The 55,709-nt window shown below is 72.1% G+C and carries 55 protein-coding genes (2 of these 55 cut by a window edge); all 55 read right to left on the bottom strand.

Annotation, left to right across the window (positions count from 1 at the left end; genetic code table 11):
• A protein-coding gene (locus PSEJ31_RS0107245) for a chemotaxis protein CheW (RefSeq protein ID WP_019399695.1) crosses the window boundary here: on the bottom strand, positions 1–86 show its 5' end (the start). It extends 394 nt beyond the left edge of the window; the window shows 86 of its 480 coding nt (coding positions 1–86); the start codon lies at positions 84–86; the stop codon falls past the left edge of the window.
• An 86-nt stretch (positions 87–172) separates the two neighbouring features.
• A complete protein-coding gene (locus PSEJ31_RS0107240; protein ID WP_232210994.1) occupies positions 173–916 on the bottom strand; it encodes a flagellar brake protein in 744 nt (247 codons plus the stop codon).
• Between the two features lie 99 nt (positions 917–1,015).
• Positions 1,016–2,977 (bottom strand): chemotaxis protein CheA, encoded by a 1,962-nt coding sequence (locus tag PSEJ31_RS0107235; RefSeq protein ID WP_028915067.1) that lies wholly within the window; start codon positions 2,975–2,977, stop codon positions 1,016–1,018.
• Between the two features lie 43 nt (positions 2,978–3,020).
• Positions 3,021–3,386: a response regulator gene (locus tag PSEJ31_RS0107230; RefSeq protein ID WP_026010741.1), complete on the bottom strand. Its 366-nt coding sequence runs from the start codon at positions 3,384–3,386 to the stop codon at positions 3,021–3,023.
• Positions 3,383–3,691 (bottom strand): STAS domain-containing protein, encoded by a 309-nt coding sequence (locus PSEJ31_RS0107225; protein WP_019399691.1) that lies wholly within the window; start codon positions 3,689–3,691, stop codon positions 3,383–3,385. The genes PSEJ31_RS0107230 and PSEJ31_RS0107225 overlap by 4 nt, the downstream gene beginning before the upstream one ends.
• A 53-nt stretch (positions 3,692–3,744) precedes the next feature.
• On the bottom strand, positions 3,745–4,281 hold the full coding sequence (locus tag PSEJ31_RS17380; RefSeq protein ID WP_051403684.1) for a chemotaxis protein CheW: 537 nt from the start codon (positions 4,279–4,281) through the stop codon (positions 3,745–3,747).
• 440 nt (positions 4,282–4,721) lie between these two features.
• On the bottom strand, positions 4,722–5,507 hold the full coding sequence (locus PSEJ31_RS0107215) for a ParA family protein (RefSeq protein ID WP_028915065.1): 786 nt from the start codon (positions 5,505–5,507) through the stop codon (positions 4,722–4,724).
• Positions 5,507–6,523 (bottom strand): flagellar motor protein MotD, encoded by a 1,017-nt coding sequence (gene motD, locus PSEJ31_RS0107210; protein WP_028915064.1) that lies wholly within the window; start codon positions 6,521–6,523, stop codon positions 5,507–5,509. Before motD ends, PSEJ31_RS0107215 begins: the two co-directional genes overlap by 1 nt.
• A gap of 13 nt (positions 6,524–6,536) precedes the next feature.
• Entirely contained in the window at positions 6,537–7,277 is a 741-nt protein-coding gene (locus PSEJ31_RS0107205; RefSeq protein ID WP_019397891.1) for a flagellar motor protein, read from the bottom strand.
• Between the two features lie 112 nt (positions 7,278–7,389).
• Positions 7,390–9,297 (bottom strand): chemotaxis protein CheA, encoded by a 1,908-nt coding sequence (locus tag PSEJ31_RS0107200; protein ID WP_028915063.1) that lies wholly within the window; start codon positions 9,295–9,297, stop codon positions 7,390–7,392.
• A gap of 3 nt (positions 9,298–9,300) precedes the next feature.
• The gene (locus tag PSEJ31_RS0107195; protein ID WP_019397897.1) at positions 9,301–9,930 is read right to left on the bottom strand and encodes a protein phosphatase CheZ; all 630 of its coding nucleotides are present in this window, start codon (positions 9,928–9,930) and stop codon (positions 9,301–9,303) included.
• Positions 9,927–10,319 (bottom strand): chemotaxis response regulator CheY, encoded by a 393-nt coding sequence (cheY, locus tag PSEJ31_RS0107190; RefSeq protein ID WP_019397898.1) that lies wholly within the window; start codon positions 10,317–10,319, stop codon positions 9,927–9,929. The genes PSEJ31_RS0107195 and cheY overlap by 4 nt, the downstream gene beginning before the upstream one ends.
• 26 nt (positions 10,320–10,345) lie before the next feature.
• A complete protein-coding gene (locus PSEJ31_RS0107185) occupies positions 10,346–11,086 on the bottom strand; it encodes an RNA polymerase sigma factor FliA (protein ID WP_019397899.1) in 741 nt (246 codons plus the stop codon).
• A complete protein-coding gene (locus PSEJ31_RS0107180; RefSeq protein ID WP_019397900.1) occupies positions 11,083–11,916 on the bottom strand; it encodes a P-loop NTPase in 834 nt (277 codons plus the stop codon). The genes PSEJ31_RS0107185 and PSEJ31_RS0107180 overlap by 4 nt, the downstream gene beginning before the upstream one ends.
• 37 nt (positions 11,917–11,953) lie before the next feature.
• Positions 11,954–13,312, bottom strand: a complete 1,359-nt coding sequence (gene flhF, locus PSEJ31_RS0107175; protein ID WP_028915062.1) for a flagellar biosynthesis protein FlhF — start codon at positions 13,310–13,312, stop codon at positions 11,954–11,956.
• A 171-nt stretch (positions 13,313–13,483) separates the two neighbouring features.
• The gene (gene flhA, locus PSEJ31_RS0107170) at positions 13,484–15,529 is read right to left on the bottom strand and encodes a flagellar biosynthesis protein FlhA (protein WP_147209350.1); all 2,046 of its coding nucleotides are present in this window, start codon (positions 15,527–15,529) and stop codon (positions 13,484–13,486) included.
• 41 nt (positions 15,530–15,570) lie between these two features.
• Positions 15,571–16,707, bottom strand: coding sequence for a flagellar biosynthesis protein FlhB (gene flhB, locus PSEJ31_RS0107165; RefSeq protein WP_019397615.1), 1,137 nt, complete (start codon positions 16,705–16,707; stop codon positions 15,571–15,573).
• Between the two features lie 68 nt (positions 16,708–16,775).
• Positions 16,776–17,570, bottom strand: coding sequence for a flagellar biosynthetic protein FliR (gene fliR / locus PSEJ31_RS0107160; protein ID WP_019397614.1), 795 nt, complete (start codon positions 17,568–17,570; stop codon positions 16,776–16,778).
• A 15-nt stretch (positions 17,571–17,585) separates the two neighbouring features.
• Positions 17,586–17,855 carry a flagellar biosynthetic protein FliQ gene (locus tag PSEJ31_RS0107155; RefSeq protein ID WP_019397613.1) on the bottom strand — a complete coding sequence of 90 codons (270 nt, stop codon included), beginning with the start codon at positions 17,853–17,855 and terminating at the stop codon, positions 17,586–17,588.
• Position 17,856: 1 nt separating this feature from the next.
• Positions 17,857–18,624, bottom strand: a complete 768-nt coding sequence (fliP, locus tag PSEJ31_RS0107150; protein ID WP_019397612.1) for a flagellar type III secretion system pore protein FliP — start codon at positions 18,622–18,624, stop codon at positions 17,857–17,859.
• Between the two features lies 1 nt (position 18,625).
• On the bottom strand, positions 18,626–19,027 hold the full coding sequence (gene fliO, locus PSEJ31_RS0107145; protein ID WP_028915060.1) for a flagellar biosynthetic protein FliO: 402 nt from the start codon (positions 19,025–19,027) through the stop codon (positions 18,626–18,628).
• Between the two features lie 2 nt (positions 19,028–19,029).
• Positions 19,030–19,362, bottom strand: coding sequence for a flagellar motor switch protein FliN (gene fliN, locus PSEJ31_RS0107140; RefSeq protein WP_019397610.1), 333 nt, complete (start codon positions 19,360–19,362; stop codon positions 19,030–19,032).
• On the bottom strand, positions 19,359–20,372 hold the full coding sequence (gene fliM / locus PSEJ31_RS0107135) for a flagellar motor switch protein FliM (RefSeq protein WP_019397609.1): 1,014 nt from the start codon (positions 20,370–20,372) through the stop codon (positions 19,359–19,361). The genes fliN and fliM overlap by 4 nt, the downstream gene beginning before the upstream one ends.
• Before the next feature lie 13 nt (positions 20,373–20,385).
• Positions 20,386–20,904, bottom strand: coding sequence for a flagellar basal body-associated FliL family protein (locus PSEJ31_RS0107130; protein WP_028915059.1), 519 nt, complete (start codon positions 20,902–20,904; stop codon positions 20,386–20,388).
• Between the two features lie 271 nt (positions 20,905–21,175).
• Complete coding sequence (locus tag PSEJ31_RS0107125) at positions 21,176–22,327, bottom strand: flagellar hook-length control protein FliK (RefSeq protein WP_028915058.1); 1,152 nt, start codon at positions 22,325–22,327, stop codon at positions 21,176–21,178.
• Entirely contained in the window at positions 22,324–22,779 is a 456-nt protein-coding gene (gene fliJ / locus PSEJ31_RS0107120; RefSeq protein ID WP_028915057.1) for a flagellar export protein FliJ, read from the bottom strand. The genes PSEJ31_RS0107125 and fliJ overlap by 4 nt, the downstream gene beginning before the upstream one ends.
• Positions 22,776–24,182, bottom strand: a complete 1,407-nt coding sequence (gene fliI, locus PSEJ31_RS0107115) for a flagellar protein export ATPase FliI (RefSeq protein WP_019398885.1) — start codon at positions 24,180–24,182, stop codon at positions 22,776–22,778. Before fliI ends, fliJ begins: the two co-directional genes overlap by 4 nt.
• The gene (locus PSEJ31_RS0107110; RefSeq protein WP_028915056.1) at positions 24,179–24,802 is read right to left on the bottom strand and encodes a FliH/SctL family protein; all 624 of its coding nucleotides are present in this window, start codon (positions 24,800–24,802) and stop codon (positions 24,179–24,181) included. The genes fliI and PSEJ31_RS0107110 overlap by 4 nt, the downstream gene beginning before the upstream one ends.
• Positions 24,799–25,788, bottom strand: a complete 990-nt coding sequence (fliG, locus tag PSEJ31_RS0107105) for a flagellar motor switch protein FliG (RefSeq protein WP_028915055.1) — start codon at positions 25,786–25,788, stop codon at positions 24,799–24,801. Before fliG ends, PSEJ31_RS0107110 begins: the two co-directional genes overlap by 4 nt.
• A gap of 13 nt (positions 25,789–25,801) precedes the next feature.
• Positions 25,802–27,505 (bottom strand): flagellar basal-body MS-ring/collar protein FliF, encoded by a 1,704-nt coding sequence (fliF, locus tag PSEJ31_RS0107100; protein WP_028915054.1) that lies wholly within the window; start codon positions 27,503–27,505, stop codon positions 25,802–25,804.
• A 17-nt stretch (positions 27,506–27,522) separates the two neighbouring features.
• Positions 27,523–27,900: a flagellar hook-basal body complex protein FliE gene (gene fliE / locus PSEJ31_RS0107095; protein ID WP_019398889.1), complete on the bottom strand. Its 378-nt coding sequence runs from the start codon at positions 27,898–27,900 to the stop codon at positions 27,523–27,525.
• 207 nt (positions 27,901–28,107) lie between these two features.
• The gene (locus tag PSEJ31_RS0107090; RefSeq protein ID WP_198015042.1) at positions 28,108–29,397 is read right to left on the bottom strand and encodes a CDP-glycerol glycerophosphotransferase family protein; all 1,290 of its coding nucleotides are present in this window, start codon (positions 29,395–29,397) and stop codon (positions 28,108–28,110) included.
• Positions 29,394–30,524: a DegT/DnrJ/EryC1/StrS family aminotransferase gene (locus tag PSEJ31_RS0107085; protein WP_028915052.1), complete on the bottom strand. Its 1,131-nt coding sequence runs from the start codon at positions 30,522–30,524 to the stop codon at positions 29,394–29,396. Before PSEJ31_RS0107085 ends, PSEJ31_RS0107090 begins: the two co-directional genes overlap by 4 nt.
• Before the next feature lie 76 nt (positions 30,525–30,600).
• The gene (locus tag PSEJ31_RS16315; protein WP_028915051.1) at positions 30,601–32,109 is read right to left on the bottom strand and encodes a glycosyltransferase; all 1,509 of its coding nucleotides are present in this window, start codon (positions 32,107–32,109) and stop codon (positions 30,601–30,603) included.
• Positions 32,106–33,383, bottom strand: a complete 1,278-nt coding sequence (locus PSEJ31_RS17230) for an ATP-grasp domain-containing protein (protein ID WP_028915050.1) — start codon at positions 33,381–33,383, stop codon at positions 32,106–32,108. The genes PSEJ31_RS16315 and PSEJ31_RS17230 overlap by 4 nt, the downstream gene beginning before the upstream one ends.
• Positions 33,374–34,927, bottom strand: coding sequence for a CDP-glycerol glycerophosphotransferase family protein (locus tag PSEJ31_RS15810; protein WP_051403683.1), 1,554 nt, complete (start codon positions 34,925–34,927; stop codon positions 33,374–33,376). The genes PSEJ31_RS17230 and PSEJ31_RS15810 overlap by 10 nt, the downstream gene beginning before the upstream one ends.
• Complete coding sequence (locus PSEJ31_RS15805) at positions 34,924–35,391, bottom strand: adenylyltransferase/cytidyltransferase family protein (protein ID WP_084220825.1); 468 nt, start codon at positions 35,389–35,391, stop codon at positions 34,924–34,926. The genes PSEJ31_RS15810 and PSEJ31_RS15805 overlap by 4 nt, the downstream gene beginning before the upstream one ends.
• Before the next feature lie 52 nt (positions 35,392–35,443).
• Entirely contained in the window at positions 35,444–36,157 is a 714-nt protein-coding gene (locus PSEJ31_RS0107060) for an acyltransferase (protein ID WP_198015039.1), read from the bottom strand.
• A gap of 10 nt (positions 36,158–36,167) precedes the next feature.
• Entirely contained in the window at positions 36,168–37,625 is a 1,458-nt protein-coding gene (locus PSEJ31_RS0107055) for a sigma-54 dependent transcriptional regulator (RefSeq protein ID WP_028915048.1), read from the bottom strand.
• Positions 37,622–38,002 (bottom strand): response regulator transcription factor, encoded by a 381-nt coding sequence (locus tag PSEJ31_RS0107050; protein WP_019398891.1) that lies wholly within the window; start codon positions 38,000–38,002, stop codon positions 37,622–37,624. Before PSEJ31_RS0107050 ends, PSEJ31_RS0107055 begins: the two co-directional genes overlap by 4 nt.
• Positions 38,003–38,025: 23 nt before the next feature.
• Positions 38,026–39,456 (bottom strand): RNA polymerase factor sigma-54, encoded by a 1,431-nt coding sequence (gene rpoN, locus PSEJ31_RS0107045; protein ID WP_028915047.1) that lies wholly within the window; start codon positions 39,454–39,456, stop codon positions 38,026–38,028.
• A gap of 208 nt (positions 39,457–39,664) precedes the next feature.
• Positions 39,665–40,306: a response regulator transcription factor gene (locus tag PSEJ31_RS0107040; RefSeq protein WP_019398893.1), complete on the bottom strand. Its 642-nt coding sequence runs from the start codon at positions 40,304–40,306 to the stop codon at positions 39,665–39,667.
• A 92-nt stretch (positions 40,307–40,398) separates the two neighbouring features.
• Positions 40,399–40,980 (bottom strand): PilZ domain-containing protein, encoded by a 582-nt coding sequence (locus tag PSEJ31_RS0107035; RefSeq protein ID WP_028915046.1) that lies wholly within the window; start codon positions 40,978–40,980, stop codon positions 40,399–40,401.
• A 197-nt stretch (positions 40,981–41,177) separates the two neighbouring features.
• Positions 41,178–41,474: a hypothetical protein gene (locus PSEJ31_RS0107025; RefSeq protein WP_028915045.1), complete on the bottom strand. Its 297-nt coding sequence runs from the start codon at positions 41,472–41,474 to the stop codon at positions 41,178–41,180.
• Positions 41,471–41,881, bottom strand: a complete 411-nt coding sequence (gene fliS / locus PSEJ31_RS0107020) for a flagellar export chaperone FliS (RefSeq protein ID WP_028915044.1) — start codon at positions 41,879–41,881, stop codon at positions 41,471–41,473. Before fliS ends, PSEJ31_RS0107025 begins: the two co-directional genes overlap by 4 nt.
• Before the next feature lie 101 nt (positions 41,882–41,982).
• Positions 41,983–43,326: a flagellar filament capping protein FliD gene (gene fliD / locus PSEJ31_RS0107015; RefSeq protein ID WP_028915043.1), complete on the bottom strand. Its 1,344-nt coding sequence runs from the start codon at positions 43,324–43,326 to the stop codon at positions 41,983–41,985.
• Positions 43,327–43,422: 96 nt separating this feature from the next.
• Positions 43,423–46,995 carry a glycosyltransferase gene (locus PSEJ31_RS15800; RefSeq protein ID WP_156924933.1) on the bottom strand — a complete coding sequence of 1,191 codons (3,573 nt, stop codon included), beginning with the start codon at positions 46,993–46,995 and terminating at the stop codon, positions 43,423–43,425.
• A gap of 236 nt (positions 46,996–47,231) precedes the next feature.
• The gene (locus PSEJ31_RS0107005; protein WP_028915042.1) at positions 47,232–48,068 is read right to left on the bottom strand and encodes a flagellin; all 837 of its coding nucleotides are present in this window, start codon (positions 48,066–48,068) and stop codon (positions 47,232–47,234) included.
• A gap of 323 nt (positions 48,069–48,391) precedes the next feature.
• Positions 48,392–49,594 carry a flagellar hook-associated protein FlgL gene (gene flgL, locus PSEJ31_RS0107000; protein ID WP_028915041.1) on the bottom strand — a complete coding sequence of 401 codons (1,203 nt, stop codon included), beginning with the start codon at positions 49,592–49,594 and terminating at the stop codon, positions 48,392–48,394.
• On the bottom strand, positions 49,591–51,468 hold the full coding sequence (flgK, locus tag PSEJ31_RS0106995; protein ID WP_028915040.1) for a flagellar hook-associated protein FlgK: 1,878 nt from the start codon (positions 51,466–51,468) through the stop codon (positions 49,591–49,593). Before flgK ends, flgL begins: the two co-directional genes overlap by 4 nt.
• A gap of 3 nt (positions 51,469–51,471) precedes the next feature.
• Complete coding sequence (flgJ, locus tag PSEJ31_RS0106990; RefSeq protein ID WP_028915039.1) at positions 51,472–52,581, bottom strand: flagellar assembly peptidoglycan hydrolase FlgJ; 1,110 nt, start codon at positions 52,579–52,581, stop codon at positions 51,472–51,474.
• Positions 52,581–53,711, bottom strand: coding sequence for a flagellar basal body P-ring protein FlgI (locus PSEJ31_RS0106985; RefSeq protein ID WP_019398903.1), 1,131 nt, complete (start codon positions 53,709–53,711; stop codon positions 52,581–52,583). The genes flgJ and PSEJ31_RS0106985 overlap by 1 nt, the downstream gene beginning before the upstream one ends.
• 9 nt (positions 53,712–53,720) lie before the next feature.
• Positions 53,721–54,410, bottom strand: coding sequence for a flagellar basal body L-ring protein FlgH (gene flgH / locus PSEJ31_RS0106980; protein WP_019398904.1), 690 nt, complete (start codon positions 54,408–54,410; stop codon positions 53,721–53,723).
• 27 nt (positions 54,411–54,437) lie between these two features.
• Positions 54,438–55,223 (bottom strand): flagellar basal-body rod protein FlgG, encoded by a 786-nt coding sequence (flgG, locus tag PSEJ31_RS0106975; protein WP_019398905.1) that lies wholly within the window; start codon positions 55,221–55,223, stop codon positions 54,438–54,440.
• A 255-nt stretch (positions 55,224–55,478) separates the two neighbouring features.
• Positions 55,479–55,709, bottom strand: partial view of a flagellar basal body rod protein FlgF gene (locus PSEJ31_RS0106970; RefSeq protein WP_028915038.1) — the final stretch only. The gene runs 519 nt beyond the window's last position; 231 of the gene's 750 nt are visible here — the last part of the coding sequence; its start codon lies off the right edge, out of view; the stop codon is at positions 55,479–55,481.

The following is a 55,709-nucleotide window of genomic DNA, read 5'->3' as shown; positions in this document are numbered from 1 at the left end:
ACCTTGAGGATGTCGACGCCGTAGTTCTCTTCGCCCAGGGTGAAGGTGAGGAATTCGCCCGTAGAGGGGACCGGGGTGCTGCTCATTGTTTGCTCCTGCAGGGGCATGTCGGCGCAATGCGCGCTGGCTTCCCGGGTTGAATCGGCCGTTGGCGGCGCAACTTTAGGGCCCGCTACACCACACCCCGCTCGCGCGCCATGCGCTGGCGCTCGACCCGGAAGATGAACTGCAGGATCCGCTGCTCGGCGCTGGCCGGCAGGTCGACGAAGCGGCAGCCGACCCGCACCGGGTGCCGCGCCAGCTGCTGCCGCCGCGAGGTGTGAGCGACCTGCAGACGCACCGGGATCGGGCGGCCGCCATCAGGCAGTTCCAGGGTGCAGGCGTCCAGCTGCCCGCCCGGTGGGAAGTGCGCCTGGTCCTCCTCGCCGATGGCCAGGGCCACCCCGCCGCCGCTGATGTCCACCACCCGGGCCTGCAGCGGCGCCTGGCCCTCGTGCCGCGGCGGCACCAGCACCGTGGTCACCGGGCCCGGGATCAGTTCCAGCCGGTACAGCTCGCGCCGCTGCAGCTGCAGTACCGAGGACGGCAGCGGCGCGGCGAAGGTGGCCGGGCCATCTCCGGGGACCCGCTGCAGGCGATGCAGGCGGAACTGGATCCGCACCCGGTCCAGCTGCGATACGCACAGGACCTGGTTGGCCGCGGCCATGCGCTGATTGATGGCATCCTGGCGGTTGCCGTCCAGCAGCACGCCATCCGGCCCGGCCTCCAGCAGCGCCGTGGGGCAGGACAGGCCACCGGGCAGCAGGTGGGCGCTGATCAGGGCGCGGCCGTCGACCAGGGCATGCAGCACGCGCAGCACCTCCCGCGGGGCGCGCAGCTGGTAGCGCTCCGCATCGGGCAGGTCAATGGGGGCCAAGCCTGGCTCGGTGGCAGCCGTCATCCCTTCTTGGTCGGGGCCTCGTTGCTGGCCTTATCGGCCGCCGGCGGGGCGACTTGAGCGGGCGCCGCCACCGCCTCAGGCGGCCAGCGGCAGCTGCCGCTGGCGGGCAAGGCCGCCGACGTCGACGATCAGGGCCACACGGCCGTCGCCGAGGATGGTCGCGCCGGAGATGCCCGGCACGCGGCGGTAGTTCTTCTCCAGGTTCTTGACCACCACCTGCTGCTGGCCGACCAGTTCCTCGACCTGCAGGGCCAATTTCTGGCCGTCGCCCTCGACCACCACCACCAGCGATTCGCCGGAGCCGTCGCCATAGCCGAAGGTGCCGGCCAGCGACAGCAGCGGCAGGTACTCGCCGCGCACGCGCAGCACCCGGCCTTCGCCGGCGACGGTGCGGATGTCGTCCGGCTCCGGCTGCAGCGCTTCCAGTACGTGGCTCAGCGGCAGGATCAGGATCTCGCCGCCGCTGGACACGACCATGCCGTCGAGGATGGCCAGGGTCAGCGGCAGGCGGATGACCACGCGGGTGCCGCGGCCCTCGGCGCTCTCCAGCTGCACCTCGCCGCCCAGGGCCTGGATGTTCTTGCGCACCACGTCCATGCCCACGCCGCGCCCGGACAGGTCGGTGACCTGGTCGGCGGTGGAGAAGCCGGGCTGGAAGATCAGGTCCCAGACCTGCGAATCGGTGGGGTTGTCCGGGATCGCCAGGCCGCGCTCGGCGGCCTTGGCCAGGATCTTGGCGCGGTTCAGGCCGCGGCCGTCGTCGGCGACCTCGATCACGATGTGCCCGCCCTGGTGCGAGGCGGCCAGGGTGATGGTGCCGGTCTCGTCCTTGCCGGCCGCCTTGCGCGCGTCCGGCAGTTCCAGGCCGTGGTCGATGGCGTTGCGCACCAGGTGCACCAGCGGGTCGGCGATCTTCTCGATCAGGCCCTTGTCCAGCTCGGTGCCTTCGCCGATGGTGCGCAGGCGCACGTGCTTGCCAAGGCGGCCGGACAGGTCGCGCACCAGGCGCGGGAAGCGGCGGAACACCGCATCCACCGGCAGCATGCGCACGCCGATCACCGCTTCCTGCAGGTCGCGGGTATTGCGCTCCAGCAGTTCCAGGCCGGCGAACAGGCGCTCGGCCTGGGCCGGGTCCATGCCGCCGCTGACCTGCTTGAGCATGGCCTGGGTGATCACCAGCTCGCCGACCAGGTTGATCAGGGCGTCGACCTTGTCGACGCTGACGCGGATGGAGGTCTCGGCCTCGTGCACGCCCGCGGCCGCCGGGGCGCCGGCGCCCGGGTGCGCGGCGGCCGGCGCGGCCTGGGCCGCGGGTGCAGCCGCGGCGGGCGCGGCGGGCAGCTGCGGGCGGATGTCCAGCTCGCAGTCGTCCACCACCCAGGCGAACACGTCGTCGATCGCGCTGCGCGGGACCTTGCCGCGCAGGCCCAGGTCCCAGGCGATGCACGCTTCCAGTGGATCGAGCTGGGCGAATTCGGGCAGCTTCTCCAGGCGCGCGTTGACTTCCAGCGGGCCCAGGTGCTCCAGCTCGCGGATGATGCGCAGCGGGTCGTTGCCGCTCATGAACAGCGACGGCGCCGGGCTGAAGGCGATATCCCAGCCTTCCGGCTCCGGCTCGGCGGCGGCCCTGGCCGCGGCCGCGGCGCCGGGCTGGCCCAGCTCCTGCTGCAGGCGCTGGTGTACGGCCTCGATTGCGGCGGTGTCGGCGGGGTGCCCGTGCTCGGCCTCGGCCAGCAGGGCGCGCAGCACGTCCACCGAGCCGAGCATGGCGTCGACCGCGCTGGAGGCGAGGGCGCGCTTGCCGCCGCGGATCTCGTCCAGCAGCGTCTCCAGCACGTGGGTCAGCGCGGCCATCTTCTCGAACCCGAACGTGGCCGCGCCGCCCTTGATGGAGTGGGCGGCGCGGAACACCGAGTTGATGACTTCGGGGTCGGTACTGCCGCTTTCCAGCGCCAGCAGGCCGGCCTCCATCGCGTCCAGGCCCTCGCGGCTTTCCTCGAAGTAGGTGGCGTGGAAGCGTTGCAGGTCCATGCTCATGGTGGCGCGCTCGAAACTTGGGGGTATGGCGGGTGGCCCGGGATCAGCCCAGGACCTTCTGCACGGTGGCGACCAGCTGCTCGGGGTTGAACGGCTTGACCAGCCAGCCGGTGGCGCCGGCGGCCTTGCCCTCGGCCTTCTTGTCCGCGGCCGACTCGGTGGTCAGCATCAGCAGCGGGGTGAACTTGTAGTCCGGCAGGGCGCGCAGGGCGCGGATCAGCGAGATGCCGTCCATGTTCGGCATGTTCACGTCGGTCACCACCGCGTTGAAACGCTGTCCCTGGGCGCGGTTGAGCGCGACCTGGCCGTCCTCGGCTTCCTCCACGGCGAACCCGGCCGAGGTCAGGGCGAACGAGACCATCTGGCGCATCGAGGCCGAATCGTCCACTACCAGAATGCGTGCGCTCATGCGGCGTTCTCCACTTCTTTCTTATTCAAGTCTTGTTGGTCGGTGAGCCCCAGCTGGCCGGACAGGCCCAGCAGGCGGGCGGCGTCGCGCAGGGCGTCGCTGCACCCGGACAGCTCGGTGCGGCGCCCCAGTTCGCGGCGGCTGCGGAAGAACGCGCACAGCACCTGCATGGCCGCGGTGTGCACGCGGCGCACGGCGGTGCCATCCAGGGCCAGTTCGCTGGCATCCAGGTGTGCCGAGAGGCGTTCCTTGAGCTCGGCGCTGGCCTCGATGCCGAGGTCCTCGCCCAGGGAAACGGTGTTCATCGTTTCTCCACGCAGTGGGGTCGGTCTGGATAGCGGCCGCCGCGGCGCAGGCTTTAGCGCCACGCGTCCGCGCCGGCCGGGGCCAGCAGGCAGGAGGCGTCCAGAAGCACCATCGGCTCGCCGCCGAGGCGGGCGATGCCGCGGAACAGGCCGTTGCCGGCCAGCCGCACCTGGGTGGTGCCGGGCGGCTCGACCTGGGACTGGCCGAGGGTGACCACGTCCTCGACCGCGGACACGCGCAGGCCCAGCACCTCGCCCTTTTCCTCGAGCACGACGAAGCGGGTGGCGGCGGTATCCGGTTGCGCGGGCTGGCCCAGGTGCATGCCCAGGTCCAGTACCGGCACGACCTGGCCGCGCAGGTTCATCACCCCGAGCATGGCCGGGACCGTGCCGCGCAGGGCCAGCAGCGGCACCGGCAGCACCACTTCCTGGACCTTGAGCAGTTCCAGGCCGTAGCGCTGGCTGCCGCAGCGCAGGCGCAGCCAGCGCGAGCTGTGCCCGGTGGGGTCGGCCGCGGTCGACTCATCCGCGGCGGCATGGGCCGCACGCGGCGCGTGCGGGACCGGGGCCGGCGCGGGTGGCGGCGGCACGGGCGCGGCGGCGGGAACCGGCGCAGGGGCCACGATGCGCGGCGCGGGAGCGGGCGCTGGGGCCGGAGCAGGGGCCGCCATCGGAGCGGGCGCGGGAGCCGGGACCGCCGCCGGGCCGGGGGCGGGTTCTGCCGGGGCGGGCTCGACGGCGGCCGCCGCCGGGGCGGCTTCGGTGGCGCCAGCGGGCGCCGGGGTACCGGTCGCTCCATCCGGCCCGACCGCGGCCTCCGACGGAGCCTCGGCCGGGTCTGCCGCCGCATCAGCCACGGCAGCCGGAACGTCAGCCGGGCGCTCGTCCATGACCGTAGCCTCCGCTCCAGGCGGCGGCGAGGGAGCCTGCGCATCGCCCGCAGGGGCCTGGGCGGCAGGCGCGGCCTCGCCGGCCGCAGGCTCGGGGGCCAGCAGTCCGTCCAGGTAGTCGTCCAGTGCCGCGACCCCGTTCATGCCGCCTGTTCCAGGGCCTGGGCATCGCTGGCCAGGATCCAGTCCAGCGCACGCCGGTAGGCGGACAGGGCACGCCCGGGATAGGCACCCTCGTCGGCAAACGGCTGCACCAGCAGTTCGGTATTGCACAGCCGGGTATCGACCGGGATCGCGTCATCCCACACGCGCTCGCCGTGTTCGTCCTGCATGCGCTTGAGTGCTTCCTGGCCGGCGCGGGTGCGGCGGTCGTACAGGGTCGGCAGCACCGACACCGGCAGCGGGCGCCGGCGCGAGCGCTCGACCATCTCCGCGGTGCGGCGCATGCCGGCCAGGCCGTGCAGCGCCAGCGGCTCGGCCTGGGTCGGGATGATCGCGCGGTCGGCCGCGGCCAGGGCGTTGATCATCAGCAGGCCCAGGGTCGGCGGGCAGTCCAGCAGCACGTAGTCGTGCTGGCCGGCATGGCGGGCCAGGGCCTGCGCCAGGGCCAGGCCGAGGCCGGGCTGGTTGGCGCTGCGCCGCTCCAGGGTGGCCAGGGCGGTCTGCGCGCACACGTAGTCCAGGCGCTCGACCGCGCTGGTCCGGGCGAGGCTCGCCAGCGGCCGCGGCGGCGTGGCGAACAGCTCCATCACGCCTTCCGGGGCCGGGTCGGCGGGCACGCCGAAGGTGCGGGTCAGGGACGAATGCGGGTCCAGGTCCACCAGCAGCACGCGGCTGCCGCGCGTGGCCAGGCCGCGGCCCAGGGCCAGGGTGGTGGTGGTCTTGCCCACGCCGCCTTTCTGGTTGGCGATCGCCCACACGCGCATCAGTCGGATCCTCCTGTGGTTCTTTCGGCTGCCGCGCCGGACGCGGCAGCGGTGGCCGCCTGGCCGGGTGCCGCGCGCCCGGGCACCGGCTGGCTGGCTGCCACCTCTGCTATCGGCACCTGCGCGCCGCTCTTGACCGCCACGCCTTCCTCCGCGCCGGGGTCCGCATCGCCGGCGGCGCCGGGCGCGGCCAGCACGATCAGGACCACGCGGCGGTTGCGGTTGCGGCCTTCCTCGGTGAGGTTGTCCGCGCGCGGGCGGTGCTCGCCGTAGCCGACCATGGCCAGCCGCTCCGGGGCCACGCCCTGCGCCGAGAACAGGTGCACCACGCTGGCTGCGCGCGCCGCCGACAGCTCCCAGTTGGACGGGAACTGCACGGTGTTGATCGGGCGGTTGTCGGTATAGCCCTCCACCCGCACCGGGTTGGGGGTCTCGCGCAGCACGTCGGCCAGGCGGGTGAGCACCTCGCGCGCGGATGCGTCCAGCGCGGCCGAGCCGGTGTCGAAGAGGATGTCGCTGTTGATCTCCACCTCCAGCCACAGCTCGGCGCGGCGGACGGTGATCAGGCGCGCGTCGACCAGCGGCGCCAGCGCCTCCTCCAGGCGCGTGGCGATGTTGCCGAGCTGGCGCTGGGCGCGCTGCACGGCGGCGCGGTCGGACACGTCCAGCGGCACGCCGGTGCGCATGTGCGAGGCCAGCGCCGGAAGCAGGGTGGGGTTGGGCGCGGGCGAGGGCGCAGACGGGCCGTGGCGGGCGCCGGACTTGATCGGCGAGGGCCGGTCGTAGTCCGAGCCCTGCAGCTGGAAGTTGCCGACCTGCACCGGGTTGATGGTGCGCGGCGCGCCGCCGAAGGCGGCGGTCAGGGCGTCGGCCAGCACCCGGTACTTGCCCTCGTTGAGGGTGGAGATCGCGTACATCACCACGAAGAACGCCAGCAGCAGCGTCATCAGGTCGGCGTAGGGGATCGCCCAGGCCTCGTGGTTGCCGTGCTCCTCGTGCTTCTTCCTGCGCGCCATCGACGGCTCCGGGTCAGTGCAGGAAGCCGGCGAGCCTGGATTCGATGTTGCGCGGGTTCTCGCCCTGCGCGATCGCGATCAGGCCCTCGATGATCATCTCCCGCTCGCCGGTGCGGCGGCCGATGACCGCCTTGAGCTTGGAGGCGATCGGCAGGAAGAACAGGTTGGCCGAGGCGATGCCGTAGATGGTCGCGGTGAACGCGGCGGCGATGCCGTGGCCGAGCTTGGACGGATCGGCCAGGTTCTTCATCACCGCGATCAGCCCGAACACGGCGCCGACGATGCCCAGGGTCGGGGCGTAGATGCCCATGCCCTCGAACACCTTGGCAGCGGCCAGCTCCTGGTTCTCCTGGCTCTCCAGGTCGATCTCCAGCATGTGCCGGATCTGCTCCGGCTCCACGCCGTCGACCAGCATCTGCAGGCCCTTCTTCAGGAACGGGTCCTCCTGCTCGCCGACCTGCTGCTCCAGGCCCAGCAGGCCCTGGCGGCGGGCGATGTTGCTCCATTCCAGGATCTGCGCCATCAGCGCGGCGCGGTCGGCGGCCGGCGGGCGCAGCACCCAGCCGACGATGCCCAGGGCGCGCTTGAACACCGGCGGCGGGGTGTGCACGAAGATCGCGGCGAAGGTGCCGAGGATCACGATCACGAACGCGGCGGCCGACCACAGCGAACCGAGGCCGGCGCCCTTGAGGATGGCGCCGCCGATCAGCGCGACCAGGGCAAGGAGCAGACCGATGAGGCTGAGGATGTCCATATGTCGGGTTATCGGCGCACGTGGACTGGGACTTGAGCGGGAACGCCCGCCGGCATCGCCGCCGGCGCGCGGCTGCGCGGAACGGCGCACGCGCACGGCGTGCGCCGCGCGCTCACGGACTGCTGGCGCGCAGGCCGTCGACGTCCAGGATCAGCGCCAGGCGGCCGTCGCCGATCAGGGTCGCGCCGGCATAGCCGGGCAGGCCGCGCAGGGCCTTGGGCAGCGGCTTGATCACCACTTCCTCGCGGCCGCGCACCTGGTCGACGATCAGGCCGAAGCGGGCGTCGCCCATCTGCAGCACGACCACGGTCAGGGCGCCGTTGCCGGACAGCGGCTCCAGCCCCAGCCAGCGGCGGAGGTCCACCAGCGGCAGGGTATGGCTCTGGCGGTCCATCACCGGACGGCCGTCGAACCAGCCCAGCGCGGAGGGCTTGGCGTGCAGCACCTCCTGCACCCGCGCCAGCGGCAGGGCGTACACCGCCTCGCCGGCCTGTACCAGCAGGGTGGGCAGGATCGCCAGGGTCAGCGGGACGCGGATCAGGAAGCGGGTGCCGCGGCCGAGCTCGGACTGGATCTGGATCTGCCCGCCCAGCTCGCGGATGCGCGACTGCACCACGTCCATGCCCACGCCGCGGCCGGAGATGTCGGTGACCTGGGTCTTGGTGGAGAAGCCGGGCAGGAACACCAGCTGCAGGCATTCGTCCGCGCCCAGGCGTGCCGCGGCCTCCGGGTCGATCAGCCCCTTCTCGCGCGCCTTGGCGCGCAGGCGCTCCGGATCGATGCCGGCGCCGTCGTCCTGGACCTCGATGGTGACGTAGTCGCCTTCCTGCTGCGCGGCCAGGCGCAGCCGGCCCACGCGCGGCTTGCCGGAGGCCTCGCGCACTTCCGGCGCCTCCACGCCGTGGTCGATGCCGTTGCGCACCAGGTGCACCAGCGGATCGGCCAGGGCCTCGACCAGGTTGCGGTCCAGCTCGGTGTCGGCGCCGACCATCTCCAGTTCGACTTCCTTGGCCAGCGAGCGGGCGACGTCGCGCGCCACCTTCGGGAAGCGCGAGAACACCTTGCCCACCGGCTGCATGCGCGTGCGCATGACCGCCGACTGCAGGCGCGCGGTGGCCACGTCGAGGCTGGCCACGGCGCGGTCGAGTTCGTCGTCGCGCAGGCGCGCGCGCAGGGTCTTGAGCCGGTTGCGCGCCAGCACCAGCTCTCCGATCAGGTTGACGATCGCGTCCAGGCGGCGGGTGTCCACGCGCACGGTGTGCTCGGCCTCGCCCGCGGCGGCGGCGCGCGGGGGCGGGCTGGCCGGGCGCGGGGCGGCCGGCTTCGGTAAGGGTTTGGGAGCGGGCGGCGGCGCAGCGGCCGCCGGTGCCGGGGCCGGCGCGGCGGCCGGCAGCGGCTTGGCCCCGGGCGGCGCCTTGCCGTGCAACTGGTCCAGCAGCGCCTCGAATTCGTCGTCGGTGATGGTGTCCGCAGCCGCGGTGGCCGGCGCGGGCGCGGCTGCGGGCTTGGCGCCGGGCGCGGCCTTGCCGTGCAGCTGGTCGAGCAGGGCCTCGAACTCGTCGTCGCTGATCAGGTCGTCGCCGCCGGCCGGCGCGGGCGCCGCCACGGGCTGCGGCGCGGCCTGCGGCTGCGGCGCGGGCGGCGCGACCAGGGCGAACTGCGCGATCAGCTCCGGCGGCGCGTGCTCCGGCTCGGTGCCGGCGGCGACCGCGTCGAGCATGGCCTGCAACCAGTCCAGCGAGCGCTGGGCGGCGTCGAAGTGCAGCGGGTCCAGTTCGGCGGTGCCGGAGCGGGCGGCGCCCAGGGTTTCCTCGGCGGCGTGGCACAGCTCGACCATCGGCTGGATGCCGAGGAAGCCGGCACCGCCCTTGAGGGTGTGGAAGCCGCGGAACACCGCATTGAGCTGCTCGCTGTCCTGGGGCGCGCGCTCCAGCTCCACCAGCTGCTCGCCGAGCCGGTCCAGGATCTCCTGGGCCTCGACGATGAAGTCCGCGGCGATTTCGGGCGTCACACCGCTCATGGCTTACAGCCCCAGTTCCGACAGCAGGGCGTCGGCGTCGTTCTGGCTGACCGCATGGGTGTCCAGCCCGGCCACCGCGGGGCCCGCCAGCGCGGGCTCGCGCGGCTCGGCGCGCGGCGGCAGGCCCAGTTCGCCGAAGCCTTCGTGGACGCGGCGCACGATCCCGGCGACGCGGCGGATGATCTGCCCGGTCAGGTCCTGGTAGCTCTGGGTCAGGGCGATCTCGGTGAGGTTGCGGCGGATGCGGTCCAGCACCTGGTCCTGGCCGTCGGTCACGCCTTCGGCGCGCAGGCCCTCGACCAGGGCGCGGCATTCGTCGGCCAGGTCCAGGGTGCGGTGGGTGGCCTGCTCGGTCATGCCGATGACGTGGTCCAGGCGCGCGCAGGCGTCGTCCAGTTCGACCCCCTCCACGCCATGGTCGTCGGCGCCGGGGACCTCCGGCAGTTCGCCCAGGGCCTGGCTCAGTTCGCGCGCCAGCCGGCCGAGGCCCTGCACGAGCGGACGGGTGCGGGCGGCGGCCAGGGCGTCGATCTCGGCGCGCAGTGCGCTTTCGTCGCCGCGGTCCAGGGCTTCCAGGGCGTCGTGCAGGCGCTGGACCAGCGCCGCACGCTCGGGGGATGCGGTGGTGCTCATGCCGTCGCCGCCAGCCGTTCGAAGATCTTGTTGAGCTTCTCCTCGAGGGTCTGCGCGGTGAACGGCTTGATGATGTAGCCGTTCACGCCGTTCTGCGCGGCCTCCAGGATCTGCTCGCGCTTGGCCTCGGCGGTGACCATCAGCACCGGCAGGGTCTTGAGCTTGGGGTCGGCGCGGATGCTGCGCAGCAGCTCGATGCCGGTCATGCCCGGCATGTTCCAGTCGGTGATGACGAAGTCGAACGGCTGCGCGCGCAGGGCCGCCAGCGCGGTGTGGCCGTCGTCGGCCTCGGCGGTGTTGCTGTAGCCCAGATCGTTGAGCAGGTTCTTGACGATGCGTCGCATCGTCGAGAAGTCGTCCACGATCAGGATCCGCATGTTCTTGTTCACTTCGTGCTCCGTTTGGCGTTGCGTGCTCAGTCGTCGTCCAGACCGGCATCACGTGATTCGTACTGGGACAGGCGGCCGCGCAGGCGCAGCACGGCCTGGCCGTGGATCTGGCACACCCGGGACTCGCTGACCCCGAGCACCGCGCCGATCTCCTTCAGGTTCAGCTCCTGCTCGTAGTACAGCGACAGCACCAGCTGTTCGCGCTCGGGCAGGTTGGAGATGGCCGCCGCCAGCTCGCGGCCGAAATCGCTGCGCTCCAGCAGCTGCTGCGGGGTGGGGCTGTTGCTGTTGACCTGCACGTCGCCGTGGTCTTCCACGTGGGAGTCCAGGCTCAGCACCTGGCCGCGAGAGGCGTCCTCCAGCAGGCGCAGGTACTCCGGCAGTGGCATGTCCAGCTTGGCCGCCACTTCCTGCGGCGCGGCGGCGCGGCCGGTGGCCTGCTCGATCTCGCGCACCGCGGCGGCGGCGTCGCGGGCGCGGCGGTGCACCGAGCGCGGCACCCAGTCGCCGCGCCGGATCTCGTCGATCATCGCGCCGCGGATGCGGATCGAGGCGTAGGTCTCGAACGAGGCGCCCTGGTCGGGGTCGTAGCTGCGGCTGGCCTCGATCAGGCCGATCATGCCGGCCTGGATCAGGTCGTCGACCTCGACGCTGGCCGGCAGGCGCGCCGCCAGGTGGTGGGCGATGCGCCGCACCAGGTCGGCATGCCGGGTGATGGCGTCGTCGTTGCTGCCGCGCACGGCGCGGTATTCGGCCACGGCATTCATGCGACCGCGCCTTGCCGAATCATCCGGTCGACGAAGAACTCGATGTTGCCGCGCGGGGCGGTCGGCGCCTGCCAGCGCGCCGCGCGGCGGGCGATCTCGGCGATGGCGCGGGCCGAGGGGCTGGCCGGGTAGGCGGTGGCGACGGCCTGCTGGCGCTGCACCGCCATGCGCAGCCAGTCGCACTGCGGCACCGCGCCGAGGAAGTTCAGAGAGACGTCACCGAGGAAGCGCTCGCATACCCGCGACAGCTTGTCGTACAGGCCGCGGCCCTCGGCCGGGCTGCGCACCATGTTGGCCACCACCTGGACCCGGTCCACGCCGCGCTCGCGGGACAGGACCTTGATCAGGGCGTAGGCGTCGGTGATCGAGGCCGGCTCGTCGCAGACCACCACCACCGCGTCCTGGGCGGCCTGGCAGAAGGTCAGCACGCTGTCGGTGATGCCGGCGGCAGTGTCTACAACCAGAATGTCAAGATCACGCTGCAGGTCATTGAAAACATTGACAAGTCCCACGTGCTGGGCTGGCTGCAGTTCGGCCATGTGCCGGCGCCCGGAGGCGGCCGGCACCACCAGCATGCCGTTGGGGCCTTCCAGGATCACGTCCTCCAGCTCGCAGCGGCCGGCGACCAGGTCGGCCAGGGTGTGCTGCGGGGACAGGCCCAGCAGCACGTCGACGTTGGCCAGGCCCAGGTCGGCGTCCAGCAGCAGGGTGCGCTTGCCCAGCGCCGCCAGCGAGGCGGCCAGGTTGACCGACAGGTTGGTCTTGCCCACGCCACCCTTGCCGCCGGTGATGGCGATGCTGCGGACGGGGGCGAGCGGTGCGTGGTTCATCGTCGGGCGGAAGGGGCTCGGGGTTGCGGGGCGGGACTCAGGCGACGGCATGGTCGGCCTCCGGGATGTTCGGCTTATCGGCAGCCCGGCGCAGATCTTCAAGGCGAAGCACCAGGCTGGCGGCATTGGCCCGGTGCAGGTCCTCCGGGACCCGCTGGCCGTCGGTCACCCAGGTCAGCGGCAGCTGGTGGTCCACGACCACCGACAACGCGCTGCCCAGGCGCCCGGTCTCGTCGACCTTGGTCAGGACCACGCCCTGCGGGCGGGCCGGGCCGAAGCGGCGCACGACCTCGTCCAGGTCGGCGAAGTGGGAGTTGGCCGGCAGCACCAGCAGGGTGCTGACGTTGCGTGCGGCGCGCAGCCAGTTGAGCTGGTTGGCCAGGGCGCGGTCGCGCTGGCCGAGGCCGGCGGTGTCCACCAGCACCAGGCGGTAGTCCTGCAGGCGCTGCAGCAGCTGGATCAGGGCCGCGTCGCTGTCGGCCTCGTGCACCGCGATGCCCAGCTGGCGGCCGTAGCCGTACAGCTGCTCGCGACCGCCGATGCGGGAGGTGTCGGTGGTGACCAGGGCGATGTCGCGCGGGCCGTGCTCGGCCACGAAGCGGGCGGCCAGCTTGGCGATGGTGGTGGTCTTGCCGGCGCCGGTGGGGCCGACCAGGGCGATCACGCCGCCGGCCTCCAGCGGGTCCACCGGGCACACCGGCAGGCGCCGCGAGATCAGGCCCAGCATCAGGCCGCGGCCGCGGTGCATCGGGGTGTCGGCCGGCAGTTCCAGGACGATGTCGCGGGTGATCCCGGCGTCGAAGCCGTAGTCCTCCATCAGTTCCATCGCCGCCAGCCGCACCGGCGAGCCGCGCAGGCGCTCGTCGGTCAGGCGGTGCATCTCGCGCTCGATCATGGCGCGCATCTGCGCCAGTTCCTCGCGCATGGCGCGCAGCTGCTCGTCGTCGGCCGGCGCCACCGGGGCCGGCACCGCGGCCAGGGTCGGGGCCGGACTGGCGGCCGGGGGCGCCGGTTCCGGGGCGGGCGCAGACGCCGCGGGGGCGGGACCGGCCGGGGCGGCAGGATGCGCCATGACCACCTCCGGCGGCAGCACCGAGACCGCGCGCGCGGTCGGGGTGGCCAGGGCCGCGGCCATGGCGGCGGCGAAGTCGTGCGGGGCAGGGGCAGGGGCGGCGGCCGGCGTCGGGGCCGCGGGCGCGGGCGCCGGTTCACTGGCGCGCTGGGCCTCGATCAGGGCCCGCTGCACCGCGTCCTCGTCGTAGTTGCTGGCCGCGACGATCTCCACCCCTTCCTCGGTGCGGCGGTTGGAGAGGATCACGGCATCCGGTCCGTGCTCGGCGCGGACCATCCGCAGCGCGGTACGCATGTCGGCGGCAACGAAACGCTTGATTTTCATGGTTAGGGGCCGTGATCCGTGATCCGTGATTGGTGATTGGAAGAAGCAGATGCCGGGCCTCCGCGGCCTGTCCGTATCCGTGTTCTTGTTGCCTTGTTCATCCCACTTCCTTCCCAGTCCGCCGCGATCCGCTTTTTCGAATCACGAACCACGAATCCCCAATCACGGCTTTCAGTTGATTGTTCCGACCAGCTTCAGCCGCTTGTCCTCCGGTACCTCGGTGTAGGCCAGCACCGACAGCGACGGCACGCTGTGGCGTACCAGCCGCGCCAGCGAGGCGCGCACGGTGGCCGGTACCAGGACCACCGCCGGTTCGCCCTTCGCCTCCTGCCGCCCGGCGCACTCGGCCAGGCTTTGCTGCAGGCGTTCGGCCAACCCGGGCTCCAGCGCCGCGGCGCCGTTGCCCTGCGCGGACTCCTGCAAGACCCGTTCCAGAGGCGCGGCCAGGGTGAACACCGGCAGCTCCGGCGAGGCGCCGGCGATCTCCTGGACGATGAAGCGGCCCAGGCTGTTGCGGACCGCGGCGGTGAGCACGGCCGGGTCCTGGCTGTAGGCGCCGTGCTCGAGCAGGGCCTCGGCGATCTTGCGCAGCTGGCGCACCGGGATCCGCTCCACCAGCAGGTTCTGCAGCACCCGCGCCACCACCGACAGCGGCAGGGTCTTGGGCACCAGGTCCTCGGCCAGCTTCGGCGCGCTGCGGGCGAGGGTGGCCAGCAGCTGCTGCACCTCCTCGTGCCCCAGCAGCTCCGGGGCGTGCTCGCGCACCAGGTGGGACAGGTGGGTGGCGACCACGGTGGCCGGGTCGACCACGGTGTAGCCCAGGGCCTCGGCCTGGGCGCGCTGGTGCGGGTGGATCCACACCGCGTCCAGGCCGAACGCCGGGTCCTTGCCCTTGATGCCGTCGATCGGGCCAAGCGCGCCGCCCGGGTCCAGGGCCAGTTCGCGGTCCGGCTGGATCTCGGCGGTGGCTACCGGCACGCCGTGTACCAGCAGGCGGTACTGGTTGGCCTGCAGCTCCAGGTTGTCGCGGATGTGCACCGGCGGGATCAGGAAGCCGATCTCGTGGGTGAGCTTGCGGCGCACGCCCTTGATCCGCGCCATCAGCTCGCCGCCCTGGGTCTTGTCCACCAGCGGGATCAGGCGGTAGCCGACCTCCAGGCCGAGCGGATCGACCGGGCGCAGCTCGTCCCAGTCCAGCTCGCCGGCCGCCTGGCCCGGGGCGGCCGCCGGCCCGGCGGCCTCGGCCCGCGCCGCTGCGGATTCCTCCTGCTGCTTGCGCTGCCACAGCTTCCAGGCAGCAAAGCCGAGCAACGCGCCCAGCGTCAGAAAAGCGACGTTGGGCATGCCCGGCACCAGGCCCACCGTCACCAGGATGGCCGAGGCCACGCCCAGGGCGCGGTACTGGCCGAAGGCCTGGCCGACCACCGCCTGGCCCATGTCCTGGGCGCGCGAGGCGCGGGTCACCAGCATGGCCACGGCCGAGGACACCAGCAGCGCCGGCAGCTGCGCCACCAGGCCGTCGCCGATCGACAGCAGGGTGTAGGTCGAGGCGGCGTCGGCGGCGGCCATGCCGTGCTGGAACATGCCCACGGCGAAGCCGCCCAGCAGGTTGATGAACAGGATCAGGATGCCGGCGACGGCGTCGCCGCGGATGAACTTGCTGGCGCCGTCCATCGCGCCGTAGAAGTCGGCCTCCTCGCGGACCTCGTCGCGGCGGGCCTTGGCCTCCTCGCGGGTGATCAGGCCGGCATTGAGGTCGGCGTCGATCGCCATCTGCTTGCCGGGCATGGCGTCGAGGATGAAGCGCGCGGTCACCTCGGAGATGCGCCCGGAGCCCTTGGTGATGACCACGAAGTTGATGATGGTCAGGATCGCGAACACCACGATGCCGACCGCGTAGTTGCCGCCGACCACGAACTCGCCGAAGGCGGCGATCACCTTGCCGGCGGCGTCGCCGCCGGCCTGGCCGTGCAGCAGGATCGCGCGGGTGGACGCCACGTTCAGCGCCAGCCGCAGCATGGTGGTGGTCAGCAGGATGACCGGGAAGATGGTGAAGTCCAGCGGCCGCTGCACGTAGACCACGGCCAGCAGCACCACCAGCGAGATGGCGATGTTGAAGCTGAAGAGGGCATCCAGCAGCAGCGGCGGCAGCGGCACCACCACCATGGCGAGCAGGGCCAGCACCAACAGTGGCGCGCCGATGCCATTGCGGGCCATTTCCAGCAGGCGGCGGGACAGCGGCTGGGAAGCGGTCGCGCTCACTTGCCGTCATCCTCCGGGAATTCCCTGACCTCGACCGTGCCCAGCTGCGGCGCGCGCCCGGTACCGGGGCGCCAGGCGCGCAGCTGGTACACGTAGGACAGGACCTGGGCCACGGCGGCGTACAGTCTCACGGGGATCTCCTTGTCGAGCTCACCCTCGCGATACAAGGCGCGTGCCAGAGGCGGCGCGGACACGATCGCCACGCGGTGGGCGTCGGCCACCTCGCGGATCCGCATCGCCAGCTCGTCCACGCCCTTGGCCACCACCTTCGGCGCGCGCATGCTGCCGCCGTCGTACTTCAGGGCCACCGCGTAGTGGGTCGGGTTGACCACCACCACGTCGGCGGTCGGCACCGCCTCCATCATCCGGCGCTGCGACATCTGGAACTGCATCTGCCGGATCTTGCCCTTGACCTGCGGGTTGCCGTCGGCCTCCTTCATTTCTTCGCGCACTTCCTGGCGCGTCATCTTCAGCTTGCGGAGCCGGTTCCACTTCTGGTACGGCGCATCGGCCAGGGCCAGCAACAGCAGCGCCACCGCGGCGGCGCCCAGCAGGCGGCCGGCGAAGTACAGGCCGGTGCGCGCGGCGTCCTCCAGCGACTGCCCGGGCATGGCGCGCAGCACGTCGAAGCCGTGCACCAGCACCAGGCCGCAGGCGGTGCCCAGCAACGCCACGCGCAGCAGCGACTTGGCCAGTTCCACCAGGCCGTCGCTGCTGACCATGCGCTGCAGCCCGGCCAGGGGGTTGAGGCGCTCGGGCTTGGGCGCCAGTGCCTTGAGGTTGAACTGCAGGCTGCCCATCAGCACCGGCGCGACCAGGCAGGCCAGCAGCGCCACGCCCAGCAGCGGCAGCACCACCGCGAACAGCTTCAGCAGCAGCATGCCCATGTGCCCGAACAGCAGGGACGGGTCCTCCAGCATCCCCAGGTCGGGCGCCAGCGCGTTGCGCATCCAGCCGGCCGCGCCGCGCGCGAACATTGGACCGCCGGCGATCACCGCCACCACGCCGGCGCCGAACAGCGCCGCGTTGCCCAGTTCGCGCGAACGCGGGACGTTGCCTTCCTCGGCCGCCTTCTGCAGGCGTCTGCCGGTTGGCTGTTCGGTTTTTTCCTGGCCGTCCTCGTTCTCGGCCATGCCGGTCTCCGGCGCCGGAAGGGGGCCGGCGCGGGGCGGTCAGTGCAAGTTCCGTTCCAGGCGCCGGCTCAGGGCGCGGGGACGGCCATGCCGGCGTCGAATGCGGTGTCGAACAGCGCCTGCACCGGGCGCGCGATCTCGCCGGCCAGCAGCGACAGCAACAGCATGCCGGTCAGCACCGCCACCGGCAGGCCCAGCTGCACCGGATGCAGCGAGGGCGCGGCCTTGGCCAGCACGCCGAAGGTGAGGTTGGTGGCCAGCATCGCCATCATCAGCGGCAGGGCCAGGCCCAGGCCGCCGCGCAGCACCGCCGGGAACAGCTGCACCGGCACCGACAGCCCGGCCGCGGCATCGGTCCAGCCGGCGCCGATCGGCAGGGCCTGGTAGCTGCGCACCAGCATCGCGACCATGGCCAGGTGTCCGTCGCTGGCGAAGAACAGCAGGCCGAAGGCGAGGTAGAACCACTGCGCGACCACGCCGGAACTGGTGCCGCGCAGCGGGTCGTTCATCTGCGCGAACGCCAGGCCCATGCCCTGGGACACGATCTCGCCGGCGAACGCCCCGGCCTCGAACATCAGGCGCAGGCAGAAGCCCATGGCCACGCCCACCGCCAGTTCCCGGGCCACGCCCAGCACGCTGGCCGCGTCCAGGCCGGCGAACTCCGGCACCGGCGGCAGCATCGGCGCCAGCGCCATGGCCAGGGCGCCGGCCACCAGCACCCGCACCCGCACCGGTACCGCGCGGGTGCCGATCAGCGGCATCGCCATCAGCATCGCCCCGGTGCGCAGCATGGTCCACATGACCGTGCCGATCATGCCGAAGGCCTGCTGGCCGTCGACCACCATCTGGGTTGCCGGATCCACCGCGCGCTCCCGTCCTCAGCCGATCAGGTGGGGGATGCGCTGGAACAGCGTGGTGGTGTAGTCGACCAGGTAGGCCAGCAGGAAGCTGCCCAGCGCGAACAGCGCCGCGGTCATGGCCACGGCCTTGGAGATGAAGGCGATGGTCGGCTCGTTGATCTGTGTGGCGGCCTGGACGATGCCGACCACCACGCCCACCACCAGCATGGTGACCAGCAGCGGGCCGCCCACCCACAGGGCCACCTCGAGGGCGCGGCGCAGTTCGGTCAGGGCCAGTTCCGGGCTCATCTCAGACCCCGTTGAAGCTGGCCGCCAGGGTGCCGACGGTCAGCACCCAGCCGTCCACCAGCACGAACAGCAGGATCTTGAACGGCGCGGAGATCAGCATCGGCGAGAGCATCATCATGCCCATCGACATCAGCACGCTGGCCACCACCAGGTCGATCACCACGAACGGGATGAAGATCAGGAAGCCGATCTCGAACGCGGTCTTCAGCTCGGAGGTGACGAACGAGGCCGCCAGCACCGGGAACGGCACCGCGTCCGGGCCGCTGTAGGTGTCATGCCCGGCCAGGCCGGCGAAGGTCATCAGGTCGGTCTCGCGCACCTGGGCCAGCATGAACGCGCGCAGCGGCGCGGTGCCCAGGTCCCAGGCGCTGCGGAAGTCGATGTCGCCGTTGAGGTAGGGGCCGAAGCCGGCGTCCCAGGCCTTCTGCCACACCGGCATCATGACCATCGCGGTCAGGAACAGCGACAGCCCCACCAGGATCTGGTTGGAAGGGGTCTGGCCGGTGCCCAGGGCCTGCCGCAGCAGCGCCAGCACGATGATGATCCGGGTGAAGCAGGTCATCACCAGCAGCAGCGACGGCAGCAGGGTGATGCCGGTCATCAGCAGCAGGGTCTGCAGCGGCACGCTCACCGGGGCGTCGCCGATGCGGCCCACGGTCACGTTCGGCAGGGATGGCACCTGCGGCGCCGCCGGCGCGGCGGCGGCCAGCAGCGGCAGGCAGGCCAGCACCAGCACCACGACGGTCAGGAGCAGGCGGCGGGAGTTCATGTCAGCGGGTCCGGCGCAGCCGCTGCGACAGCAGCTGGGCGAAGTTGGGGAGTTCCTTGAGGTTGGGCAGGCGCGGCGCCTCGGGCGCGGGCAGCGGCTCGGGCAGCTCGTGCAGCAGGGTCACGCCGCCCGGGGAGACGCCCAGCAGCAGCTGGCGGCCGCCGACCTCCACCACCACCGCGCGCTCCTTGGTGCCCAGGTGCAGCGAGGCGACCACGCGCAGGCCGTCGGCGGGACGGAAGCCGGAGCCGGGCATGCGCTTGAGCAGCCAGGCCAGGCCGACGATCAGGCCCAGCACCAGCAGCAGGGCGAAGAACGCGCCGAACAGGCCCGGGCCCTGGGCCTGCGCCGCCGGCCGCGCGGCCTGCGCGGCGGGGGCGGCGGCCAGCAGCAGCGGCAGGATGCTCAACGCAGCCTCCGGATCCGCTCGCTGGGGCTGACCACGTCGGTCAGGCGCACGCCGAAGCGGTCGTTGATCACCACCACCTCGCCGTGGGCGATCAGGGTGCCGTTGACGTACACGTCCAGCGGTTCGCCGGCGCCGCGTTCCAGCTCGATCACCGAGCCCTGGTTGAGCTGCAGCAGGTTGCGGATCGGCATGCGGGTGCGGCCGACCTCCAGCGACAGGGTCACCGGCACGTCGAGGATGACGTCCAGGTTCAGGTCGCTGGCGCCCTGGACGGGCTCGGACTGCAGCGCGTCGAATTGCGCGGTCGCGGCAGGGGCTTCGGTGCTCATGCGGGCATTTCCTCGGGGGCGGCCTGGCGCGGCTTTTCGGCGCCGGGCGGGTGGGTCTGGACGATCTTCACCGCGTTCCTGCCGTTGGACAGGCCGAACTGGCCGGTGAACACCGGGATGTTCTCCACGCACACCGGGACGGTGGTGGACAGCTCGATCGGCAGCACGTCGCCGACCTTCAGCTGGGTGAGCTGGCGCAGGTCGATGCGCTTCTCCGCCAGCACGCTGGAGATGGTCACCTCGGCCAGCTGCAGCTGCTCGCGCAGGGTGGCGTTCCAGCTCTCGTCGCGGTCGATGCGGTCGCTCTGGATGCCGGCGTCGAGCAGCTCGCGGATCGGCTCGAGCATGGAATAGGGCAGGGTGACGTGGATCTCGCCGCCGCCGCCGTCCAGCTCGACGTGGAAGCGGCTGACCACCACGTACTCGCGCGGGGTGACGATGTTGGCGAAGTGCGGGTTGATCTCGGAGTTGATGTACTCGAACTCCACGTCCATCACCGGTGCCCAGGCCTCGACCAGGTCGGTGAAGGTCTGGCGCAGCATCAGCTGGATCACCCGCATCTCGGTGACGGTGAACTCGCGGCCCTCGATCCGGGTCGGGTAGCGCCCGTCGCCGCCGAAGAAATTGTCCACCACGGTGAACACCAGCTTGGGCTCGAACACGATCAGGCCCATGCCGCGCAGCGGCTTGAAGCGCACCAGGTTGAGGTTGGTCGGCACGTACAGCGAGTGCATGTACTCGCCGAACTTGATCAGGTCGATGCCGCGCACGGAGATGTCGGCCGAGCGCCGGATCAGGTTGAACAGGCCGATGCGCCACAGGCGCACGAAGCGCTCGTTGACCATCTCCAGGGTGGGCATGCGCCCGCGGATGATGCGGTCCTGGCTGGCGAAGTCGTACGGCCGCGCGGTGCCCGGGTCCGGCTCCGGCTCGGTGTTGACCGCGCCGGAATCCACGCCGTGCAGCAGGGCGTCGATCTCGTCCTGTGAGAGCAGGTCGTTGATGGTCATGGGCGCGCGCGGCTCACTGGGTCACGAAGCTGGTGAACAGCAGGGCTTCGGCGCAGGGCTTGCCGGTCTCGGCGCGCATCAGCTTGCGCACCTCGGCCAGGGCCTCGGCCTGCAGCGCTTCCTTGCCGGCGCGGTCGGCGATGCCCTCGGCGGTCTGCTGCGCCAGCAGCATCAGCAGGCGGGCGCGGATCGCCGGGGCGTGGCGCTCCAGCTCCGCCAGCTCGTTGTTGTCGCGGGTCATCAGCTGGATCTCCACCTGCAGGTACTTCGGGCCCTCGATGCCGCCGTTGAGGTTGACCACGAACGGCGGCTCCAGCGCCAGGTACTGGGCCGGGGCCGGCAGGCGCGGCTTGGCCGCCTCGGCGGCGGCCTGCTCGGCGGCCTTGGCGCGCTGGGAGCTCCAGTACCAACCGCCGCCGGCGCCGCAGGCCACCAGCACCGCGACCAGGGTGATGACCAGGGGCAGCTTGCCGCCGTCGCGGGGAGTACTGTTCGGCGAGTTGCGGGGGGTCCTGTCGGCTGCGGTGGCCACGCGTCGATCTCCTGTGGTTTGCGGCAAGGCCTATGCAAGCGGCGTGCCGCAAGCGCGGCGACGGTTTGACGACGAGCGGCGGCGGAGCCGGCGAAGGTCCGGCGCGTGGCCGCACGGCCGGCATGGCCGGGGCCTGGCGATCGGGATTGCGACAGGCACCTGCGCCCCGGCCGCGGACGCGGCCAGGGCGGGGCAGCAAACACGCACCATCGAAGCAGCGCGGCGGACCAGGTCCGGGGACAGCGGTGCCGCGCGACCGGCACCGCGACGGTCAGGCGTAGGCGTCGAGCAGGCCGCGTCGGGCCATCCGTACCGGCTGGGCCGTGGCCGCCGGTTCGTCGCCGTTTGCTTCGCCGCCACTCCCCTGGCGGCCTTGCGACGCCGCTTCGCGGTCGCCAGCCTGGCCGTGGCCAACCCCGGCATGGGCCAGCTCGAAGCCATGCTGGCCCAGCATCTCGCGCAGGCGCGGCAGGCTCTGCTCCAGCGCCTGGCGGACCTCGGCCTGGGCGCTGCTGAAGTCGGCGCTCAGGCGGTCGCCATCCAGCTGCAGGCGCACCTCGACCGGGCCCAGGTCCTGCGGCGAGACCCGGATGACGGCATGGCTGATCTTCTGCCCGGCCAGCCACTCCACGTGGCTGCCGACATCCTCGGCGAAGCCGGCGTCGCCCAGCTGCGGGGTAGGCAGGTGCGCCGGGGTGGCCGGTAGCGCGGCGGCGGGTGTGGCCACTGGCGCCGGGTTGGCCAGCGGCAGCACGAAGGCCGGTGCCTGCGATTCCGGGCCGGTCTCCGGGACCAGCGCCTGCAGGTGGCGCGCGGCGCCGGCCAGGGTGTCCAGGGCCTCGCCGGCGGCATCCTCCTGCGGCAGGGGTTCGGCAGCGGGGGACGGGGCGGCGGCCAGCGGGCGCGAGGCGGGGGCGGCCAGGTCCGGCAGCAGCGGGGCCGTGGCCTTGCCGGCCGCGGCGGGCTCGCCTTCGCCGGCATTGCCCGCAACAGGAGCGGGAACGGCGGCGCCGGCGGCCGGGGCCGGCGGCGCCGGTTCCGGCGGTTGCAGCAGCCAGGCCAGGCCCGGCGGGGGCCAGTCGCTGGCTGCGGCTTCGCCATCGCTGTCCGTGCCCGGGGTCTCGTCCGTGGCCGCCGGCGCGGCGGTGGCCGCTTCCGCGGATTCCTCCGTAGCCGGGCGGGCCTCGCCGGGGGCGCCCGGCAGCTCGTCCCGGGCCGGGGCCTCGTCCTTGCCCGGCTGGCGCGCCGGGGCGTCGGCGCGGGCAGGGCCCTTGCGCGCGGCGCCGGCGTCCTGCGGGCCTTCCAGCAGGCGCGCGAAATCCTGGCCCTCGCCGCCGGCGGAGGCGCCGCGCGGGGAGGGCGGGGCGCCTGCCGGGGCGGTCTTCGGCGCCGGGGCGACGGCGGCAAACAGGCTCGGGGTCACTGCGACTCTCCTTCCTGCCGGGCCTGCTGCGCGGCGCGCACGCGGCGCGCGCCCAGGTCGTCCATCTCGCGCTGGCTGCGGCGCTCGTCGGCCTTGCGTTCCTGGGCGCGGTAGCTCGCCGCCAGCTGCTCCAGCACCGCCTTGTCGCGGCTGGCCAGCAGCAGGCGGGCACGTTCGGCCTCCAGCCGCTCGCGGCTGCGGTCCACGTTCCGGCTCTGCTGTTCGACCGCGCTCTCCAGGCGGTCGAGGAAGGCGCGCCGGTTGGCTAGCTGCGCCGGGCTGATCGCGGACATCTGGCTGGCGGCGTACTCGGCGGCGTAGCGCCGCAGCTCCTCCAGCCGCGATTCCTGCAGTTCGTGCGCACGCTGGCGCTCGGCCAGCTCGCGCGCCACGGCATCCTCGTGCTCCTGCGCGCGGCGCAGCAGCGGATCGATGCGGCGGGACTGCATCATGCGGCGTTCTCCTTGTGCAGCAGGTCGGCCAGGGCCTGGCGGCTATGTTCCAGGTCGGCCGAGCGGGCCACGTCCTGGCCGAGGAATTCGACGATCTGCGGCCAGCGCGCCAGGGCCTCGTCCACCAGCGGGTCGTTGCCGCGCTGGTAGGCGCCGATGGCGATCAGGTCGCGGTTGGCGTTGTAGGCGGCGACCAGGCGCTTGAGCGCGCGGATGCGCTCGCGCCAGGTCTCGTCGGCGATGTCCTGGACCACGCGGCTGACCGAGGACTCGACGTCGATGGCCGGGTACAGGCCGGCGTCGGCGATCCGTCGCGACAGCAGGATGTGGCCGTCGAGGATGGCGCGCGCGGCGTCGGCGATCGGGTCCTGCGGGTCGTCGCCTTCGGTCAGCACGGTGTAGAAGGCGGTGATCGAGCCACGGCCCTTGGCGCCGTTGCCGGCGCGCTCGACCAGCGCCGGCAGCTTGGCGAACACGCTCGGCGGGTAACCGCGGGTGGTCGGCGGCTCGCCCACCGACAGGCCGATCTCGCGCTGGGCCTGGGCGAAGCGGGTCAGCGAGTCCATCAGCAGCAGGACGTTCAGGCCCTGGTCGCGGAACCACTCGGCGATGGCGGTGGCGCGGTAGGCGCCATGCAGGCGCGCCAGCGGCGGGCGGTCGGCCGGGGCGGCCACGACCACGGCGCGGCGCAGGCCTTCCTCGCCCAGCGTGCTCTCGACGAAGTCGCGCACTTCGCGGCCGCGTTCGCCGATCAGGCCGACCACGATCACGTCGGCCGCGGTGAAGCGGGTCATCATGCCCAGCAGCGTCGACTTGCCGACGCCGGAACCGGCGAACAGGCCCACGCGCTGGCCGCGGCCGATCGGCAGCAGGGCGTTGATCGCGCGCACGCCCACGTCCAGCGGCTGGGTGATGGGCTCGCGCGCCAGCGGGTTGATCGCGGCGCCGGCCATGCTCACGCTGCCCTCGGCGCGGACCGGGCCCTTGCCGTCCAGCGGCACGCCGTCGGAGTCGATCACCCGGCCAAGCAGGCCTTCGCCCACTTCCACGCCGCCGCGCCGGCGCACCGGCACCACGCGGGCGTTGGGCAGCAGGCCGTGCAGTTCGGCGCTGGGCATCAGCGAGGTGCGGTCGCCGGCAAAGCCGACGACCTCGGCCTCGACCCAGCCGCCGTCGGCCACTTCCACCCGGCAGGTGGCGCCCATCGGCGCCGCGCAGCCGGTGGCTTCCAGGGTCAGGCCCACGGCGCGGCGCAGGATGCCCTCGCGGATCAGGCCGCGGCCGGCGGCCGGGTCCGGGGACAGGGCGCCCAGGCGCATGGCCAGGCGCAGGTTGCGCGCGGACAGCCAGTCGGCCGGCACGGCGCCGCCGAGGGCGGGATTGCGGTCGGGGGCGGGGTTCATGCGCTGGCTCCGGCCTTGTGGATCACGCTTTCCAGCGCGCCGCGCAGGCGCGCCTCCAGGGTGCCGTCGATGCGCACCGCCTCGGCGTGCACGCGCAGGTCGCCGCGGCCCAGGGTCGGGTCGGGCACCAGGCGCGCCTCGGACACCAGCGCCAGCATCGGGGCCAGGGTCTCGATGTCGTCCGGGTGCAGGCGCACCTCGACCTCGCGGCTGGCGCCGCCGACCGCGTCCAGCGCCTCGGACACCAGTTCCGACAGCAGTGCCGGGTCGGCCTCGTAGGCGCGGCCCACCAGGCTGCCGGCGATGCGCACGGCCAGCTCGCCCAGCGCGGCGGTGACTTCGTCCTCGAGGCGGGCGAGGGGGCGGGTGAAGTTGTCGAGGATGCCCTCGATCTGCGCGGTCAGCCGGCGCACCTCGGCCTGGCCCTGGGCGAAGCCGTCCTGGTGCCCCTGGGCGAAGCCGGCCTGGTAGCCCTCTTCGCGCGCTGCGTCCTGGATGGCCTGGATCTCCTCCAGGGTCGGCGGAACCGGCAGCGGCACTTCCTCCACGACCTCCGGCTCCGGTGCCGGGGGCGGTGCGACCTCCAGCTCCGGCGCCATCCAGCGCACGACGGTGCTCATACCAGCTCCTCGCCGCCGCCGCCGCTGAGGTTGATCACGCCCTCATCGGCCAGGCGGCGGACGATGGTCATGATCTCCTTCTGCGCCGCCTCCACGTCGGACAGGCGCACTGGTCCACGCGCCTCCATGTCCTCCAGCAGGATCTCGGCGGCGCGCTGGGACATGTTGCGGGTGATCTTCTCGCGCACCTTGATGTCGGCGCCGCGCAGGGCGATGCCCAGGCGCTCGCCGGAGACCTCGCGCAGCAGGGTCTGCAGCTCGCGGTCGTCCAGCTCGACCAGGTCGTCGAACACGAACATCAGGTCCTGGATGCGCTGGCACAGCTCGTTGTCGACCTTGCCGATCTCGCCGAGGATCGACTGGTCCTGGCCGCCGTCGAGGAAGTTGAGGATGTTGGCCGCGACCTTGACGCCGCCGATGTTGGACGACTTCAGGTTCTGGTTGCCGGCGAACTGTCGCTCCATGATCTCGTTGAGCTCGTTGAGCGCGTTCGGCGGGATGCCGTCGAGGGTGGCGATGCGCAGCAGCACGTCGGCGCGCACGCGCTCGGGCAGGAACTTCAGCGCCTCGGCGGCCTGGTCCGGGTCCAGGTGGGAAAGCACGATGGCGCAGATCTGCGGGTGCTCGTTGCGCACCAGGTCGGCCACCGCGCGCGGGTCCATCCACTTGAGCGTGTCCAGGCCGGTGGTGTTGCGGCCCAGCAGGATGCGGTCTATCAGGCTGCCGGCCTTGTCCGCGCCCAGCGCCTGGATCAGCACGTTGCGGATGTAGTCGTCCGCGCCCACGCCGAGCGAGGTCTGCCGCTCCAGCGCCTGCTCGAACTGCTCCATCACGTCCATGACCTGCTCGCGGCTGATGCCGCTCATGGTCGCCATCGCCAGGCCGAGCTTCTGCACTTCCTTGGCGCTCATGTGCTTGAGCACCTCGGCCGCGTCGCTCTCGCCCAGCGACAGCAGCAGCACGGCGGCGCGCTGCACGCCGGTCAGTTCGGACTGGAGACTAGGCTGCTTCATTTCCCAACCACTCCTTCACCACCTGGGCGACCCGCTTGGAGTCGGCGCGCACGGCCTCGCGGGCGTTGCGCAGGCGGTCCTCGTAGGCATCGGAGGGCAGCGCCGCCGGCGGCTGCGGGGCCTGCAGGCCGAGCTGGGCCGTGTCCTCGGCCAGCGCGGGCAGGTCCTCGCCGTCCTCGACCAGGGAGACCTCGGCGGTGGCCGGCTCGGCTTTCTCCTCCTTCTTTGGCGCGGGCGGGGCGACGATCTGGCGGATGCTCGGGCGCAGCACGCCGAACAGCAGGGCCAGCACCACCACCGCTCCCACCAGCAGGCGCAGGGCGTCGCGCACGCGCGGGTCCTCCCACCACTTCGGCCCCTCGACCGCCGGCGCGTCGTCGCGCACGAACGGGGCGTTGACCACCGAGACCTGGTCGCCGCGGGCGGCGTCGAAGCCCACCGCCTGGCGCACCAGCTCCTGCAGGCGCGCCAGCTCCTGCTCCGACAGCGGCTGCAGGGCGACCTTGCCGTCCGGGCCGGGGCGCGGCACGTGGTCGACCACCACCGCGGCGGTCACCCGGCGGATGCGGCCGGCCGGCTGGCGGGTGTGCTGCAGGGTGCGGTCCAGCTCGAAGTTGCGGGTGGCGCTGCGCGAGCTGGTGCCGGCGGGCGCGGCCGCGGTGGTGCCGGGCAGCGGGGTGCCGTCGGCCTGCTGCTGGGCGACCGCGCCCGGCGGGGTGTTGCTGGTGGCGCCGGGGATGCCCTGCGGGCCCTCGCCGGCGGTGGTGTTCTCGCTGACCTGCTCGCTGCGCAGCTTCTGCGGCTCGGCGTTGAACAGCTCGCGGGCCTCCTCGGTGACCGAGAAGTCCATGTCCACCGTGACCTCGGCGTTGACCCGGCCGGTGCCGGTCAGCGGCTCCAGCAGCTCGCGGATGCGCTGGTTGAACGAGGTCTCCTGGCGCCGCACCTGCTCGAACTGGGCGGCGCTGAGGGCCGAGGCGCTGTCCTGGCCGTTGCTGCTGAGCAGGCGGCCGTTCTGGTCGACCACGGTCACCCGCTCCGGGGCCAGGTCCGGGATCGAGGAGGCGACCAGGTGGACGATGGCGTCCACCTGGTTGCGCTCGAGCAGGGCGCCGGAGCGCAGTTCCAGCACGACCGAGGCGCTGGCCACCTCGCGCTGGCGGGTGAAGGCCGAGGGCTTGGGGATGGCCAGGTGCACGCGCGCGTCGCGCACCGGGCGCAGGGTGGCGATGGTGCGCACCAGCTCGGTTTCCAGCGCGTGCTGGTAGCGCGCGTTCTCCACGAACTGGCTGACGCCGAAGCCCGGGTCGCGCTCCATCAGTTCGAAGCCCAGGCGGCCGCTCTCGGTCAGGCCGGAGCCGGCCAGCTTCAGGCGCGCGTCGTGCAGGTTGGCCTCCGGCACGGAGATGGCGCCGGTGGCCTGGTCGAGCTTGAACGGGATCTGCGCGGCGCGCAGCAGGTCGGCGGCCTCGGCCGTGGCCTTGGCGTCCAGCCCGGTGTACAGCGGGGTGTACTGCGGCTTCTGCGACCAGAAGAAGACGTACAGGCCGGCCGCCACCGCCAGCGAGATCGCCAGCAGGGTGCCGAGCTTCCGGCCCAGCTGCATCTCCTGCAGCTTGACCACCGCCTGGGCCGCCTTCTCGGTGGCCTGCTCGCGGTTGAAGCTGTCCTTGGAAAGAGTGATCGCCATCGTGTGTCAGTCCCTGGTCACAGCGGCATGTTCATGACGTCCTGGTAGGCCTGCACCAGCCGGTTGCGGACCTCCACCGTGGCGCGGAACGCCACCTGCGACTGCTGCGAGGCCACCATCACCCGGGCCAGGTCGGCGCCCGGCTCGCCGCGCTCGAACGCGGCCTGCAGTTCGCCGGCGCGGGCCTGGGCGGCATTGACCCCCTGCATGGCATTGGCCAGGGTCTGGGTGAAGCTGGGCACGCCGGAAACGCCGGCGGTCCCCGGCGCCTGCATCCCGGCCAGCCCCTGGATCGCGTCGCCGCGGGCCACGTCGCCGGTGCGCGCGGCGGCCTGGCCGAGCTGGCCCTGGTAGGCGCGGATCTGCGACAGGATGGAACTGATCGAGTCGGTCATGGACTTCCCTTCGGCATGGGCCGTGTCGCCGCAGGCAATGCAAGCGGTGTGCCACGAGCGGAACGACGGGAAGCCGGCGGCAGGCGGAATGGGGGGAGGGAGGTTGCACCGCGGCCGGGCGGGTTCCGTGCGGCGGGCGGCAGGCGCCGGGCGCGCGTGCCGTCATTGGCATGGCGGCCCCCCGCGCTCCCGCCCCGGGGGCGGCGGTTACACCCCGGCCAGCTGGCGCACGCGGGCGATGACGCGGCCGGTGTTGCCGGCGTCGAGGTGGCGGAAGAACAGGCGCTGGACCTGGCGGTAGTGCGCGTCCGGCGCGAACGCCGGCAGCGACAGCAGCCGGTCCAGCTCGCGCAGCATGCCGTCGAAGTCGCGCGCCACCGGGCCGGGGAAGGCCAGCTCCATGTCGTAGAGCAGGCCGTTCTGGTGGTCGCGGTAGTGGTCCAGGTCGTAGGCGAAGGACAGGACCGGCAGGTCCAGGTAGAGCGCGTCGATGTAGACCGAGGAATAGTCGGTCACCACCAGCGAGCTGTGGCGCAACAGCGGGGCGATCTCGTGGAACCGGGCGTGGCCCAGGTCCAGCACCGGGGCCGCCGCCTGCGCCCCCGCCTCCGGCAACAGGCCACCGGCGTTGGCCAGGTAGTGCCCACGCACTCCCAGCACCGCACCATGGCGTTCCAGCACCCGGCCCAGGGCCGCGATCTCCGCCGCGGAGAAGTGGTAGCCCAGCTCGCGGGCGACGCTGGCGTCGCGGTAGGTGGGGGCGTAAAGCACCAGGCGGCGGCCGGCGCAAAGGGCCCGCACCCGCTCCAGTTCCGCGCGCAGGGGGGCCGGCAGGTCGGCCTCGGGCTGGACCAGGAAATCGTTGCGCGGCAGGCCCGTGGCCCAGACCCGCTCCGGTGGCAGCGGATGGAAGATCGCTGCCATGGCATGGGCGTCCACGTCGGAGGAGGCGACCAGGCCGTCGTAGTGGCGGCGCTCCAGGCGGCGGAAGCGGTTGCGGTCGCCGTGCCGGCGCTGCTCCGGATTGGCCAGGGCGAACAGGCGCTTCAGCGGGATGCCATGCCACAGGTTGACCACGACCCGTCGCCGCAGCCAGGGCCTGGGTGCCGAGAAACCGCCATTGCTCCAGGCCAGGGACATGTCCATGGACGTGGAATTGGTCAGCAGCAACACGCCGCAGCGGGCCAGGCGCCACAGGCCGGCCAGGGTGCCGAGCTCGACCACGGTGTCCGGATCCACGCCCGGAGGCGGCGTCGAAGTGCCGCGCACGAACACCCAGGTCCTTACCCCAGGCTCGCCGCGCAGGGCTTCGTGCACGGCGCGGGCGTTCTCCACCAGCTGGCCCGGCTTGAGCGGATGGGCGAACAGCGCCCAGTGGTCGCGGCGCTTGGGCACCAGCAGGTCGAGCAGCCGCCACAGCGCCAGCAGCGGGATCCCGGTCCAGGCGTGCGCGATCCGCCGCCGCCAGGCGGCGCGCAGGATCCCGCCAGCTCTCACGCGGCCTTCTCCCGGGTGAGCGACCTGACCAGGTCGCAGATGCCGGCCACGTCGTCCCCGGAGAGGTCCGGGTGGATCGGCAGGCACAGCACGCGGCGGGCGGCCGCGTGCGCGTTCGGCAGGTTGCCCGGGGCCGCGGAAGGCAGCCCGCGGTACATGGGGAACTCGCTGATCAGCGGGTAGAAATAGCGCCGCACCAGGATGTCGTGCTCGCGCATGACCTGGTAGAGCTCGTCGCGCGACAGCGGGAAGGCCTCGTTGACCATCACCGGGAAGTAGGCGTAGTTGCCCTCCACCCCCGCCACCGGCTGCAGGCAATCCAGCCCGGGCACGCCTGCCAGGTGCTCGCGGTACAGGCCGTCGAGCCGGGCACGGTGGGCCAGGGCACGGTCGATGTGCTTGAGCTGGAGCAGGCCGAACGCGGCGCAGACCTCGTTCATCTTGCCGTTGATGCCCGGCGCCACGACCGTGGTTTCGTTGACGAAGCCGAAGTTCTTCAGGTGGTCGATGCGCTGCTTGGTGCGCGCGTCCGGGCAGATGATGGCGCCGCCCTCGAAGGTGTTGAACACCTTGGTGGCGTGGAAGCTGAGCACCGACAGGTCGCCGTGGCGCAGCACGCTGCCACCTGCATCGCGCACGCCGAAGGCGTGGGCGGCGTCGTAGATGACCTTGAGGTTGTAGATGTCGGCGATGCGCTCGATGGCCTCCACGTCGCACGGCCTGCCGTAGCAGTGCACCGGCATGATCGCGGTGGTCTGCGGGGTGATGGCCGCCTCGATCCGCGCCGGATCCAGGTTGCAGGTGACCGGGTCCACGTCCACGAACACCGGCTTGATCCCGTTCCACAGCAGGGAGTGGGCCGTGGCCACGAACGAGTAGGGCGTGGTGATCACCTCGCCGGTGACGCGCAGCGCCTGCAGCGCGGTGACCAGGGCCAGGGTGCCGTTGGCGAACAGGGCGATGTGCTCCACCCCCAGGTAGGCGCACAGGGCCTTCTCCAGGGCCTGGTGCATGCTGCCGCCGTTGGTCAGGATGCGGCTGTCCCAGATCCGCTGCAGGTAGGGGATGAACTCCTCCAGCGGCGGCAGCAGCGGGCTGGTGACCGGGATCGGGCGGGACGGTTTCATGGCGTGTGTCCTGGAGGGCCGGCGGCGTCCGGCGCGGGCATCGATGCAAGTCCCGTACCGGTGCCGCCGGCGGCGGTCATTTGACGAGCAGGGCCAGGCCCCCGGCTTCGGACGACAGCTCCAGCCGGCCGCCGCGGCCCTGCATCGGCAGGCAGGCCCGCCATTCCGGCATCAGCACGTGCCAGCCCACCCGGTACCGGCCGCAGGTCCCGTCGGGCGCGCGGTAGTGCATGACCAGCCCGTACAGCCCTGGCGCGGCCGGCAGCCGGTCCGGCGGCAGCGAGTAGCGCCAGCGGTGCGCGCCCGCCCGCCCCTCCGCCACCAGCTCGTGGACGCCCTCGCCATAGAGCGACTGCAGTTCGAAGGCGATCCCGCAGCGGGCCATGATCCCCTCGTGCAGGTGCAGGTCCAGCCCCAGGCCGTTGTCGTCCAGCGCCAGTTCCCCGACATGGAAGAAGCCGATGACCGGGAAGTCCACGCGCATGACCTCGCGCGGGACCGGAACCTCCGGGTTGTCCAGGAAGGGCTGCTGCCAGTAGCACGCCCCCTCGATCTCCACGATCCAGCTCCGCTCCTGGGTGACGCCGAGCAGGAAGCACAGCGCCTCCACCTCGTTGCGTCGGATCAGCTCCAGGTACAGGCACCGGCGCACGCCGAGCGAGCTCCAGTCCAGGTCGCCGTAAAGGGCCAGCAGTTCGTGCATGCCCTGCATGAAGGCGCGGCGGAAGGAGGGCGAGGAGACGATCCCGGGCGCCGCGTACAGGGCGCGGTGCAGGTTGGCCACCGCGATCTTGCGGCGGTAGGCCGCGGCCGCGGAAATGCCGGCGAAATCGTGCCATTCGATGACCATCGAACGGATCCGGTCGGCGAAGTTCCCGGCCTTCTGCGCGCTCTGGGAGATCGAGGCGGCCGCGCCCTCGGGGCGGGTGCGCCACAGGTACACCAGGTCCGGGATGATCGCCGTGCGCCGGCTATGCCAGTAGGCGCGGTGGACGAAGGGCCGGTCGGCGTAGAGCAGCCCCGGGTCCATGCCCAGGCCGTGCGCGCGCAGGAACCCGGTGCGGAAGACCTTGTTCCAGTAGAAGCAGTCGTGGATGACGTCGTCGAACTGCTCCACCGAGTCGAAGGTCCTGCGCTGCGACCACACGTAGGGTTCGTACAGGAACCCGGCCGCGGAACGCGCGCCGTTCACCAGCCGCGCGGCGCGCCCGATGGTGATGTCCGCGCCGGTGCGCAGCGCCTCCTCCATCAGCAGCCGGTAGCCGTCGGGGGTGACCACGTCGTCCGAGTCCACCAGCGCCACGTACTCGCCGCGGGCCAGCGAGATGCCGAGGTTGCCGGCGATCGCGCCGCCCTCGTTGGGCTTGCTGATGCAGCTGAAGTTCGGGTGCGCGGCCTCGTACTCGCGGCAGATCGCCAGGCTGTCGTCGGTGCTGGCATCGTCGATCGCGATGATCTCGATGTTGCGGTAGGCCTGGTGCAGGAGCGAATCGAAGCATTCGCGCAGGTAGGCGGAGGTGTTGTAGACCAGCACCACGATCGACAGCAGCGGCGCGGGCGTGGCGGGAGGGCTGGCGGGGTTCATGCGCGCAGGTCCAGGAGTTGCTCGGCGGCGTCGAGGTCGAACACGGGGATGCCGCAGTTGCGGTGGACATCCAGGCGCTCGGCGAAGGAATCGTCGATGAAGATGGCCTCGCTGTCGTCGCCGATCGCCGCGCTCTTCGGCGTGCGGTCGCGGAGATGCTCGATGCGCTCGAACAGTTCCGGGCAGATGCGGTGGCGGCGCAGGCATTCCAGCGGATCGCCGGCATGGCGGGTCAGCAGCACCACGGGCGTGCCGCGGGCCTGCCACTGGTAGAGCAGGGCCACCAGCAGCGGGTTGGCCGCCCCGCGCAGCACCAGGGTGTCGTCTAGGTCGAGGTACACGCGCGAATAGCGCAGGCCGGTGCGGTAGCGGTTGGCCAGGGCCCGGTCCAGGACCACCTCGTGCTCCTGCGGCAGCACCGTGAACGGACGGCCGAGGTGGGCGTAGACATGCAGCAGCGGATAGTTGATGCCGCGCATGCGCGAGAGCGCCATGGATCCGGCTATGCGCGGCGCCACCTCCAGCAGCTTCGGCACGCCTTCGCGGTCCTCGCGCACCTGGAAGAACCAGGCGCCGCGCAGGCGCAGTTCGGCGGCGATCGTGCCGGCCATCGCGACCATGGCGCCGGCATCGGACGCCGGAGCCGAACGCACGCTGATGCCGGACTTCACCCGTGCGCGGCTGCGGGGCGCGGCATGCAGCAGCCGGCCCTCGGCATCGGAGATGCAGTCCACCGTGTATTCGGCCCCCGGCAGGTACTCGCTGAACACGTAGGCGATGCCGGAATCCAGCAGCTGGCGGTGGCGTTCCGGCCCGTCCACGCGTTCGGCGCCCTGGCTGCCCTGGCCAATGGCCGGCTTGGCGAAGATCGGGTATTCCCGGGCCAGCCCCTCCACGTCGGCCGGGACGATGCCCAGGTGGCGCAGGCGGTCGTAGGTCAGGCGCTTGTCCCGGCAGACCGCGGCGGTGCCCGCATCGGGAACCGCCGCCGGCGCGCGCAGCGCGGTTGCCTCGGCCAGCAGAGGGATCACGCTGTCGTGCGCCGGCAGCACAAGGTCGATGCCCCATTCGTCGACCAGCGCGTTCAGCGCTTCCACCAGGCCTGGAGAGCCGGCCTGGGCGTCGATGCGCCGGTACCGGGCATAGGCGAACTCGCCGTGGTCGGACACCGACGAGGCGCCGTGCAGGCGGATGTCCTTGGCATGGCGCAGCGCGGCATGGATCTCCAGCCCGATCTCCGAGCCGCACGGGAAGACCAGTACGTTCAGGCGCATGCGCGCGCCTCCGCGGCCGGCCCGAACACCGCTTCCACCACCCGTCGCGCGGCGGCCCCGTCGGCCAGCGCGCAGTACTCCTGGCGGAAGGCGCGGTAGCGCGCGGCGTAGCGGGCCTGCACGGCCGGCAGGTCGCGCAGCAGGGCCAGCAGTTCGGGCGTGGTGCGGGCCACCGGGCCGGGCAGGTCGCGCTCCATGTCCAGGTAGAAGCCGCGGACCTGGCGCGCGTAGAGCTCGAGGTCGTAGCAGTAGAACAGGATGGGCCTGCCGGTCACCGCGAAATCGAAGAAGACCGAGGAGTAGTCGGTGACGAGCACGTCGGCCAGCGCGCACAGCTCGGTGACGTCCTCCAGCGCGGAGACGTCGATCACGTTGCCCGGCAGCCGCGCCGCGTCCAGGCCGGTGGCCAGGTGGTGGCCCTTGACCAGCAGCACCTGGTCGGGAGCCAGCGCGGCGGACACGGCGTCCAGGTCCAGGTGCAGGTCGAAATCGAAGCGCCAGGTGCCTACCGGCCGGTGGTCGCGCCAGGTGGGCGCGTAGAGCACGTAGCGGCGCCCGACCGGCAGGCCCAGGCGCGCGGCGAGCGCGTCGCGGTCGGGGCAGGGCGCCACCAGCGGGTCGGTAAGCGGGTACCGCGGCTCCAGCACCGGCCCGTCGTAGCGGAAGGCACGCCTGAAGGTGTCGGAGGAGTACGGGTTTGCGCTCAGCAGCACGGTCCAGGCGCGGGATTCGCGGTGGAAGTTGTCGCGCGCGTCGGCTTCGGGACCGGCGACCTCGATGTCCCAGCCCAGACGCTTGAGCGGTGTTCCGTGCCAGGTCTGCAGGTACACGGTCTCCGGCTTACGCCCGTGGCCGGCGAACACCACATTGTTCACCCGGTATCCGGCACGTGCGAGCACGCGGTAGTACTCGGGCGACCCCCGCCTTACACGTGGAGGATCGCCCGGAATGGGCTGCGTGCCGTCATAGGCCCATACGCAGCGCAGATCGGGTCGCAGCTCGCGCAGTGCCTCGTAGACGTAGCGGGGGTTGCCCGCGTAGGCCTTGCCCAGGAAGCTCTCGAACAGCACCAGGTCCGGTTCCAGCGGGGCGTCGCGCAGTTCGGTCTGGAAACGTGCCTTCGCGTCCTCGGCATCGGCCACGGCGGCATGGCGCGCGGCCGGCGCGGCGAGCAGCACCAGCGAGCCGGCGCTGTCGCTCAGGTAGGCGGACAGCCCGTGCCCGGCGGCCTGGGCGCGGAAGAAGTGGCGTGCGGCGCCCGCCTCCGGCGCCGGGCAGAGGTGCACGCCGGCATCCCCGGGCGACGCCGCCAGGCGCACGTCCCAGCGCAGCGGCCCCGGCCCGAGCAGCGACGCGACCGGCACCTCGGCGCATGCGTCTCCTCCGGCGTCGGCCCGCAGCGGCACGCACAGCGCACGCGCGTCAGGGCCGCGCGCGCACAGCCGCAGCCAGCGCGCCTCGGCCGGTGCCGCGACGAGCCGCAGGTGCAGCACCGGACCCCCGCCGGCCGCGTGCAGCGCCAGCGCAAGGCGCGGCGCGCTCAACCGCGGCTCCCCAGCGCCAGCACCGCCGCCGCCATGCGCATGGCCGCCGGCTCGGCGGCGGGGTCGCGCACGGTCCCGGTCCGGCGGATCTCGGCCTTCAGCGCCGAGGAGGAAATGTTCTCGGTCCGCGGCAGGTAGCGGACCGGGCAGTGGCAGGCCAGGTGGTCGAAATGGCCGGTCCAGTCCGAGCCCATCACCAGCAGGCCGGCCCCCAGCCGGCGGATGTCCTCGGCCTTCTGTTCCCAGCTTTCCTCGGGAAACACGTCGTCCACGTAGCGGATGGCGCGCAGCACCGCTTCCCGGTCGGCGTAGGACTGGGTGGACTGCTTGCGCTTGAGCGCGTTGAAGGCATCGCTGGACAGACCGACCACCAGGCGGTCGCCCAGCGCGCGCGCGCGACGCAGCAGGTTGACGTGCCCCACGTGCAGCAGGTCGAAGGTGCCATAGGTCAGGACGAGGGTCATGCGGGCTCCGGCGCGGTTATCCGCTGCAGGCGATGCAAGCGTCGTGCCGGGGTCAGTCCCGCGTGGGATGCCAGTAGGCCGAGCGCCGCACGCTGGCGGCGTCCGGCTTGTAGGCGGGCGGGTCGATCGCCAGGTGGGGGCGTTCCCAGGTCACGTCGCGCCGCACCATCCGTGCCGGACTGCCCACGGCGATGCAGTTGTTGGGGATGCGGCCGGTGACGATGCTGCCCATGCCGATGACGCTGCCGTCGCCGATGCGCGCCCCGCCGAGGCAGCGCACGCCGTACGCCAGCCAGACGTGCGCGCCGATGACGATGTCCTCGGCGGGGTTGATCCGCAGGCCGGTGTGGACGTCGAAGATGGGGTGGGCGTCGTCGGTGCACAGCTGCACTTCCGAGGCCAGCATGCAGTCCTCGCCCAGCACCAGGCGCGTGCCCTCGCTGGCGGACAGGAAGGCGCGGGTGGTGGTGGTCACGCCGGCGCCGACCTCGACCCGGCTGTCCTCGCCCAGGCGGATCAGCGCCGAGAAACTGCCGACCGGGCCGGCCGCGCCGATGCGGCAGTGCGCGTTGGAACCGCGGAACTCCACGGCCACGTTGGCCAGGCGCGCGCCGGCATCCACCTCCAGCGTGCAGTCGCGTCCCTTGAACATGGGCGCCAGCGCGCCGAGCAGGCCGGCAGGCGCGAGCACGCGGTTGCCGCGGTCGTCCCGCCACTCGGCCAGCGAGGCCGAGGCGCGCATCTCCACGGCGGTGGCGGCGGTCACGGCAGGTCCCTCAGCCGGCCAGTTCGGCCTGCTCCCGCTCGATCCCGTACTTGCGCAGCTTCTCGACCAGGGTGGTGCGGCGCAGGCCCAGCAGCTGGGCGGCGTGGGCGACCACGCCCTGGCTGCGCTCCAGGGCCTCGCGGATCAGGCGCAGCTCGATCCCGGCCATGTACTCGCGCAGGTCCAGGCCGTCCTCGGGCAGGGCCGGCGCGACGGCGGGAGCGGGCGCCGGGGCCGGGGCGGTGGCCTCGGCCACGACCGCGGTCGCCGAGTCCGCGGCTGGCGTCTTCAGTGCCGGCTCCACGCCGGCCGGGACGTGCGCGCGGTAGCGGGCCGGCAGGTCCTCCAGGCGCACCAGGCCGCCCGGGTTGAGCACGGCCAGGCGCTCGACCAGGTTGGTGAGCTCGCGCACGTTGCCGGGCCACGGGTAGCCGGCCAGCGCCGCCAGCGCGGCGTCGGCGAAGCGGATCTCGCCGCGGCCGGAGCGGGCCAGCTGCGCGGAGATGGTCTGCACCAGCGCCGGCAGGTCCTCGGCGCGCTCGCGCAGCGCCGGCATCTCGATCGGGAACACGTTGAGCCGGTAGAACAGGTCCTCGCGGAACTGGCCTTCGGCGATCCGGTCCTCGAGGTTGCGGTGGGTGGCGGCGATCACCCGCACGTTGCACTTGATGGTCTGGTTGCCGCCCACCCGCTCGAAGCTGCGCTCCTGCAGCACGCGCAGCAGCTTGACCTGCATCGGCAGGCTCATGTCGCCGATCTCGTCCAGCAGCAGGGTGCCGCCCTCGGCCATCTCGAAGCGGCCCTTGCGCGCGGTCAGCGCGCCGGTGAAGGCGCCCTTCTCGTGGCCGAACAGCTCGCTTTCAAGCAGGTCGGGCGGGATCGCGCCGCAGTTGATGGCCACGAACGGGCCGCCGCGGCGCGCGGACTGCTGGTGGATCGCGCGCGCGACCACTTCCTTGCCGGTGCCGGACTCGCCCAGCACCAGCACCGTGGTATCGAACGGCGCCACCTGCGCGATCATGCGGCGCAGGCGCTGCACCGCGGGGCTGGAACCGGTCGGGCCGTCGCCGTCGCCGGCCGCCTGCTGCTCGGCGTCCAGCCGCTTGAGGCTGGCCCGGCGCAGGCAGGCTTCCAGCTGGGCGTGGCGGATCGGCGATTCCAGCGGCCACACCCCGGCCTCGTGCAAGCCGTGGGCGGCGGCGAAGGCGGCGGTGTCGCCCTCCAGCAGCAGCACCGGCGGCGGCAGCTGGGCGGCGCCCAGCCAGGCGAAGAACGCGCGCGCGGACTCGTCGTCGTCCAGGGTGCCGACCACCACCGCCATCCAGTCGCTCGGGCGCTGGCGGCCGGTGTTGACGTCGGACGGCGAGGCGGCCCAGCGCGGGTTGAGGTCCATGAACTCGAGCAACCCGCACAGGTGCTCGGCACGCGGCCCCTGGCTATCGAGGACGAGGATGCGCGATTCGCTCATGACGCTTGGACTCCGGCTAGGCGCTCCAGGATCGGTACCACTTCCTGGAGGTAGGACAGTTTGCTGACGAAGCCGTCGGCACCGGCGCGGGTGGCGTGCTCGCGGTGCTCGGCGTCGTCGAAATGGGAGGCGATGACGATGAAGGGCGGCTCGTCCTGGGCCTTGATCAGGCGCGTGGCCTGCAGCCCGCCCATCTCGGGCATGGCCAGGTCCATCAGGACCACGTCCGGGCGCAGGGCCTCGGAGCGCTCGATCGCCTCCAGCCCGTTGCCGGCGGTGCCGGCCACCTCGAGCCACTCCAGCTTGCGGAAGTGGCGCAGGACGGCATTGATGAATCCCTCGTGATCGTCGACCAGCAGGACGCGGATCTTGCGCATCGGGCTACTCCGGGGGGCGGGGGTCAGACGGCGCGCGCCAGCGCGGCGGGGGCGGCGGCGCGGCGGCGCTCGCGCGCGGTGGGGATGGAAAGCTGTTCGCGGTACTTGGCCACGGTACGCCGGGCGATGTGCACGCCCTGGCGCGCCAGCAGCGCGGCGATGGCGTCGTCGGCCAGCGGCCGGCCCGGCGGCTCGGACTCGATCAGGCGCTTCACCATCGCCCGCACCGCGGCGCCGGAGACGTTGGCGCCCTCCAGGCGCACGGCGAAGAACTGCTTGAGCTCGAAGGTGCCGCGCGGGGTCTGGATGTACTTGCCGCTGGTGATGCGCGAGACGGTGGACTCGTGCATGCCGATCTCGTCGGCCACTTCCTTGAGGGTCAGCGGGGCGATCGCTTCCTCGCCGCGGGCAAGGAAGGCGGCCTGGCGCTCGACCAGGACCCGGGTGGTGCGCAGCAGGGTCTCGTAGCGCATGGACAGGCCGCGGGTCAGCCAGCGCGCCTCTTGCAGCAGTTCGCGCATGGCCGCGGCGCCTTCGCCGTCGCCGGCGTGGGCCAGGGCGCGCTCGTAGCCGGCATTGATCGCCACGCGCGGGGCGGTGGCGGGGTTGAGCGCCACCCGCCACTGGCCGTCGGCATGCCAGGCCACCACGTCGGGGACCACGTAGCCGTCCGCCGTCTCCACCGCCTCCTGCAGCGGACGCGGCTGCAGCGACAGGATCAGGCGCACCGCCTCGGCGACATCGGCCTCGTCGGCATCCAGGCGGGCGGCGATGGCGGCATGGTCGTGCGCGGCCAGCGCATCGACGCAGGATTCCAGGATCCGCGCGGCCAGCGGCCGCCCGGGGCAGGGCGCGGGCAGGGCGGCCAGCTGTGCCTGCAGGCACTCGCCGACGTCGCGCGCGGCCAGTCCGGCCGGCTCGCCGTGCAGCAGGCGCTGGCGCACCGCCTCGATGCGCGCGGCGGCCACGTCGAAGCGGGCGGTGGCGCGCAGCAGCAGGGCGGAGTGTTCGCCTTCCAGGTAGCCGGACTCGTCGCAGTGCTCCAGCCAGAAGGCGGCGATCTCCAGCTCGGCTGGCTCCAGTTCCAGGGCCAGGGCCTGCAGCACGCGCACGCAGGGGTCGCTGGAGCCGGGCTCGGCGATCCGCTGCATGCGGTCCTCGCCTTCGCCGCTCCAGCTGGCGCCGGGCACGTCCCACATCGAGGGTTCGGGCAGTTCGTCGAAGGCGGCGGTCTCGACGCCGGCCACCGCAGCCGGCTCGACGTCCCCGGCGGCCGGCGCCTGGGCTTCGGCCCGGGCTTCCTCTTCCAGCTCCAGCAGCGGGTTCAGTTCCAGCGCACGGGTGACCTCCAGTTGCAACTGCTGGGCATTGAGCTGCAGCAGCCGGATCGACTGCAGCAGCTGCGGCGTCAGGTTGAGCTGCTGGCCCAACTGCGCGGACTGGATGGCCTTCATCTTGCTTTTCCCCATTCGGCGCCGGTTTCGTTACGCCGATGTGAAGCATCCTGCCCCGGTTGCGTCGGCGGAAGAATCGGGGGGTGCCTGATTCCTGAGGGGGTAGCCCCTACAGCGTGTAGGGTTTTTACCTACAGCGTCGTTGAAATCCTGACGCAGTGCGCATTTCGGGGACGGTGGCGCCGGAATTTCGCCGCGCCGGAACGGCTCAGCCCAGCTCGTGCTGGTGCTTGACCGCCAGCAGCACCAGTTCGCTGGCGCGGCGGCAGCCCAGGGCCTCCATCATGCGCGCCCGGTGGGTCTCCACCGTCTTGACGCTGATCCCGAGGCTGCTGGCGATTTCCTTGCTGCTGAGGCCGCGGCCGATCTGGGCCAGGATCTGGCGCTGGCGCGGGGGCAGGGCGGCCACGCCCTCGGGGCGGGCCTGGCGCGAGCGCCCCAGCAGCGGGGCGATCATGCGCGAGGAGATGCGCGGGCTGAGGAACACCTCGCCGTTGGCCGCCGCGCGCAGCGCCAGCTCCAGTTCCAGCGGGGCGGCATCCTTGACCACGAAACCGGCGGCGCCGCGGTCCAGGGCGTCGCGCACGTGCAGCGGGTCGTCGTGCATGGACATCATCACCACCCGCGTCTCCGGCACCTTCTCGAGGATCCCGCTGAGGGCCTCCAGGCCGGTGCGCCCTGGCAGGGACAGGTCGAGCAGGACCAGGTCGGGGCGGTGGATCGCGGCCAGGTCGATGGCCTGGTCGGCGTTGGCCGCTTCGGCGACCACGTCCACCCCTTCGAAGGTCTGCAGCAGGCGGCTGAGGCCCGCACGGACCAGGGTGTGGTCGTCAACGATCAGAACTCGCACGGCCTGCTGCCGATCCCCGGGAAAATTCCTGCCACCTTAGCCCATGGGCGTGGGCTTTTGTAGCCATCCGCGACCGCGTTCGCGGTTCAAGCCTAGCGGCGGCGGGCGTCGGCGACCTGGCGGCGGTGCATGCGGAACAGGTGGCGGCCCATGGCCTCCTCCAGTCCCGGGGGCAGGGCGGGGAAGCGCAGCCAGACCCAGCTGGCCTGCGGCCCGCGTGCGGCGGCGCTGACGATCACCGGCAGCTCGACGTCGTCGGGCAGCCAGTCGGCCGGCTGCAGGCGCACGCTGCCGGCCGAGTCCGGCTCCGGCAGGGCGGCGTCGGCCGCCAGCTGCAGGCGCAGCCCGCGCACCGACCAGCGCAGCGGCGTGGGCGGCAACGGCGGATTGGCCTGGCGCACCAGCCGCCCCAGCAGCACCAGTACCAGGTCCAGCTTGGCGTCAAGGCGCTGCGCCAGCAGTGGCAGTTCGCCGCGCTTTTCCTCGCCGGAGTCCTCGCTGCCGCGCAGGTCCTCGACCTGGGCCAGGCCCTGCAGCAGGGCCTCGGCCTGGGCGGTGCGCGCGGTGGCGTCGGCCAGGTAGCTGGCCGGCAGGACGGCGTCGCAGGTGAGCACGTCGCCGAACAGCCCGTGCTCGGCGGCCTGCGCGGTGGCGGGCCAGGCGGGATTGTTCATGCACTACCTCCGGGGGCTTGGCCGTGGTCGAGCTGCAGGATGTTCTGCAGCTGGAGCAGGCCCCGCAGCACCAGCTGGGGGGGCGGTGGGGCTGAAGGTCTCGATGAACTGGCGCAGGTGCAGCTCGTATCCGGCCAGCATCTCGCCGGCGGCCCCGAAGTCCTCGCGTTCCAGCGCCTGGCGCGTGGCGGCCGCCATCAGCGCGCCCCGGCGTAGGCGTGTACCGCGCGGTTGGCCTGGCGCTGCTGGCGCATCAGCGCCTGCAGCCGGTCCTGGCGGACGCGCATGGCGGCGATGACCTGCTGCTGGCGCTCGTGCAGCGCCTGCACGCCCTCCCGCAGCGCGGCGGCGCCTTCCATCCGGCAGAACTCGTCCACGGCCCGGTCGTAGGCGTCCAGCATGGGCGGCATGGCCTCGATCTGGTCGCGCTCCAGCGCCTCCCGGATCCGGTCCATGGCCGCATGCAGTTCCGCCAGGCGGGCCGCGGCGCTCATGACGGCATCGCCACGCGCTGGGCCTGGGGAATGGAATTCCAGGCCGATTCGATCTCCACCAGCAGGTCCAGCGACTCGCGCAGCGGCGCCGGGTCGTTGTGCAGGTTGGCCTCGGTCAGGCGGCGGATGATGTAGTCGTACAGCGACGCCAGGTTCGAGGCGACCTGGCCGCCGGCCTCGTGGTCCAGCGAGCCGCTGAGGTGGCCGAGGATCGCGCAGGCCTCGCCGATGGCCTTGCCCTTCTGGGCGACGTCGCCCTGGTCAAGGCACGCCTGGGCGCGGCGGATGCGCTGGCCGGCGCTCTCGAACAGCAGCGCGATCAGCTGGTGCGGATCGGCTTCCGCGACGCGGGAGGAGATCCCGGTGCGGCGGTACTGGTCGGCGAGGTTGCGCTTGGCGGCGTACATGGTGGGGATTCCTCGGGCGTTCTACGACCGGTGGCGGACGGAGCAACCGGTCACACCCCTGTTATCGGCGGCCCGGGCCATGGCTTGAGCTGGCTCCCGGATCAGTCCTTGCTGGCCTGGGCCAGCAGTCCGTTGAGCGAGCTGGCGCTGCCCTGCAGCTGCACGATCATGCTTTCCATGGCGGTGAACTGCGCCAGGTAGATCGAATGCAGCTTCTCCATCCGCAGGTCCAGCTGGTCCAGCTGGTCGTCCAGGCGCTCGCGCTGCTTCTTCAGGCTGTCGGTGCGCTGGGCGATGGTGCCCTCGTCGCTGTCGAGCTGGGCCTTGAGCAGCGTCTTCAGCGGAGTGGTGAGCGCGCCTTCGGCGCCGAACAGCCGCGACATGGCCTGCGGCTCCGACGCCAGGGTGTCGCCCAGCTTCGCCTTGTCGAAGCTCATCGTGCCGTTCTTGTCGACGCTGATGCCCAGGGCCTTGAGCGCCTGCGAGTTGCCGCTGGTCAGGGTACGCAGCTGCTGCTGCAGCCCGCGGACCAGGATGTCGCCGGTCAGGGCGGAGGCCGTCCTGGTGTTGGCGTCGTAGCTGCTGGTCGACTTCAGGACCGAGCCGAGGCTGTTGTAGGCCGAGACGAACGACTCGATGGCCTTCTCCAGCGCCGAATTGTCCTGCTTCACGTCCAGGCGGAACGTCTCGCCCGGCTTCGCCGCGGCGAGGGCCAGGGTCACCCCGGGCACCAGGCCGCTGATGCTGTTGCTGGCGGAGGTGCGCTCGAAGCCGTCCACCCGCACCCGGGCGTCGGCGGCGGCCACCTGTTCGGCCAGGCCGCCGCCGGCCCCGTTGCTGACCGCCAGCAGCCCGCCGTCGCCACCGCTGGCGGTGATCGACAGGGCATTTGCGACGCCGGTTTCGCGGGCGGTGAACACCAGGTGTTCGCCGTCGTCGGCGGTGATGACGGTGGCGCTGACCCCCTTGCCGCCGGCCGCACGATTCACGGCGCGGGCAATGTCGGCCAGGGTGGCGCCCTCCGCGAACTCCACGCTCAGGCTCTGGTCGTCCTCGCTGCCCCAGGCGATGGTCAGGGTTCCGCTGCCGATCACCGCGCCGGGCGCGTGCCCGGCCGAGGACAGCTTCTGCGCCGTGGCCACCGACAGCACCTCGACCGCATAGCTGCCGGCCATGCCTTCGGACGAGCCGGTGGCGGTGAAGCCGGCGCCTTCCTGCACGGTGGCCTGGAAGGCGGGCTTGTCCGCGGCGGACGCGAGCTTGTCCAGCGCGGTCTGCAGCGAACTGAGGGCGTTCTTCACCTGGCCCACCGCCGACAGCTTGGCCTCGACCGTGCTGGCCTGGCTCTTGATCCGGGCCTCGGTGGGCAGGCGCGCGGCCTGCACGAGCTGGGCCGCCAGGCTTGCGATGTCCAGCCCGGAACCGCCCGTCGAGATCGATGCCATGGTGTTTCCTCGCTTGTCCAGGTTGCGCTGCCGCGCAGTGCTCCGGTGTCGATAGCGGCCGCCGGCGGCGCATCTTGAGGCGCCGCCGGCCGGACCTCAGTCGGGCAGCCAGGTGGCCAGCCAGGCGCCGGCACTGGCCTCGTCCAGCATCCAGTCGCGGTGGACCGCCTCGCGCAGGGCCTCGCCGGCCCGAGCGGCCGCGTCCAGGTCGCTGAGGTGCATGCGGATGGCCTCCATCCAGTCGCGGAAGCGCCGCTTGACCCGGGTGACCGGCAGGCCGTCGCGGAACGGCTCCACGTCGCTGCACACCACCGGGAACCCGCAGGCGCCGAACTCCAGCAGGCGCAGGTTGCTCTTGCAGCGGTTGAACTGGTTGTCCTCCAGCGGCGCGATCGCCAGGTCCAGGTCCAGGGCGGCCAGGCGCGCCGGGTACTGCTCGATCGCCACGCCCGGGTGGTACTCGTGCACGTACGGGCGCAGCCGCTCCGGGCACATGCCCATGAACACCCACTCGACCTCGCCGGCAAGCGCTTCGACCACGTCGGCCACCATTTCCAGGTCGCCGCGATGGCCGATGCCGCCGGCCCAGCCCACGCGCGGGCGCTTGCCCTGGCGCCGGCCGCCGCGCAGTCCGCCCCACCACTCGGCCGGCAAGCGGTTGCGCGACACCCGGATGTCCGGGTGCAGGTCGCGCAGCGCCTCGGCCAGCGGCTCGGTGGAGACCACCAGCCGGTCCACCTGCTTGAGCGCCGCACGCATGCTCTTGAGCACGTCCTGCGGCAGCTGGTTGCGATGCGCGCTCTTGAGCGGCACGTTGGGCAGGTAGTCGTCCAGCTCGGCCACCTTGAACACGTCGCTGAAGCCGGTCATGCGCCGCTGCGACTCGGCCTGTTCGGGCAGCATCTGGCGCTGGAACACCACCGCCTGCGGCGCCATCCGCTCCAGCTCCACCGGGCTCAGGTAGCGGTCGCCGACCCTGGCATCGGCCACCCCGTGGGCCGACATGGCCCGGGCCGGGTGGATCACGCGGTAGTAGCCGCAGCCGTGGCGGTCGGCGGGCAGGGCCAGGACCACGGGCAGGGGCCGCCAGGGCAGGGGATCGTGGTTCAGCCACGACGCGGTCTCGACCTGGAACGGCCGCTCGCCCAGCGAAAGGTTGAGGTTGTGCGCCGGGTCGCGCGCCAACCGCGGCAGCCATTGCCGGTACAGCTCCTCCAGCGAGGCCTTGGCCCGCTGCGCCTTGTCCTCCAGCGGCGCGGTGTCCACCCGGGCGCGGCTGGCGCCACCCTCGTGCAGGACCAGGGCATGCGGGGTCCAGACCACCAGGTAGCCGGCCTGGCCCACCCGCAGGCAGAAGTCCACGTCGCTGTGGGCGTGGCGCAGGTCGCCGCCACGCAGGCCACCCACCTCGTGGAACACGGCAGTCCGCACCATCAGGCAGGAGCCGGGGACCGCGGAGTAGTCCTGGTCCACCTGCAGGCGGTACATGTAGCCGGCGTCCTGCGGCTTGTGCCCCTCGAACGCAGGCGCCGCACCGATCCCGGCGCCCAGCACCAGGCCGGCCGCCTCCACGCTGCCGTCGGGCTTGATGAGCTTCGGCCCGACCACGCCGACCTCCGGCCGCTGGGCGTGGTTGAGCATGGTGTCCAGCCAGTCGCCGTCGACGATGGCGGTGTCGTTGTCCAGCAGCAGCAGGTACTCGCCGCGCGCTTGCGCGGCGGCGGCGTTGACCAGCGCCGGATAGTCGAACGGACCGGGATGGCGCAGCACGCGCAGGCGTTCGCTACCCATGGCCTCGATGCCGTCCAGCCAGCGGCACGCCGCCTCCTCGGTGCTGCCGTTGTCGACGACCAGCACCTCGTAGTTCGGGTAGCGGGTCTTCTCCAGCAGGGTGTCGAGGCAGCGCTGCACCAGGGCGAACTGGTCGCGGGTCGGGACCAGTACCGACACCAGCGGCTGGTCGGGGTGGCCATAGCCGACGCGGTACAGGCCGGGCAGGTGGCTGGCCACGCTCGCCCCCTCATAGCCGCGGTCGCGCAGATGGCGCAGGATCGCGCGCTCCTCCTCCGGCAGGCTGCGCAGCACCTGGAGCGGAGTGACCAGCAGCGGCTCGTGCACGTGGCCCAGGCCGGCGAAGCCGCCCGATTCGACCAGGCGCAGCAGCAGGTCCAGTTCCGCGGCCTGGCCGTGCTCCGGCGCCAGGCCGCCGGCCTCCAGCAGCACCTTGCAGTTGTACAGCCAGTGGCGGGCGTGGCTGCCCGGGGCGGACAGCAGCAGGTCGAGGTTGAAGTCCGGGCGGAACAGGGCGGAGAGGCCGCCGCCGGGATCGCGCTGCACCGCGTCGGCGTACACCGCGCGCAGCTCCGGATTGGCGACCAGGTTCACCGCCATCAACTGCATGGCCGGGGCCACGAACTCGCAGCCGGCATCGACCACCATCAGCCAGTCGCATGCGCCGGCCGCGGCGATCGCGTTGGCCGCGCCGGCCGCGCCGGCGGAAGCGCCGGCTGGCAGGGCCTCGATGCCCTGCGCTGCGTCGGCCGGCAGTGCGGTGCCGTCCGCGGCGACGCACCAGGTCTTCAGGTGCGGATACAGCTCCCGGGCCTGGGCCAGGCTGCGCAGCGTGCGGCCCAGGCGCAAGGGATCGCTGCCGTTGACCAGCACGCCGATGACCGGGTTGGCTTCCTGGGCCAGGGCGCCGGCAATGATCTGCGCCTGCGCCGGCAACGGCGTGCGCGCCTCCAGCCAGCCACGCAGGCCGCCCGGGGCCGCTGCCACCGGCTGCCTGGCACGCACGGCCTCCTGGGTGGTCTCGATGAACTTGTGCAGCTGCTTCCAGAACCGGTCCTCGATCTTCACGACCAGTTCGCGGATGCGTCCGCACTGCGAACGCGCCAGCTCGAGCGATTCCTGCGAGTCATCCCAGGCGAAGCCGCCGCCGCCGAGGTCGGCGACGGTCTGCGGCGTGACCGCCAGGTTCTCGTACCCGGGCGCGACCAGCGGCACCACCGGGCAACCGCACATGATCGCCAGGCGGCAGGTGGTGGAGGACTCGTAGGTGTAGAGCACGCGCGCCTGGCGCAGCACGTCCGCCAGCTCGTCCAGCCCCAGCCGGTTCTCCGGCGAGAGCACCACGATGCCGGGCGGCAGGCGCGAGAAGTCCACCTCCGAGGCGGGCACGCGGTTGAGGTAGAGCAGGTCCAGCGTGCGCTCGACCTCCGGCTGCGGGCTGAAGCGCTCCGGATCCACCATCGGCACGGTAAGCAGCTGGCCCGGGCGCTCGGGGTCCATGAACTCCCTGCGGTGGTAGATGTACAGGTCGTCCGGGCCGGGATCCATCGGCTTGCCGCCGATCACGCCCTCGCGGTTGAGCATGTAGCGCACCGCCACCGCGGCCGGGATCGGCGAGCCCTGCACGATTTCCGGATAGATGGCGATGCCCGGCCGGCCTTCCGCCACGTGCCGGACGATCATCTCGTCCGTGAGCACGGGCGTTTTCAGCGCCGGGTTGAGCACCTTGGCCCCCACCAGGTAGGCGTCCGCGCCCTCGAGGTTGAGCGCATGGCACAGGTAGTGGACGCACTGCACCCCGGACGAGGCTTCCTGGTAGTCGGGAGCCATCAGGTAGTAGGGGAAGCGCAACCTGCGGTGGAGTCTGCTCTGGTACATGGATCACCCGGGGAGTGGATGGCCGCGCGGCCCGGACCGGCGCGCGCCGTGGGGCGGCACCCGGACCGGATCCCGGAAGCGGGGCCATCCGCCGCCGGGCCGTCGTCGCGCAGCGGCTGCCGCCGGCGACCGGGAAGCTGATGCAAGCCGCGTGCCGCCGCCGGGCGCCGGAAAAAAGGAAAGCCCGCCCCGGTGGGACCGGGGCGGGCCTGGTGCGGTTACCGCGCTGGCCTGGCTTACTGCAGCAGGCTCAGGACGTTCTGCGGGATCGCCTTGGCCTGGGCCAGCATCGCCGTACCGGCCTGCTGCAGGATCTGGTTGCGGGTCAGTTCGGCGGTCTCCTTGGCGTAGTCGGCGTCCTGGATGCGGCTGCGCGAAGCGGCCATGTTTTCGGTGCTGACCTGCAGGTTGGCAATGGCCGAGCTGAAGCGGTTCTGGATCGCACCCAGGTCGGCGCGGGCCTCGTTTACCGCCTTGAGGGCATCATCCAGGTTGGTCAGCTGGGTGGCGCCGGAGCCGGCGGTCATGCCCGAGACGCTGAAGCTGGAGGCGGTGATGCCGCTCAGAGCGGTCTTGATGTCGTTCAGCTTGATGTCGATCATGTCGTGGTCGGTGGCGTTGGCGCCGACCTGGATCGAGATCACCGTGCCGCTGGTGTTCAGCAGGTGGATGCCGTTGAACTTGGTGTTCTCGGTGACGCGGGTGATTTCGTCCTTCAGCGCCTGGACTTCCTTCTGCAGCGCCGCCTTGTCCTCGGTGGAGTTGGTGCCGTTGGCGGCCTGCACGGCCAGCTCGCGGATGCGCTGCAGGTTGTTGGAGATTTCCTGCAGGGCGCCTTCGGCGGTCTGCGCCAGCGAGATGCCGTCGTTGGCGTTGCGCGCCGCCTGCTCCATGCCGCGGACCTGGGTGGTCATGCGCTGGGCGATGGCCAGGCCGGCCGCGTCGTCCTTGGCGCTGTTGATGCGCAGGCCCGAGGACAGGCGCTGGACGGTGGTCGCCATGCTCGCGCTGGTGGTGCTCAGGTTGCGCTGGGCATTGAGCGACATCACGTTGGTGTTGATGACTTGTGCCATTTTGATTCTCCTCTAAGCGATTTTTCCCGGCGGATAGGACTGCGTAAGCCTTGGCCGGACCTCCGCAGGGGGGTCATCAATCTGACCGGTGCCGCTGCTGTATTCATTAACGGCGGCAGGGTTCGAAGCTTTAGCGCCGCGCCGGGATTTTTTTCTTATGCGCCAGGAACTTGCATGGCCCCAAAGGGCTTCTTTCCGGGCGCGTCCGGCTACGGTATCGATTAACGGCAGCGGCTTCCCCGGCTTTAGGGGGAGGAGCGAAAAAGAAAAACGGCGCGGTTGCCCGCGCCGTTCCGTTTCCAGGGCAGGAGGCCCGCGCGCGCTCAGCGCAGCAGGTTGAACAGCGATAGCCCCTGCATGCGGGTGAACACGGTCTGCGCCGTCTGCAGCGCGGTGCTCTCCAGCTGGAAGCGGGTGATCGCGTCGGCGTAATCCAGGTCGCGCATGCCCGAGAGGGTGGTCTTGAACGTCACCGCGTTTGCCTCGCGCAGCGCGGCCGAGTCCTCGATCAGCGCCATCTGCGCGCCGCCGGAAGCCCGCGCGTCGATCATTGCCTCCGCGGCGCGCGCGATGTCGCGCATCGAGGACTGCAATGCGTTGCGGCGGGCCGCGCGGTCCGCCCCGGTCACCACCGGCGCTTCCAGCGCATCCACCAGCTGCTGCACCGTGGCGAACACGTCGTGCGTCCCGGACGGACCGATCTGCAGTTCGTCGCCGTCCGCGGGCTGCCCGCTGATCGAAACGCGCAGGCCACCGAACTCGATGTCCGTCTTCGCCGTCCAGGTCCCCGCGGCGACCGCGTTGCCATTGGCGTCGGACACCTCGTAGCCGTCGCCGCCGGTGAAACGGATCGTGTAGCTCTCGCCGTTCCAGCCGCCGGCGGTGCTGCGGCTGAAGCTCTCCAGCACGCCGGTGCCGGTGTTGGACGCGGCCATGCGCGCGTCCAGCACGCCGTCGCCGGTGCGGATGCGCATGAACACCTCGCTGCCCGGCAGCGTGTCCTGCACGAAGGTGCCGGGCGCGATCTCGACCTGGCGCTGGGTCTGGTCGCCGTTGTAGGCCACGCCGCCGGCGACGCGGGTGAACGGCGCGACGTCGTCGGCCGCGCCGCCGAACAGGTAGCGGCCGGCGCCATCGTCGCTGTTGGCCAGGCTGATCAGGTTGTCGCGGATCGCGCGCAGCTCGGCGGCGATGGACTTGCGGTCATCGTCCGAGAGCGTGTCGGTGTTGGCCTGCACCGCCAGCTCGTTGATGCGGATCATGTCGTCGCCGATCAGCGCGAGGACGTTTTCCTGCAGGCCCAGGCGGTGGTTCACGGTGTTGGCGTTGAGCCCGAACCGCTCCAGTTCGGCCAGCGAGCGGTCCAGGCCCACGGCGGCGCCCACGCCGACCGGGTCGTCCTTGGCGGTGATGTTTTTCTGCCCGGTCGCGACCTGCTGCTGCAGCTGCGAGAGCTTCTTCTGCCGCGCCAGCATGGTGGCCAGCGACAGGTCGTACATCAGGCTGGTGGAGATGCGCGAGTTCATCGGCGGACGGCGCTCAGGATGGACTGGAACAGGTTGTCGGCGGTGGAGATGATCTGCGCGGCGGCCTGGTAGGCCTGCTGCAGGCGCAGCATGTTGGCCGCCTCCTCGTCGAGGTTGACGCCGGCCACCGCGTCGCGCGCGGCCCTGGCGTCGTCGTGGATCACCTGCTGCGCGTCGGCCGCGTACTCGGCCTGGCGCGCGGCCGAGCCGACCATGGTGGTGAGGCCGCCGACCGCGCCGTTGAGGCTGATGGTGCCGCCGCTGACCACGCGCGCGTCGTCCAGGTTGGCCAGGCGGGTGGCATTGCCGTTGTCGCCGCTGCCGGGTGCCGCGCGCGAGATGGTGAACTGGTCGCCGGCCGCCGGGATGCCGTCGAGCACTACGCTCCAGCCGTTGGCGCTGATGCGCTGGCCCGGGGTGAAGGCGAACGGGCCGGCGCCGTCGATGGTGTACTGCCCGGCGTCGAGGAACTCGATGACCGCGTCCTGCAGCAGGGCGGGATCGGAGGCGTCCTCCACGCGCAGGCCGGACAGCGCGCCGCTGCCCACGTTGGACAGCGCGGCGTTGCCACGCACCGGCGTGGCGGCGGCAATGCGCGACGGATCGGAGATCGCCACCGAGAAGCCACCCGGCGCGCGCGCGGTCGGCTGCACCAGGAAGCGGTCGCCGATCGCGGCGGTGCCGGAAACCTGCAGCGAGATGCCGGCGACCACGAACGGGTCAGCCGCGGTGCCGCTGCCGGTCATCGGCAAGGCCTCGCCGGTGTCGGCGCGCATCGCGATCCAGCCGGTATCGCCCAGGCGCAGCACCAGGTTCTGGCCGTCGAGCGCGGACACGTCGGCGACCTGGGCCTGGAGGGTGGCGCCGCCGCCGTTGCCGGCGTGCGCGTTGACCTGCGGCGCCGGCACGTCGAAGAAGGCGCCGCCCAGGTTGCCGTACAGGTCCATGCCCGCGGCATGGCCCTGGTTGAAGGTGGTCGCCATCGCCACCGCGATCCGGCCCAGCTCGGCGGCTGCCGGGTCCAGCACGGTGTTGCGGAACTCCAGCAGGCCGCCCATCCGGCCGCCCAGCACGCGCTGGTCCAGCACGGTCCGCGAACCGCCGCCGTCCAGCGCCAGCTGCAGGCGCTCGGGACGGTAGGGATCGGCCACGGTGGTCAGCTTCGAGGCCTGCACGCCCACCACCAGGGGCTGGCCACCGGCGGTGAACACGTTGATCGCGCCGCCGTCCTGCATGACCGCGGTGCCGCCGGTGTAGCCGACCAGTTCGGCCACCAGCTGGTCGCGGCGATCCAGCAGGTCGGGCGCGGCCTTGCTGGCGTCCGAGCCGACCTCGCCGTTGATGCGGGCGATCTCCGCGGCCAGGCGGCTGATCTCGCTGGCGCCGGCCAGCAGGCTGTTGTTGATCTCCGAATCCAGCGAGGCGATGTGGCCGTCGAGCTGGCGGAAGCGGGTGGCCAGGGCGTTGGCCTCGGCCAGCACGTTCTGGCGCTCGGCGGTGGCGGCGGCGTTGGAGGACAGCGCGCTGACCGAGTCGAAGAAGTTGGACCAGGCGCCGGCGAGGTTGGTGGCGCTGTCGGAAAACAGCGCGTCCAGGCGCGAAGTCAGGGCGGAAAGCTGCTGCAGGCGCGCCAGTTCACCACCGCTGTCGAGCAGGCGAGAGGTCGCCAGCTCGTCGGCCATGCGCCGGATGTCGGCGACCTTGGTGCCGCTGCCGACGTAGCCGTAGCCGTAGTCGATCGGCGTGCGCGTGGCGAAGTCGACGCGCTGCCGGGTATAGCCCTCGGTGTTGACGTTGGCGACGTTGTGGCTGACCGTCGAAAGCGCCCGCTGGAACGCGAGCAGGGCGCCGGTGCCGGTGGACAGGACGGACATCGCTTATCTCCTGGTGAAGCCGGCCACGTCGGCCGCGGCCAGCGCGCCGCCGGCCGCGCGCGCGGCCACGCCGGCGATCGCCTGCATGGCGCGGTTGACGGTCGGGCCATTGGCGATGGCGGTGATCTTGGCCGCGTAACCCGGATCGGTGGCATAGCCGGCGTTCTGCAGCGCCTGGGCGAAGCGGCGGACGTCGCCGCCGGCCTGCAGCGCCTTCTGGTAGCGCGGGTTGTTCTTCAGCAAGCGCACGTAGTCGGCGAAGCTCTCGGCCGGGGAGGCGTAGGCACGGAACTGCGCGGTCTCGGTGCGGCGCACGCCGCCGGCGTATTCGTGGGTGCGGGTGGTGGCGCGCTCGCCGCTCCAGCCGTTGGCCTTGATGCCGAACAGGTTGTTGGCGCTGCCGCCGCCATCGCGCTGGATCTGGCGCCGGCCCCAGCCGGTTTCCAGCGCGGCCTGGGCCACCAGGGCGCGCGCGTCCACGCCCAGTTCCCGGGCCGCGGCCTGGGCTTGGTCCCAGATGCTGGCGACGAAGTGCTCGGGGCTGCGCGGCGCGAACTCCGCCGCCGCCCGGGCCGCGGCACCCGGCGGGAGCATGCCGGTGGTGGCCACCGCGCCCTCCGGGCCGGCCATCAGGCGGCGGACCAGCGCGTCCAGCGGCGAGCCTTCGCCGGCATCGCCGCCCTCGCGGCCGGCGATCAGGTCCAGGGCCCGATCGGCGCCGGGGGAGAGAACGTCCATCGTCCCGGCGGCACTGGCGTAGGCCTGGGCCGCGGCGGCGGCACGGGTCGGGCCGGGACGGACGTCGATGCGGGTATCCAGCGGCTTGCCGCCGCCGGCGTCGATGCCGCTCTGCCGGGCCAGCTGGCGCGCGATCATCGGCGCCAGCCCCAGGCCCTTGCCGGAAGTCAGCGCCTGCGCCAGCTGCTGGTCGTACATGTCGCGGAAGACCTGGTTCTCGTTGGGGAACAACGAGTCGCCGAAGCTGGCGTCGCGCATGCTCTTGACCAGCATCTGCGCGAACTGGCCTTCGAGCTGGCGCGCGGCATGTTCCACCCGCGCGACGTCGGGAGCGGACTGGGGCGCCAATTCCAGCGGGCGGGCGTCGATGCGCATCAGATCACTTCCAGCTCCGCGCGCAGCGCGCCGGCCTGCTTCAGGGCCTCGAGGATGGCGATCAGGTCGCCCGGCGCGGCGCCGACCTCGTTCACCGCGCGCACGATCTCGTCCAGGGTGGTGCCGCCCTCGAAGCGGAACATGCGGCTGCCTTCCTGCGCGCTGCTGATCGAGGATGTCGGGGCGGCCACGGTGCCGCCGCCGGCGAAGGCGCCGGGCTGGCTCACCTGCACGCCCTCGTTGATGGTCACGGTCAACGCGCCGTGGGTGACCGCCGCCGGCATCACCCGCACCTGCGAACCGATCACCACCGTGCCGGTGCGGGCGTTGACGATGACCTTGGCAGGCGCGGTGCCCGGGGTCAGTTCCAGGTTCTCGATCTGGGAGAGGAAGCTGATGCGCATGCCCGGGTCCGACGGCGCGGACACGGCCACCGTCACCCCGTCCACCGCGCGCGCCACGCCGGGGCCGTACATGCGGTTGATCGCGTCGACCATGCGCGCGACGGTGGTGAAGTCGGTGCGGTGCAGGTTGAGGGTCAGGTCGCCGCCGGCCTCCAGCACGTTGGGCAGGGCGCGCTCGATGGTGGCGCCGTTGGGGATGCGCCCGGTGCTGGGGATGTTGACCGCCACGCGCGAGCCGTCGCGGCCCTGGGCGCCGAAGCCGCCGACCACCAGGTTGCCCTGGGCGATGGCGTAGACCTGGCCGTCGGCGCCCTTCAGCGGCGCCATCAGCAGCGAACCGCCGCGCAGCGACACCGCGTTGCCGATCGAGGACACGGTCACGTCGATGGTCTGGCCGGGCTTGGCGAACGGCGGCAACTCGGCGTGGATCGCCACCGCGGCCACGTTCTTCAGCTGCGGGTTGACGTTGGCCGGCACCTGCACGCCCAGCTCGGCGAGCATGTTCTTCAGGCTCTGCACGGTGAACGGCGCCTGGCTGGTGCGGTCGCCGCTGTTGTCCAGGCCCACCACCAGGCCGTAGCCGACCAAGGCGTTGCTGCGCACGCCGCCGACCTGGGCCAGGTCCTTGATGCGCTCGGCCTGCGCCGGCGCGGCCACCAGGGCCAGCAGCACCAGCGCGCAGGCGAGGGCGCGCAGGCCGGAAATGGGGTTGCGGGACGTTGCCATGGGGCGACCTCAGTACGGGTACAGGCCGGAATTGAAGAAGCGGCTCAGCCAGCCCATCGCGTTGGACTGGGCCAGCGCGCCGCGGCCGCCATAGACGATCCGCGCCTCGCCGACCCGGCTGGAGGGCACGGTGTTGTCGCGCGAGATGTCCTGCGGGCGGACGATGCCCTGGATCTGCACCAGCTCGTCGCCCTGGTTGAGGCGCAGGTTCTTCTGCCCCTGCACGACCAGGTTGCCGTTGGGCAGGCGCTGGATCACGCTCACGGTGACGCTGCCCTGCAGGCGGTTGCTCTGGCTGGACTTGCCCTGGCCGTCGAAGCCGCGCTCGCCGTTGGCCGAGGCCGAGAGGATGTCGCGGCCCTTGAAGCTCACCGGCCCGCCGAACAGCGAGGTCACCCCGGTGGACAGCTCGCTGTCCTTGCTGACCTGGGTGGTGGCGCTGGTCTGCGCGGTGGTGGACTCGACCAGGGTGATGGTCAGCAGGTCGCCGACGTCGCGGGCGATGCGGTCGCCGTACAGCGACAGCCCCTGGCCGCCGGCGTAGATCGCGCCGGGCGTTGGCGCGGCCTGGGCCGGCATGACCGGGACGATCGGCGCCAGCGGCGGGTAGGGGCGCACGTCGCCGGCGGCCGCGCAGCCGCCCAGCAGCAGCACGGCCGGCAGCGCCAGGACGAGGGCGGAACGGGGACGCGGGTTCATGGCGGGACTCCAGCGGCGCTAGCGCGGTCAGACGTTGTTGTTGAGGAAGCCGAGCATCGAGTCGGTGGTGGAGATGGCCTTGGCGTTCATTTCGTAGGCGCGCTGGGTCTCGATCATGCTCACCAGCTCCTCGACCACGTTGACGTTGCTGCCCTCCAGCGCACCCTGTTCGATCAGGCCCAGGCCATTGAGGCCGGGCGTGCCGTTCTGCGCCGGTCCGGAGGCGGTGGTCTCCACGTACAGGTTCTCGCCGCGTGCCTGCAGGCCGGCGGGATTGATGAAGTCGGTGAGGGTCAGGGCGCCGATCTCCAGCGCCTGGCCGTCGCCGGCCATCTGCACGGTGATCGTGCCGTCGGTGCCGATGGTCATCGACTGCGCGCCCTCGGGGATCTGGATGCCCGGCTGCACCGGGTAGCCGCTGCTGGTCACCAGCTCGCCCTGGGCGTTGACCTGGAAGCTGCCGTCGCGGGTGTAGGCCGAGCTGCCGTCGGGCATCAGCACCTCGAAGAACCCGCGGCCGTTGATCATCACGTCCAGGGCGCGGCCGGTCTGCTGCGGGTTGCCCTGCTGGAAGTCCTTGGCGGTGGACACCACGCGCACGCCGGTGCCCAGCTGCAGGCCGGATGGCAGCTGGGTCTGCGCCGAGGTCGAGCCGCCGGGCTGGCGCACCTGCTGGTACAGCAGGTCCTCGAAGTTGGCGCGGTCGCGCTTGAAGCCGGTGGTGTTGGTGTTGGCCAGGTTGTTGGCCACCACGGACATGCGCGTCTGCTGCGCATCCAGACCGGTCTTGGCGACCCAGAGTGCCTGATTCATGACGCGGAACCTCACGTGACGGATTGACGCCACCCCTGATGCATGGGGCGTGCCAGAACCGCGTCGGAGGCCCGTCGCGCTGGCCGTGGCGGCATGCCGTCCGCGCGCCGGGACGCCGTCGCGGCCGCGACGGGGCCGCCCGGGCGTGCGCAGGGGCAGGGCACGGAAGCAAAGGAACGGGCGCCTTGCCGACGGGGCGGGAGGCGCCCGGATGTCCTTCCCGGCGGAGGCACCGGCCGGGGGCCGGAACGGCCGTCAGCCGCCCAGGCGCAGCATGGTGTTGGCCGAGCGCGCGTTCTCGTCGCCGTTCTTGATGACCTTCACCTGCATCTCGAACTGGCGCTGGATCTGGATCATCTGCACCAGCGCGCCGGCGGCGTCGACGTTGCTTTCCTCGATTACGCCGGTGGTGAGCACGGTGCCGGGTGCCTGCTGCAGCGGCTGCTGCGGGGCGATGTTGCGCATCAGGCCGTCCAGGCCGCGCTG

It is taken from the genome of Pseudoxanthomonas sp. J31 (genome assembly GCF_000510725.1).
Lineage (GTDB): Bacteria > Pseudomonadota > Gammaproteobacteria > Xanthomonadales > Xanthomonadaceae > Pseudoxanthomonas.
The sequence above is the reverse complement of the archived record's forward strand: the minus strand, read 5'-3'. Positions and strand labels throughout refer to the sequence as shown.

What these genes read in the sequence shown, in the direction of transcription:
- fliN (WP_019397610.1), bottom strand. Translation starts at nt 19,362, where the DNA reads ATGAGCACCGAAGCCCCTGCCGCGACCGCGCAATTCGACGCGCTGCAG.
- flgK (WP_028915040.1), bottom strand. Translation starts at nt 51,468, where the DNA reads ATGTCCGTCCTGTCCACCGGCACCGGCGCCCTGCTCGCGTTCCAGCGG.
- fliD (WP_028915043.1), bottom strand. Translation starts at nt 43,326, where the DNA reads ATGGCATCGATCTCGACGGGCGGTTCCGGGCTGGACATCGCAAGCCTG.
- PSEJ31_RS0107110 (WP_028915056.1), bottom strand. Translation starts at nt 24,802, where the DNA reads ATGAGCACCGTCGTGCGCTGGATGGCGCCGGAGCTGGAGGTCGCACCG.
- flgL (WP_028915041.1), bottom strand. Translation starts at nt 49,594, where the DNA reads ATGAACTCGCGCATCTCCACCAGCCTGATGTACGACCTGTCGCTGGCC.
- PSEJ31_RS0107035 (WP_028915046.1), bottom strand. Translation starts at nt 40,980, where the DNA reads ATGAACAATCCCGCCTGGCCCGCCACCGCGCAGGCCGCCGAGCACGGG.
- fliS (WP_028915044.1), bottom strand. Translation starts at nt 41,881, where the DNA reads ATGTACGCCGCCAAGCGCAACCTCGCCGACCAGTACCGCCGCACCGGG.
- PSEJ31_RS0107230 (WP_026010741.1), bottom strand. Translation starts at nt 3,386, where the DNA reads ATGAGCGCACGCATTCTGGTAGTGGACGATTCGGCCTCGATGCGCCAG.
- PSEJ31_RS17230 (WP_028915050.1), bottom strand. Translation starts at nt 33,383, where the DNA reads ATGCGCCTGAACGTACTGGTCTTCCCGTGCGGCTCGGAGATCGGGCTG.
- PSEJ31_RS0107155 (WP_019397613.1), bottom strand. Translation starts at nt 17,855, where the DNA reads ATGAGCCCGGAACTGGCCCTGACCGAACTGCGCCGCGCCCTCGAGGTG.
- PSEJ31_RS0107005 (WP_028915042.1), bottom strand. Translation starts at nt 48,068, where the DNA reads ATGGCACAAGTCATCAACACCAACGTGATGTCGCTCAATGCCCAGCGC.
- fliF (WP_028915054.1), bottom strand. Translation starts at nt 27,505, where the DNA reads ATGGCGATCACTCTTTCCAAGGACAGCTTCAACCGCGAGCAGGCCACC.
- PSEJ31_RS0107215 (WP_028915065.1), bottom strand. Translation starts at nt 5,507, where the DNA reads ATGCGCGTGTGGGCGATCGCCAACCAGAAAGGCGGCGTGGGCAAGACC.
- PSEJ31_RS0107200 (WP_028915063.1), bottom strand. Translation starts at nt 9,297, where the DNA reads ATGAGCGGTGTGACGCCCGAAATCGCCGCGGACTTCATCGTCGAGGCC.
- PSEJ31_RS15805 (WP_084220825.1), bottom strand. Translation starts at nt 35,391, where the DNA reads ATGACCCTCGTCCTGACCTATGGCACCTTCGACCTGCTGCACGTGGGG.
- PSEJ31_RS0107025 (WP_028915045.1), bottom strand. Translation starts at nt 41,474, where the DNA reads ATGAGCGCCGCGGCCCGCCTGGCGGAACTGCATGCGGCCATGGACCGG.
- flhB (WP_019397615.1), bottom strand. Translation starts at nt 16,707, where the DNA reads ATGGCCGAGAACGAGGACGGCCAGGAAAAAACCGAACAGCCAACCGGC.
- flgJ (WP_028915039.1), bottom strand. Translation starts at nt 52,581, where the DNA reads ATGCGCATCGACGCCCGCCCGCTGGAATTGGCGCCCCAGTCCGCTCCC.
- PSEJ31_RS0107055 (WP_028915048.1), bottom strand. Translation starts at nt 37,625, where the DNA reads ATGAGCGAATCGCGCATCCTCGTCCTCGATAGCCAGGGGCCGCGTGCC.
- flgG (WP_019398905.1), bottom strand. Translation starts at nt 55,223, where the DNA reads ATGAATCAGGCACTCTGGGTCGCCAAGACCGGTCTGGATGCGCAGCAG.
- rpoN (WP_028915047.1), bottom strand. Translation starts at nt 39,456, where the DNA reads ATGAAGGCCATCCAGTCCGCGCAGTTGGGCCAGCAGCTCAACCTGACG.
- fliI (WP_019398885.1), bottom strand. Translation starts at nt 24,182, where the DNA reads ATGAACCCCGCCCCCGACCGCAATCCCGCCCTCGGCGGCGCCGTGCCG.
- fliP (WP_019397612.1), bottom strand. Translation starts at nt 18,624, where the DNA reads ATGAACTCCCGCCGCCTGCTCCTGACCGTCGTGGTGCTGGTGCTGGCC.
- PSEJ31_RS0106985 (WP_019398903.1), bottom strand. Translation starts at nt 53,711, where the DNA reads ATGGCAACGTCCCGCAACCCCATTTCCGGCCTGCGCGCCCTCGCCTGC.
- PSEJ31_RS0107195 (WP_019397897.1), bottom strand. Translation starts at nt 9,930, where the DNA reads ATGAGCACCACCGCATCCCCCGAGCGTGCGGCGCTGGTCCAGCGCCTG.
- fliM (WP_019397609.1), bottom strand. Translation starts at nt 20,372, where the DNA reads ATGACCATCAACGACCTGCTCTCACAGGACGAGATCGACGCCCTGCTG.
- PSEJ31_RS0107235 (WP_028915067.1), bottom strand. Translation starts at nt 2,977, where the DNA reads ATGAGCATGGACCTGCAACGCTTCCACGCCACCTACTTCGAGGAAAGC.
- flgH (WP_019398904.1), bottom strand. Translation starts at nt 54,410, where the DNA reads ATGAACCCGCGTCCCCGTTCCGCCCTCGTCCTGGCGCTGCCGGCCGTG.
- PSEJ31_RS15800 (WP_156924933.1), bottom strand. Translation starts at nt 46,995, where the DNA reads ATGTACCAGAGCAGACTCCACCGCAGGTTGCGCTTCCCCTACTACCTG.
- PSEJ31_RS0107185 (WP_019397899.1), bottom strand. Translation starts at nt 11,086, where the DNA reads ATGAATGCCGTGGCCGAATACCGCGCCGTGCGCGGCAGCAACGACGAC.
- PSEJ31_RS0107180 (WP_019397900.1), bottom strand. Translation starts at nt 11,916, where the DNA reads ATGAACCACGCACCGCTCGCCCCCGTCCGCAGCATCGCCATCACCGGC.
- PSEJ31_RS0107050 (WP_019398891.1), bottom strand. Translation starts at nt 38,002, where the DNA reads ATGCGCAAGATCCGCGTCCTGCTGGTCGACGATCACGAGGGATTCATC.
- fliJ (WP_028915057.1), bottom strand. Translation starts at nt 22,779, where the DNA reads ATGATGCAGTCCCGCCGCATCGATCCGCTGCTGCGCCGCGCGCAGGAG.
- PSEJ31_RS0107225 (WP_019399691.1), bottom strand. Translation starts at nt 3,691, where the DNA reads ATGAACACCGTTTCCCTGGGCGAGGACCTCGGCATCGAGGCCAGCGCC.
- PSEJ31_RS16315 (WP_028915051.1), bottom strand. Translation starts at nt 32,109, where the DNA reads ATGAACCCCGCCAGCCCTCCCGCCACGCCCGCGCCGCTGCTGTCGATC.
- PSEJ31_RS0107085 (WP_028915052.1), bottom strand. Translation starts at nt 30,524, where the DNA reads ATGAAACCGTCCCGCCCGATCCCGGTCACCAGCCCGCTGCTGCCGCCG.
- fliE (WP_019398889.1), bottom strand. Translation starts at nt 27,900, where the DNA reads ATGACCGACTCGATCAGTTCCATCCTGTCGCAGATCCGCGCCTACCAG.
- flhA (WP_147209350.1), bottom strand. Translation starts at nt 15,529, where the DNA reads ATGGCCCGCAATGGCATCGGCGCGCCACTGTTGGTGCTGGCCCTGCTC.
- flhF (WP_028915062.1), bottom strand. Translation starts at nt 13,312, where the DNA reads ATGAAAATCAAGCGTTTCGTTGCCGCCGACATGCGTACCGCGCTGCGG.
- PSEJ31_RS0107205 (WP_019397891.1), bottom strand. Translation starts at nt 7,277, where the DNA reads ATGGACATCCTCAGCCTCATCGGTCTGCTCCTTGCCCTGGTCGCGCTG.
- motD (WP_028915064.1), bottom strand. Translation starts at nt 6,523, where the DNA reads ATGGCGCGCAGGAAGAAGCACGAGGAGCACGGCAACCACGAGGCCTGG.